Here is a 57671-nt window from a genome sequence, read left to right on the forward strand (position 1 = left end):
CAGAGGCGGGAGTTGAAGCACGGATTTTTAATAATAAGCTAGGAGTAGATCTTACTGTGTATGATAGAACAACTACTAACGATATTGTAAACGCTTCTGTGCCTTATAGTTCAGGTTACCAGACTGTAGCGCTTAACGTTGGCGAAATTCGTAACCGGGGTGTTGAATTATTACTCAGCGGTACGGCACTACGTACCGGAGCGTTTAGTTGGGATCTGGCCTATAATATGGCCTACAATAAAAATACTGTTTTAAAAATTTCGGATGATTTACAGTCTATTCAATTGCCGGGTGCAACTACCCGAACCTTAAATGGCGGGATCTACCATTTTGAAGGGCAACCATTTGGTATGATAGCCGGAAATAGGGCTGCGCGAAATGAAGATGGACAGATTATTTATAATAGCGCTACTGGAATTCCAATTCAAGGACCTTTGGAAATATTGGGTAAAGGAGTTCCTCCCTTAACAATGGGGATAACCAATACGTTTAACTATAAAAATTTCAGCTTAAATGTGCTGATTGATGGTAAGTTTGGCGCAAAAGTATATGCTGCAACAAATGCATACGGTACGCAGTTTGGATTGGATAAACGGACTGTCGAGCACAACATACGTGAAACAGGGATTGACCTTTCGGGGGTGAACCAAGCGAATGAGCCTTATACAGGAAACGTTTCCGCCCAGACTTATTATTCAACGATATGGGCAACTTTAACAGATGAATTTGTTACTAGTGCCGATTTTATTAAGTTGCGTTCTATTACACTTGGATATTCTTTGCCTAACAGTCTTTTAGAAAAAACACCTTTTGAAGCACTAACACTTTCGTTTGTAGCGAGAAACTTATTTTTCTTATATAATAAAGCTCGAAATATAGATCCGGAAGCAAGCTATAGCAGTGGTAATGCACAAGGTCTGGAGAATTTTGGTTTGCCAACAGTCCGTAGTTATGGGTTAAACCTGTCGGTTAAATTTTAAAATTATTTTTATTAGTAAAATAGACATTATGAATCATAGAAAAAGGATTTTTTTAAAAAGTGTATTTATTGCTGGCTTTTGTATGCTGGCAACTTTTTCTGCTTGTGATAAAGGATTTGAAGAGATGAATACCAATCCTAATGCCTTTACAGAACCTGTTATTGGCAATCTTTTTACGACAAGTATTATCAGAACGGCCGGAACGGGGACTGCAGATCGCAATAGAACCAATATAAAATATTTTGCAGGCACCATGCAGTACATGGCCTCTTTAGGACTTAATTGGTCGGGCGATAAGAATTATGAAAATAATCAGTTTGGTGATTTATTTGAAACCATCTATAATGTTCACCTGAAAGAGCTTCAACAGATTATCGCCGCTACAGAAGGAAACGTGGATTTGATCAACCAATTTGCAATAGCCAATATTTGGCGTGTGTTTATATTGCATCGGGCGACGGACATATACGGTGATGTGCCTTATACCGAAGCGGGTCAAGGGTACATTAGTGGCGTGTTTAAACCAGCCTATGATAAGCAATCTGCTATTTACCCAATGATGCTTGAACAACTGGAACGTTCTATTAGTCAGTTGGATGCTACGAAATCAACATTTGGAAATAATGACGTGTTGTATGAAGGTAATATTGCTAAATGGAAGACTTTTGCTTATTCATTAATGTTGCGTTTAGGCATGCGTTTGAGTAATGTAGCGCCAGATTTAGCGAAGAGTTGGGTCGAAAAAGCCATCAGCGGAGGAGTCATGCAAAGTAATGATGATATAGCCAAAGTAAATCATGTTGCAGGAAATGGTAACACACAAAACTGGGATTCCTTCGAACTAAAAAGGGAAAGCTTCCCTGAATCAAATGCAGGGAAAGGTCCTGTTAAATTGAGTAAAACACTCATTGATGCACTTATCGGGTATAACGATCCCCGAATACCTTTTTATGCAACCTTATGGGAAGGGAATATACTTTCCCAGCAAACAGCCAAATTACCAAGTACAACTGATCCCACTCTTCAGAAAGGACTTCCCAATGGGTTTGATGCAACTACTATTAAACAAGTTATTCCTGATTTTAATAACAATATGCTGACCACATTTTCGGAGCCTAATACTGCAACAGTTGCAAGTTTAAATGCACCTACTATTCTGTTAAGCTATTCAGAAGTTGAATTTCTATTGGCAGAAGCTGCTTTAAGAGGCTGGGCGCCTGGTACGGCAAGCGAACATTATGAAAATGCTATCAGAGCGAATATGCAGTCAACGAGTTTGTTTCCTACTGTTACTTTATCTAATGGTGAGAGCATTATTAAAGACGAGGTAATTGCGTCTTATTTAGCGGTGCATCCACTTGACGCAAGCGGCTCATTCGAACAGCAGATGGAGCAGATTTATACGCAATTCTGGCTGGCCCATTTTATGTATTTCGATCATTTCGAAGCATTCTCCACGTGGAGAAGAACAGGATACCCTGTTCTCAATGCTCCAAATTATCCAGGAAACTTTACCGGGGGGAAACATTTATTACGCTTACGCTATCCCGTATCTGAAGCTACGCTGAACAAGATAAATTACGAAGAAGCAGTGAGTAATCAAGGGCCGGATCTATACACTACAGCAGTGTGGTGGGATAAATAATGAAAGGAATTTAACGTTTACCAATTAAGAATTATGGAAGACAATCGTCGGAATTTTATCAAAAAAGGAATCTCTGTAGCTGCTGCCTTATCATTGGGGGGACTACAGGGGAGTGCTCATGAAACTTCTATCGAAGATGTTGTGCAACTCAATTCCTTTGCAAAGGATGCCGGTATGGAAATGAGTAATGCTTACTTTTCGGGTATTGAGGCAAATAAACAGCTCATTGCCCTGGCGAAACAGATGGATGCTCTGGGTGCTGTAGCCGGCGTAAATCCCGGTCTAGCAGGCTTAACCAATGTAAATCCTTGGGAATATAAAGCCATCATCGGTGTAAAAGAGGCATGGAAAAAGCAAGGATTAAAATTTAATGTTGTGGAAGGTCCTCCATCTTTAGGGGAAAAAACTAAATTAGGCTTGGCGGGTAAGGACGAAGAGATAGAAAACTTTATTGCCTTTATGAAAAATCTAAAGAAAGCAGGCATTGATGTTATCTGTTATAATTGGATGCCCGTTATCAGTTGGGCGCGTACTAGCATGGATAGACCCGGAAGAGGTGGTGCGTTGATGACTGCATTTGACTACGAGGACATAAAAAACAAACCGCTAACAAAATATGGCGAAGTGTCACCTGAAACGATGTGGAAGAACTTGGAATATTTTTTAAAAGCAGTTGTACCTGAAGCAGAGAAAATTGAAATGAAATTGGCGCTGCACCCAGATGATCCGCAGGTGAATAGCATTCAGGGTATCTCCCGTATTATGAACACCGTAGAAAATTTTGATAGGATGTTGAACCTTGTTCCAAGTCCGTATAGTGGTGTAACGATGTGCCAAGGCAATTTTTCCTTAATGGGGGCAGATATTCCAGCATTGGTTAGAAGATGGGGCAAAGCAGGTAAAATCCATTTTGTTCATTTCAGAAATGTACAAGATCTCAGTGGAGTACTGCCGAGCACAAAGTTTACGGAAACTTTTCATGATGAAGGACAGATAGATATGTATGAAGCCATGAAAGCTTATTATGACATCGGATTTAAAGGTCCTATTCGTCCAGATCATGTACCCACGATGGCCGGTGAAGAAAATACTTTTCCAGGCTATATGACCTTGGGTAATCTTTTTGCAATCGGTTATATAAGAGGCTTGGCAGAAGCTGCAAGTAAACGGGCGAAAGCTTAATAAATATGAATTAGCATAAATTTAAAGAATGATGAAAAAATTAATAATACTTTGTCTAGTACTTTTTGTAGTAAGGTATGAAATAAATGCACAGCAGGTAGGTTCTTCTGCGGAGTATATCAAAGCGTTAACGTCTCATTGGAAAGGAGAGCGATTTTCCGACGGTCGGCCTAAAATAGCCGACAATTTATTGGAAAGATTAAAAAAAGTCTCCATGGAACAGGCTTGGGGCTATTTGCGAAGTCAAAAATATAATAATCAGTTTGAATCTAATTGGGAGGTGATCATGTACCCTGATCAGGTAATGGTAGGAAGAGCGGTGACTGCGCAATACATGCCGGCCAGGCCCGATCTGATCGATCAGATAAAACAACAAGGAGCAAAAGAAGGTCGGTCTACAGAAGGAGGAACAAACACATGGCCGATTGATGTGCTTACCTCGGGCGACGTATATGTGGCCGACAGTTATGGGAAGGTAATCGACGGTACATTGATCGGCGATATGTTAGGTAATACCATCTATACGAATTCAAAAAATGGCGTGATATTCTGGGGAGCAGTGCGGGATATGGACGGACTCAGTCAGATAAAAGGCTTTAACGTTTGGGCGAAAGGTCAAGATCCTTCTTATATTATGGAGATGACGCTTTCAACCATCAATGCCCCTATCAGGATTGGGCGGGCTACGGTGTTACCTGGCGATGCCGTTTTGGCCAATAAATATGGAACAATATTTATCCCTTCACATTTGGTGGAAGATTTGGTGATGAGTTCAGAGTTCACGATGCTAAGAGATAAATTTGGTGCACAGCGTCTTAAAGAGAAAAAATATTTATCAGGGCAGATAGATAGTAAATGGAGTGATGAAATAAGAAATGATTTCGTAGGCTGGCTAAAAAATCTTTCTGGAGAAGAATTGCCAATGTCAAGAGAAGAGCTGGATGCTTATCTTAAGAATCGAGATTTTTATTAAAAGCTTTATAACAGCATAAAAGATAATGATTATGAATGGCATCGACATTTATGATCGTTCAATGATTCATGACACAAATATTATCCGAATGAAAAATCAGTTTATAATCATATTCTTAACCATGATCTGCTTGAGTTGTACAGATAAAAAAGAAGAGGAAGCTAAGGTGGCCGTTGAAAAGGCAGTCGAAGCTTTTCGTCAAACAATGCTTCACCCTGATCAAGCGACATTCGAAGCATTGACGTCCACCAAGTTAAGCTATGGTCATTCTAGTGGTTTAATAGAAGATCAACCCACCTGCATTACATCGATGGTTTCGGGGAAGTTTAAATTTTTACGTATTGATATAATTAACCAAACAGTAGCTATAGAAGGTAACACAGCAATAGTAAGGCATGAGTTTAAGGCTGATACACATGATGAAGGGAAGGACCCGGGAACAGTGAAGCTTAATGTATTGCAGGTTTGGCATAAGCTTGATGATCATTGGCGTTTACTTGCCAGACAGGCAGTGAAAGTAAAAATTTAGTGGCTAAATTATTAAATTGAAATACATGCAGGAAAAATTAGCTCCCTCACGGTGGTATAGAATCATACCAATTGTTTTTATTACGTATAGTTTAGCCTACCTCGACAGGGCTAATTTTGGCTTTGCCGCAGCAGGAGGTATGGCGGAGGACCTGAATATTACACCCAGTGTTTCTTCTTTACTGGGATCCTTGTTTTTTTTGGGTTATTTCTTTTTTCAGATTCCAGGGGCCCATTATGCCGCACATAAAAGTGCTAAAAAACTGATCTTTTGGTCACTCATTCTATGGGGAATATTGGCCACGGCAACAGGTATGGTCAACAATGTCAACATGCTCATTATCATTCGCTTTATGTTGGGTGTGGTGGAAAGTGCTGTGATGCCTGCGATGCTTATTTTATTAAGTCAATGGTTTACCAAACAAGAACGCTCACGGGCTAACACCTTTTTAATTTTAGGTAACCCTGCTACCGTTTTGTGGATGTCGGTATTATCAGGGTATCTTATTCACGCCCTGGGCTGGCGGTGGATGTTTATTTTACAAGGCGCACCAGCAATTATATGGGCCTTTATATGGTGGCGCTTAATTGATGAAAAACCAAAGGACGCAAATTGGCTCATAGAAGAAGAACAGCTTGCTGTTGATGCCAAGTTACAAGAAGAACAGCAGTCTATAAAACCAGTGAAAAATTATGCGGAAGCCTTTAGATCTAAAATGGTTATTCTGTTATGTTTACAATATCTCCTGTGGAGTATGGGTTTATATGGGTTTGTGATGTGGCTCCCGTCGATCATTAAAGCTGCCCCAAACATGGATATTGTTACTACGGGTTGGCTCTCCGCAGTACCCTATGTACTGGCCATTTTGGCTATGCTGGGCGCATCCTATGCATCAGATAAAACATTGAATCGAAAACTTTTCATTTGGCCCTTTCTATTGGTTGGTGCATTGGCGTTCTATGGTTCTTATTTAATAGGTACATATAATTTTTGGTTATCATTTACGCTTTTGGTCATTGCAGGCGGAGCCATGTATGCACCATACGGACCATTTTTTGCCGTTATTACAGAAGTGCTGCCAAAAAATGTGGCTGGTGGTGCATTGGGGTTAATTAATAGTATGGGAGCATTGGGCTCTTTTGCAGGTGCCTACATTGTAGGATACCTAAATGGTCTCACCAAAGGTTTCGGTGCATCCTACTTATTGATGGCGGGGACGCTGTTATTATCAGCTATCTTAACAATAATCGTTGTGAGAACGCCAAAAAAAGATTTATTGTAACAAAAAAATTCCATTTGTATAAATAACGAGACTATTTTCTCGGTAAGACTTGTTTTTTCACGATGTAAACAACATTATGTTAATACTTGTTAATTGGACTGTGTTGTTTGGTTGTTTTTTTTATATTTGTTTCGTAAAACTTAAAAATACCAATTTTTTATCAAGGGTATGGCATAGATGAGGAGGGGGATTTTGATCGACGGTAAACTGATAAATATTTATAAAAACGTTTTAGCAATGAGTTTTTTAATTAAAAAACCGAAATAAATAACTAACAATCTTTGTGTGGACGAAATATGATTAATTCGCCAGTTAAGGGAAACATAGGGAAATACGACTATTTTAATTGTTAAAGGTGTTATTGACCAAAAACTAAACAACAAATAAACAGATGAAACACTTTGAAATACAGGAGGACGAACAAGTTTACGATGCTATTGTAGTGGGTTCGGGTGCAGGAGGAGGTATGGCAGGGTATGTGCTTGCTCATGCCGGACTTAAGGTTTTAATGTTAGAAGCGGGCCCTTTCTTTGATCCGGCCAAAGATGCTCTTCAATTGAGATGGCCTTGGGAATCTCCAAGACGTGGTGCATCAACAGTACGACCATTTGGAGATTTTGATGCTGCTTTTGGCGGATGGCAGTTAGAGGGTGAACCATATTCTACGGCTGACGGGACTGATTTTCAATGGTTTCGTGCACGCATGTTGGGAGGACGCACCAACCATTGGGGGCGTATTTCGTTGAGAATGGGGCCTGACGATTTTAAACCGACGGATGGTGTAACGGCTGAATGGCCAATTACCTATGATGAGGTAAAGCCTTTTTACGACAAAGTTGATCGCCTTATTGGTGTTTATGGTACGGTAGAAGGACTCAAAAATGAACCTGATGGTATATTTCTTAAACCGCCAAAGCCTAGACTAAATGAACTGTTTATTAAACGCGGAGCAAAAAAGGCGGGTGTTACCGTGATTCCTGGTAGAGGCTCGGTATTAACGGAAGCACTTCCGGGTGTAAAAGGGCGAGGAACATGTTTTTATTGTGGACAATGTGGACGGAGTTGTAAAGTGTACGCCGATTTTTCTTCTTCTTCTTGCTTGGTAATCCCCGCTATGAAAACAAATAACCTGAAGGTTATTGACAATGCTATGGTACGGGAGGTTTTAACGAATGATGAAGGCATAGCAACAGGCGTATCTTACGTGAATACGACCAATATGCAAGAGTATAGTGTCAGAGGGAAATTGGTTATTTTAGGAGCAAGTGCATGCGAATCGGCACGGCTTCTTCTTAATTCAAAATCAAGTGTGCATCCAGATGGCTTAGGTAACAGTAGCGGATTGGTAGGTAGGTATCTACATGACTCAACCGGATCTAGTATGTCGGGCTTTATTCCTGAGTTGATGGAACGAAAACGCTATAACGAAGATGGTACAGGGAGTGTCCATATTTATTCTCCTTGGTGGTTAGACAATAAAAAACTTGATTTTCCAAGAGGATATCATATTGAATATGGTGGCGGTTTGCATATGCCTTCATATGGTTACCTTGATTGGGTTCCTAAAGTTAATGGTGCTGTTGCAGGAAAGGATGGTAAAAAGAAGGAACAAGGGGGCTATGGAGTTTCATTAAAAAATGATTATCGACGTTTCTATGGTGCAAATGTCGGAATGGCTGGCAGAGGTACGGCTTTGGCACATAAAGACAATTACTGTGAAATAGATCCTGCTAAAGTGGATAAATTTGGTATTCCGGTATTGCGTTTTCACTATAAGTGGGGTAGAGAGGAAGTGGCACAGGCAAAACACATGCAAGAAACATTTCGATCTATCATGCATGAAATGGGAGCAATTATTACTTCACCTACCTATGGTGCAGATACTTCATATGGCTTAGAGGCACCCGGAAAAATAATTCATGAAGGAGGAACGGTAAGGATGGGTAATGACCCTAAAACATCGGTGGTCAATAAGTGGTGCCAATTGCATGATTGTAAAAATCTATTTGTGGTTGATGCTGCACCGTTTGTACAACAAGGAGACAAGAATTTGACGTGGACTATCCTTGCTTTATCCATGCGGACAGCAGAGCATATTTTAGAACAAAGAAGTAAACTAAACGTATAACAACGATATGAACAGAAGAGACACGATAAAGGTCCTCGGCCTTACAACGGTTGGCACTGGTTTATTATTAGAGTCGTGTGGGCCAGAGAATTCAAATAAACAAGTAGATAATGCAGCAGGTGAAGTTAAAAAGCTTGCTGGGGTACAAGAGTTTGAACATGAGCGAAATGCGAAGTTAAATAGCGAGCGTTTTTTTACCGATGCAGAAATGGCAACTATCACCCTTTTAGCAGACATTATTATCCCAAAAGATGATTTCTCAGAAAGTGCTTCGAAAGCAGGGGTGCCTGATTTTATCGAGTTTATGGTGAAAGATATTCCAGCTTATAAGTTGCCCATGCGCGGCGGACTAAAATGGCTTGATATACAATGTTTGAAGCGGTATAAACATGCTTTTATTGACTGCGATGAAAAGCAGCAACTAAGTATCTTGGATGAAATAGCTTATCCAGCGAAGGCCAAGCCCGAGATGCAACAAGGGGTGGCATTTTTTGATCTCATGCGTAACCTAACTGCTTCTGGTTTTTTCACAAGTGAAATAGGAGTTAAAGATATTGGTTATGTGGGTAATAGGCCCCAATTGTGGGAAGGGGTACCTGCAGATGTATTAAAACAATACGGATTCACAGAGGAATCTTAATCTTGGTGCTGAAATAAATGGCTGAAAATTAAGAGCGTGTATCAAGTTTATCATATCGATCAACACGAGATACACGCTCTCTTTGAACCTTAGAAACACCTTCCAACCGTGTGGTGTTTTCGTTCAAATCAGAATTTTACTATTCTAATGAATATCAAAGTGTACGCTGAAGAATCGAAGGGTAGGGGCACTTAATGATGAGACTGCTTCTCCAACTTTATATTTAGCAGATCCGTTAAAACGTTCTAAATTGTTATTGCGAAAGGAAAAGATAGGTTATAAAGAGAAGCAATCTCTTGGATCAAAAGCGACAAATGTCGCACATCAGAAGCTAGCCATTTTGATTTGCTTCTTTTTCTTTTACTATTTCAATCTCATAAGCTTGCAATCCTTTAGGGCTTTTCTGCACCTTAAAAGCAACTGCATCATCCAGTTTTATCTCTTTTGGAGCATCTGAAATCAGAAAGAAAACACGCTCACCATGATTTGTATTAATGAAACCATAACCTCTTTCGTCATTATAAAATTTCACTTTGCCCTGAATCAAATCATCTCCTTCAACCATTTTGGGAGTACTGATCATGATTTCTTCTAACTTAACGTTAGATTTTTTAACTTCTAATGGTTTCTGAGTGGTTATATTTCCATTCTCATCCACATAGGCTAACATATCCTCAAACGATTTTCCCTTATTAGAATTCGTGAGTCTATTTTCTTTTTTTAGCTCTTTTTCTTTCTTTTTCTGTTCACGTTTTTTGTTCTGTTCTTTTTTACGAAATGTTTCTTGGCTTCTACCCATATATTTTTTTAAAGTTTAAATTTTAAATCGACCTGGATTACAATGAAGGAAGACCTGAGAAAGGTAGGTCTGGAGACAGAGTAAGTATGGTTTTCATCAAAGATACAAAAAAATAATTAAGCAGGTGTTTAATTATCACGGACGAGCTTTTGGATAGAAGGAAAGTCGAATGGAAAAGACTGTCTTTCAATTGTAAATTCAGGGTATTCTGGGATGGTTTCTCATTCAAAAGCAAAATATCTTTGCATATATGATTTTCACAAAAAAAATAAAATGAAACGGAAATGTATTATTTTTCTAATGGCATTGATCGTTGGTGCCGTTATATTTGGGAATACTCCTAAAAGGCAAATGGCTAACCAGGAAATGCCTAAAGTGGAAGGATGGTTCTTCAGATCAGTAAGTGGCTATCCGGTCTCTATTGTTTTTGAACCAATTGCACTTTTTAAGAACGGTGATTATTTTGAAGTAGGAGAAGAACCGCTGGAAGAATTGGATATAGAAGTTTCTAAAATTAAAAAGCCCGAAGCGTGGGGAAGGTGGAACTTAACAAATGGAACTTACTTTCTTACCAATAGCAAAGGTAAAACGCACGGATATAAGTTAGGCGAAGGTAACTGGTTTCCCGCCTTTGGCTATGAAGATACATTCAAACTAAAACAACAATACGAACGTACCAGTGGAGGTGATTATGGTAATGGTACACAATCATTAGCCATCAGTAAGATTCGTTTCTTAGATGATAATCTGTTTACTGAGGGGCTGAATACCGGAATCGCTACACCGAATGCTGCTGCTTGGAAAAAAAGCGAGCATGCAGGTACCTATAAGATAAAGGGCCATACACTAATTCTCCACTATACTAATGGAAAAGAAATTCATCGATCTTTCGCAATAGGGGCCTCAGGCCGCCCCCCAAAACCTACCACTAACATGATCTTTATTGGGGGAGATGCATTTATTGATAATGAATAGAAATTGCTTTAAGGTAATTGTTTCTATTATAGTGATATAAGAACAAACCGCTTACTTGTTGGTTAAATTAATAGTAACAATTTAATAATAGCGGACTATGATCAATTATTTCATAATTGCTTTGGTGTTGACTGTTGTAATCGTCTCGCTAATTTTGTATCTGCGGAGAAATGCTAGGGACAAAAAATCCTTAGGAGAGGGGTTGAACAGTCAGGACATAAAACCGGGCAGGCATGATAAAGATGATCAGGATACGTAGTTTTAGTTTTGGCGAACCCCCACTTAATGTGGGTTTTTATATATTCTAACTAGTCAAATCAATAGGTAATTTATAAATACGCTTACCCGTAGCGGCGTAAATAGCGTTACATAACGCCGGAGTAAAGGGCGGAACAGGTGGTTCTCCTACGCCTGTTGGTTTTGCTTCACTGTCGATAATATGTACATGAATTTGCTTTGGAGATTCGGGCATTCTGATAATTTGGTAACCATCATAATTGTTTTGGACAACCCTGCCGTTTTTAACAGTGATTTCACTTTTCAGTGCTAAACTCGCTGAAAATTGTGCACCGCCCTCAAATTGTGATTTCACTCGATCAATATTCACGGCTGTTCCACAATCTACTGCATAATGGACATTGTGAATGCTGATTTTTTTGTTGCTATCTACAGAAACTTCTACAATACAAGCCACATAGGTTAAAAAGCTCCTATGAGCCGCAAATCCAAGTGCCGATCCGGAAGACAGCTTTTTGCCCCAGCCAGCTTCTTTTGCCACACGTTGGATAACATTCTTCATCCGTGCTGTTTCCCATGGGTAGTCTGAAATATTTTCGCCATAGTTTGTATAAGTACCATTTACCATCTCTTCATTAAAGGTAATGCTTCGGTCATCACCTAATAATTCCAGTGCTTGGGCTATTGGGTCCATCTTGCGAGCTTCTGCTATCTCATCGAGCATCGTGCCGATCGCAAACACCTGAGGTATGTTGCGTACAGATCTGAGCCAACCAATACGTAGATGTGCTTTAGCATCATGGGTTTCTACTTTTATAGACGGGACATTGTATGGGAAATCAGTTGCTCCTTGGCCTAACTCACCATCTGCTGCTTGTAATACAGCTGCATCAAAAGTAGCACTAATTGAAGGATAGGCGATATGGTGGTTCCAACCACTCAATTTATTGTCTTGATCTATTGTAGCCACTATTCTTTGCACGCTTAAAGCATGAAAAAAGTCGTGGTGGAGATCATCTTCTCTGGTCCATTGTACTTTAATAGGCAATCCAGATTCTTTGGCAAGTATCGCAGCTTCTACGATAAAATCTGGCTTAGATTTTCTTCCAAAACCACCACCCAATAGCGTTACGTTAACTTTTACCTTTTCGGCATTTATACCGAGCGCACTAGCAACAGCGTCTCTAGCGCCTTGTGGATGCTGGGTAGGCGCCCAAATCTCACAGCTTCCATTCTTTATTACCGCTAAGGCATTAGGCGGTTCTACGGTAGCGTGAGCTAAATAAGGCGCAATATAAGTGTGTTCAATTAATTGTTTGGCACCCGCTTTTGCCTTATTGAAATCGCCACGATTTCTTCTCAATGTTCCACTTTTTTGTACTTCTTGCGTCAATTCTTCCAGCTGTTTAGTTGAATCATATTGAGCATTAGGTCCTAAATCCCATTCTACTTCGAGCGCATCGCGCCCTTTAATAGCAGCCCAGGTATTTTCAGCAATTACCGCTACACCGCTTAAAGGCTTTTCGATCGTAGGTGGAATGTCTCCTCCTTTAATCGGGATAACTTTTATTACACCAGGTATGCTGAGTGTTTTCTTATCATCAAATGATTTTACTTTTCCACCCAAGGTCGGACAGCGTTTTATTACCGCTATTTTCATGTTTTCTACTACAGCATCGATACCAAAAATGGCTTTACCACTAACAATATCATGCAGGTCTATAATAGGCGTTTGATGGCCTATCATATTAAATTGAGTTCGATCTTTGAGCTTTATATCTTTTAGGGCTGGGATGGGTGAATTTTTTGCAGTTTCTACCAGCTCCCCGAAGCCGATTGATTTATTTGATGTTTTATGAATTACCTGGCTATTCTCCGTATCACATTCTGTTATAGGTACATCCCACTTTTGGGCAGCAGCTTGTATGAGTAGTAGTTTCGCTATGGCTCCTGCTTCACGCATGGGTTTATAGAACATTCTGACAGAAAAAGAACCGTCTGTATTCTGACTTCCATAGGTCTTTTCATCTCCTTCTGCCTGAATAATACGTACTTTACTCCAGTTGGCTCCCAGCTCATCTGCAACAATAAGGGGAAGGGAAGTGCGGATACCTTGTCCCATTTCTGATCGATGCGCAATAATGACGACCTCGCCATCAGACGTAATTCTTAGGTATACATTAGGAGCTAAAGTGGAGATTTTCTTTCCTTTTTCATTGCAACTGAAGAAATTTATACCAAGTACCAATCCGCCGGTTAACATTCCACCGATTTTTATGAAATCTCTTCTGGATGCTTTAAACACTTGCGAACTTACATCTTTTGACTTTTTTTGAAAAGGTGCTAGAATATTCATGGAATCAACAATCTTTTAAGTAAATGTGTTAACTTTCGGCGGCTACGCTGAGAATAGCTTCTTTAATACGGTTGTATGTCCCGCATCGGCAAAGATTACCTTGCATCGCTTGTTCAATTTCTTGTTCGGATGGAGAAGAATTGCTTTTTAAAAGTGCTACAGCATTCATAATCTGGCCGGTTTGGCAATAACCACATTGCGGAACAACATATTTTTCCCAAGCTTGCTGGACGGGGTGATTGCCTTCTTCTGATATCCCTTCGATAGTGGTAATCTTACCTTTTCCTACAGCTGAAATGGGAAAACTACATGATCGGATAGCCGTATCATCTAAATTGACTGTACATGCACCGCAAAGCGCCTTGCCACAACCAAACTTTGTACCTTTCATAGCTAGTACATCTCGTAAAACCCATAACAATGGCATGTCATCCATCACGTCCACTTCATGCGTTTTACCATTTACTTGAATAGAATATTTTGCCATGTTGTTTTAAGATTGTTTGTTTAGTTCTTATTAATTTATATATAGCAAAGATGACTTTTAGTGAAGCATTGGAAACTTGTTTGTTGCCTTAAAAATAGGAAAAATCTATAAACAAACTTATAGAAAATATCTAAATATTATCTTATAAAGGGTACTAATAAATTACGAAGCATATAGAACACGCTCAGCGTAGGAAAAAGATTCGAATGTTGAACCTGAATACCGTCTTTTTATTCTTTTCAAGCATCTTTTGTGGCTATTGAAAGTCATTTGTAAAAATATTTCCTAAATCGGTTTAGGTTTATTAGTTTTGATTGCTAATAAATTATAAATGATAATTATATTATAGAATAACACGATGCAGACAATCCCTAATCCGTTAAATGAAGAAGTTGTCATCGCGGCAGATATTGGCGGTTCCCACATTACGGTTGCGCCGGTAAATCTTTCGTCAGCCGAAATAGTTCATGAAAAACCATTCCGAACGCGTGTAAACAGTAAAGCATCGAAAGATGAAATTTTGAACACATGGCTAAATGCGCTGGAAACGGTTTTTTGCTCTTTGCCGCAGAGACCTACAAAACTTGCTTTAGCTATGCCAGGCCCTTTTGATTATGAGAAGGGTATTGCTTACATTCAAGGACTGGATAAATATGAAAGCTTGTATGGCGCAAATATTAAAGATGAATTGGTAACTATATTAAATATTCCATCTAGTCATGTCTTATTTAGAAATGACGCAGAGGCCTTTTTGCATGGAGAAGTAGCTACAGGACTTGTCGATATTAGCGAACGTGTTCTAGGGTTAACCTTAGGTACGGGGATGGGAGCTGCTTTCAGTCACGAAGGAAAAACAGCAGATCTTAATTTAGGAAGCGAGCCTTATCAAACAAGTATTGCAGATGATTTTTTTACTACCCGCTGGTTCATAAAAAGATATAATGAATTAAGTGGAACAACAGTGGATGGTGTTGAAACGTTAACAAGAATGGCAGGGAATAATAAAATTGCCGACCTTATTTTTGAAGAATATGCTTATTGTTTGACAAGCTTTTTAGCTCCTTATATCAAAAGGGAAAAAGTAGATACGTTAGTTTTTGGTGGTAATATTTCAAAAGCACATCAATTATTTTTGCCTCAATTGAGTGCCATGTTAGCTGCTCAGGAAATTGTGCCAAAGGTTAAGTTAGCTTTACAGGGGGAACAATCTGCCATTATTGGAGCGGCTTTCTTATTTAAAGATTTAGAGCCAGTTAAACATAAATAACCATTTATTAATTGAATTATGATAACATATCCAACACGTATTGCACTCATCGCAGCCCTTGGAGGGTTCCTTTTTGGTTTTGAAACAGCCGTTATATCGGGAGCAGAGCGAACAATTCAAGATTTTTGGAACTTAGATGCCTTTTGGCTGGGCTTTACGGTTGCTGCCAGCTTAATCGGAACGGTACTCGGTTCATTAATCATTGGATCTCCTGCGCAACATTATGGTAGAAAGAAGGTTCTATTAGTAATTGCGCTGTTTTATCTGCTATCAGCGGTGGGTTGCGCAGTCGTGCAACAATGGTTGCTTTTTGTGATATTTCGGTTTTTAGGTGGAGTAGCAGTAGGCGCTTCTTCCGTTGTAGGCCCCATGTATATTGCAGAGATATCTCCCGCAAAAAGCAGGGGGCGTTTAGCTGGTATGTTTCAACTTAATATCGTTGCAGGTATCCTCATTGCTTATTTGACTAATTATTTATTGTCGGGGTATGGCGGTGATGACTCTTGGCGCTACATGCTTGGTATAATGGCGCTGCCGGCAATAGTGTTTTTTATATTATTGCAGTTTATTCCAGAAAGCCCACGTTGGTTGGTCTTGAATGGTAAAGATAAGGAAGCGGAAGTTGTTTTTGAACGACTGGGAGAGCCTGGCGCTGCAACATTGATTAAGGAAGAACATGCATTGGCAGCGGCTGGAGTGAAGGAGCGTCTGTTCAATGGCGAGTATAATAAGCCTATTTTCTATGCAATTTTATTGGCTATGTTTAATCAGCTTTCTGGTATAAATGCCATTTTATATTATGCGCCAAGAATATTTGAAATGGCTGGGTTTAATAAGGCAGATGCGTTTCAACAGTCTGTATATATTGGGCTCGCCAATTTTCTTTTTACAGCGATAGCAATGACTGTTATAGATAAATTCGGACGTAAACGTCTACTATTAACGGGCGCAGCTGGAATGGTGGTGTTCTTGACTCTTACAGCTATTTCATTTAGTAACCCTCATCAGGCAGATCAAACAGTAATTTTTTATTTAATTGGCTTTATTGCTTTTTTTGCGTTTTCACAAGGTGCTGTCATTTGGGTGTTTATTTCAGAAATATTTCCAAATTCAGTACGCTCACAGGGCGGTTCATTAGGAAGTTTTACCCATTGGATTATGGCAGCGATTATCTCTTGGTTGTTTCCAATCATTGTAGAAGGTAGTGAGCGAGGGGGCTTTTACTCTTTTATTTTTTATGGAATAATGATGTTAATCTCCTTCTTATTTATATGGAAAGTGATGCCCGAAACCAAGGGAAAAAGTCTTGAGCAGATACAAAAAGAATTAGGTATTAAATAAAGCGCTTCATTTTGTTTAACTAATTAATGGCAAAAAAGAAAATAACTATTGGAGACATCGCAAAAGCTTTAGGTGTCTCCAAAACAACTGTTTCTTTTGTGTTGAACGGCAAGGCACGCAAAATCCAAATTAGCCAGGAACTCGAAAAACGTGTACTTGATTATATTCAACAAGTAGGTTATATACCGAATCAATATGCGCAAGGTTTACGAAGTGGTAAGACCAGAATAATAGGCATGTTAGTGGAGGATATTTCAGACTCTTTTTTTTCGGCTATTGCTCGCCAAATAGAAGAGAAAGCATATAAAATGGGTTACAAGATCGTTTACAGTAGTACCGAAAATAATACAGAAAAAGCCAAAGAAATGCTGGAGGTTTACAAAAATAGCAGAGTAGATGGCTACATTATTGCACCACCACCAGCCATAGAGAACGAGATTAACGAGTTGATCAAAGATGGATTTCCTGTTGTATTATTTGATCGAACCCTTCCCGGCTTATATACGGACAATATAATAGTCGATAATTTTAATAGCGTATACGAAGCCATGACGCATTTTGTATCAAATGGTTTTAAAAATATCGCTTTTATCACCTTATCTTCTGATCAAGTACAAATGTTGGAACGTGAGCGAGGTTATCTTCAGACGATGTCTGAAATAGGAGCACCCTATATCATTAAACGGATTAAATACCATGATGATAAATTACATAGTATCCAGGAAATAGAAACCTTTTTAACTTCTCATAGGCATATAGATGCTGTCTTTTTCGCTACAAACTATATAGCAGAAAATGGCTTAGAGGCTATTCGGAATTTGAAATTAACTATTCCTGACGATTTGGGAGTAATTGTTTTTGATGATAATAATATGTTTAGATTATTTAGTCCTTCTATCACCGCCATTTCCCAACCTATTAATGAAATTGCCAGTAATTCTATCTCGCTAATTTTGGATAAACTCACAAATAAATTAGCTAGTCACGATCAATCAGTAAACATCATTTTGAAAAACACGCTAGTGATAAGAGAATCTTCCCAAAAAAAGCAAAGAACTAAATAAATTATGCGGAAATTAATATATCCTCGATTCGTTTGTTTTCGTAAAAAAATATTTTTTTTTGTAAAAAAGCAATACAATATCTTTCATGAAAAAAACGAATTTACTCGCAATCCTACTGATAGGAACAATTTTTAATACGAAGGCACAGACAAAAGCTGTTATGAAGTGGTTTAATGAACCAAAGGTTTGGTCTAATGAGGAAAATCGTATTTCATTTACTGTTGAACCGAATACGGATTTTTGGCAAATAACCCATTATGGTTTTAAACGAGATAACGGCCCTTTTTACTTTGCTGAACAAAATGGTGATTTTAAAGCAAGTGTTAAGGTTACCGGCGCGTATACTGAATTATTTCATCAAGCTGGTTTAATGATTAGAACAGATGAAAAAAACTGGATCAAAACCGGTATTGAATATGTGGATGGGGTGCAAAATGTAAGTGCGGTTGTGACACGTGAGGTATCTGACTGGTCTGTAGTACCGCGCGATGATAGCCCCAAAAGCATTTGGATTACCTTGTTACGAAAAGGTGATTATGTGCAGATAGAATACTCTTTTGATAACAAGGATTTTAAAATGCTTCGTTTAGCCTACTTTAAACAAGGAGGAAAGGTTCAAATAGGACCTGTTGCTGCTGCACCTGGTAAGAAGCCTTTTAATGTAATTTTTGAAGATTTTAAAATTGAATCAATAAAGGATCAATAACTGAGTGGAACACCTTAATTGATAAACGATTTGATTTATAAGTGCAACAATGGGTGATAGGCTAATTTATATGCTAAAAAACCCATTGTTGTTTCGTTCCCACCCAAATTTACACGCTACTTCGTCGGCGGTCGGTCGAAATCTTTAAAAGCGTCGTACGTTTGAATATATCTGTTCTTTTTCGCTTCGTAGATATCGTCTAATGTTAGTAAAATTCCCGTTTCTTCTACTTTACCAAATTCATCATTCGCCGCTGTCCCGAGGGTTTTCATGGTGGCACTTAAATTCATATAAGAATTAATTAAAGGGGGTATGTTTTCTCCTTTATTCCGTACCCACCAGTTAAGTGTGTGATAACCTTCTTTATAGGTCAGATCTTTCCACATCGCATCATAAGGTGCCAACTCCTCTTGGCTGATGAGTGGTTCGATAGGCACTACTAATCCAATGTCGTCTGGGAAATAATGATGCATAAATGAAAGAAGCATGTTCCTGGCCTCCATATTATAACTGGGATACATAGTTACCTTCCCGAAAAGATATTTTATATCAGGATTCATCGCCACTATTGCCCCTAAGCCATCCCATAAATTATCTAAAGAATAAATGCCCTTTCGAGCCGAATCATTTGTTCCTTGATACTTTGGCTGTACAAATGAGCGGCCAAGTTCTAAGGTATGGGGGAGGTACTCTTTCTGAAATGTTTTAGATATGTTGAATAAGTGAGTTGTTGCGGTTAGCACTTCGCCTTGTTCATTTCGTTCGGCATCAATACATTTCAATAAGCGATACCCTGCAATGATTTCCCGCGCCTCAGGATCCCACACAATTAACTGACTATATGGATGAGTAGAGGTGTCAAATTCATCTATATCTACTTCTTTACCCGTGCCACCACCAGCCTCCCTGAAAGTTAATTCCCTTAAACGTCCAATCTCTAACATCACATTCGGGGCCTCCTTATGAGTAATTAGATATATATGATTTTCATTCTTACTAGTATGCCGTATAAACCTGCTCGGAGTCAGTTCGTCCTGAATGAGTTGAGGGTCAACGGCTGGTATCAATTCTGTCATACTATTTGATCGTACTTTTTCTTTTTTTTATCTTAAAACCCCGTTAATTTATTAAACGTTGTTTTTCTTTTAAACATAACAATTTGAAACATAGTAAAAGAAGATTTATTTGTTTAAAATAAAAAATTTCTTACTGACTTAATTTTATGTTGCTACAAGTAAATTATTCTATTAAAATGATGACTTTGGTGATATCAAAAAATCTAACGATTTTTGAGAAAATATCCGTCTACATTTCCCGAACATTCTGCAATTATTTTTTTTCTGTTTCATAAACGCGCGCCCTTACATAATCTGCCCATTGTTGTTGCGTTTTGCTATCGTCAAAGGTAGTATAAGGTATCGGTTTATGAAAGGTTACAGTGATAGATTTGCCCCGTTGGTTAAACATTTCATCTGCTAGATAAAACATTTCGACATTCGCACGAATACCGAGCATGTTTCTAATTTTGGAAAGGTTATAGAAAAAATTAGAATTTCTACCACCTATATGTACGGGTATTACATCTCTTTTATATTTAATTGCCTTCGATATAAAGCTTTTTCTCCATTCTAAATCTGCAATGATTCCACGGGAAAGTTTTCGAGATACGAGCCCAGCCGGGAAAACTAATGTCGCTTCTTCCGAGGCATATGCCTCATCAATAAGCTTCATAAACTTTCTTGGATTGCTGCCATGTTTGTTGACCGGGAGAAATAGGGGATGAAAATTTTCGATATTTAAGAGCACATCATTTACTAAAAATTTCATATCGCTTCTTACCATACCTACGGCTTTCAAAAAAGCGATCCCATCAAGGCCGCCCAAAGGGTGGTTTGCCGCTAATATACAACCACCAGTTGGTGGAACATATTCAATTCCCTTGACGATGACTTTGGTATCCAATTGATCAAGGCCTCCACGAACAAAATCTAGTCCATGTAAATGACCAATTGCATTCATTATCTCGTTAATGTCATCTTCATGAGCGATTCTTTTTATATAGCGCATCACAAAGCCCGGCATCCATTTGGCAAGTGTTTTGTTCTTACCACTGATGACCTTTTTTATATCTATATACTTTTCCTTTGAATCTAAATCCATCATATAATCTCTCATTTTACTGAAAGAGGAACGAATCTATAGATAAATTTTTAATTGAGGTATTTTCTAGCAAAAATAAATGCGTTTTAGTGGTAATTGATACATATTTTTTACTTTAGTACTGACATTTCTTGTCTGATGGGAGAATGTATTTGACCAAAATTATTGACTAAATTTATAAAATCTAATGCTTAAGCCAACTCGAATACTTTCCATTGACATAATGCGTGGATTAACGCTGTTTCTAATGCTTTTTGTGAATGACTTATATGAACTTGGAGTACCCAAATGGCTCGTACATACCAAAGCAGAAACAGACGGAATGGGTTTGGCCGACTGGGTATTCCCAGGATTTCTATTTATGGTAGGGATGTCTGTTCCATATGCCATCGCGTCTCGGAAGAAAAGCGGCCAACAGAAAATGCAGATTTTTGGACATATTATAACGCGCACGCTGAGCTTGCTGCTTATTGGCATTTTAATACTTAATATTGGTCGAATTAATGCTGATCTAAGTGGAATAGACCGAAATGTTTGGGCAATACTCTTATACGTTTCTATCTTTTTGATATGGAATATGTACCCAGATAAACCCTCATTAAAAACATTATTCTTAATTATTAGAGTTATAGGAATAGCAGGACTCCTTCTTTTAAGCTTCATATTCAGAAGTGGGGACCCCCAACATGTTTCTTGGATGGAGGTAGGTTGGTGGGGCATATTAGGTTTGATAGGCTGGGGGTATTTTGTTGCGGCGACGGCTTGTTTAATTTTAAATGCAAGAATAGGGTTAATTGCGATTCTTTGGGGAGTGTTTGTCATTTTAAATATCCTTGCACAAGTCGATTTGCTGGGATTGTTTGCTTTTTTAAGACCCGTATTCGGTGTGATACTCGATGGAAATATACCTTCCATTGTGCTGGCAGGATCACTAATAGGTTTAATGTTGAGTCAAAAAGATTCGAGCAGTCAAAAAATAATATTAGTGGTTACTAGTTTTGGAATAGCATGTTTACTAATGGGGTTGGTATTACATAAGTGGTTTATTATCTCTAAAATTCAAGGTACCCCCAGCTGGGCTATGATTTGTAATGGCGTGAGCATGCTTGTTTATGCTTTGCTTTATTTCATTGTGGATGTTAAAGGAAAAAGCAACTGGGCGTGGATGTTCCAAGCTGCCGGAAAAAACTCGCTCACTACATACTTAGCTCCCGATGTTATCTATTTTATTTGTTGGGGGTGGAGTATACCACTTTTCTTTTATAAACAAGAGGTAAGCATGGTTTTGGCTGTTTCGGGTTCGATAGGTTGGGCAGTGGCAATGATGCTGTTTTCTATAGGACTCTCAAAGATCCACATCCGATTAAGACTTTAAATAGAAGAAGCCAAACAATAGAAGGGTCAAGTTAAAATATGATTTCGCTTTTAAGAGCGGTATTAAAATAATACCTTTGCAGCCGTTAATACACACAAAAGTTGAAAAGATCGGTTTGTTTTTTTATACTTCTGACAATGACGATACAGTCCTTTAATAAGCTAGGTGTAATCCTTGCTTTTAAACTTAATCAGGATTACATCGCTACTGCTTTATGTGAAAATAAGGATAAACCGGAAATGCATTGTAACGGTCGATGCGTGCTTGCAAAAAAACTTAAACAGGCAGAACAGAACGAGGAGAAGCAACGACTTGAAATCCAGAAAAAGGCCAATGTGTTGTTTTTTTACAAAATGAATCGACTTGAGTTCAGTGAATCATTAATTGACACAACTCGTCCAAATTTTAACGCTTTTTACCTTAGCTTTAAAACCGCTGTTTTTATTAACGACATCTTTAAACCACCCCGGAATTTATTCGTTTAAATTTTCCCATCGTTTTAAATATATCAGCTGAATTGCGTGCCTTGCGTATGCTGTTCGATGGTAGATTTTGATGTGAAAAGTCCCAGTCAATCCGACTTGAACAGCGTCTAAAATCGTATTGCATAAAAATGAAATATCACCGCAGGCAAAAGTGAAGGCGGTGGGCGTTCATTAACAATCTTATTTTTTAAATGAAAATTAAAACCTTCAGTATATTACTGCTGCTGTTTATCAGCGCTAAATCTTTTGCCCAACCACCATTAGGAACATTAAAAGGCCGTATTGTCACCGCCAAAGATGAAGCGGTTTCAGGAGCCACCGTTCAATTGCAGGAGTCCGGAATGAGTGCCATAACCGACCTGGATGGGAATTTTGACTTTACTGCTATTTCGCCTGGTACCTATGTGTTAACAGTCTCCAGTCTCGGTTTTACTGCCATAAAACAAAACCTGATCATTACAGCCGGAAAAAATCCGTTCTTAAATCTTCAGCTATCGGAAAGTAAACAGGAATTGACAGAAGTTGTGATCAATACGACCGGAAAAAGTTATCAGGTGCAGCATTCTGAAAGCTCCACCAGAATGGATATTCCATTGCTGTCTACCCCACAATCGGTACAGGTGGTATCTTCAGAAGTGATACGAGACCGACAAGCTTTTACCCTAAATGAGATCGCAAGTTCTTTTACTGGTATGAAAGCTAACAATGGGAATGGCTCATTTAATATGCGTGGATTTACAGCCTATTCACCTAATGATGCCAGTTTTTTGTTGTATAATGGCATAAGGGGAAACCTCTTTTTATGGAGCCAGCAGCCTTTATTATATAACATAGAATCTGTCGAGCTTCTTCGTGGACCTTCTGGAGCCCTGTTTAGCGAGGGCGCCCCTGGTGGAGTGATCAACTTTATCACCAAAAAACCAATGGCGGAAAGCAAGTATAGTGTTGATTTGTCGTTGGGAAGCTGGAACTTTCGTCGGGTATCGGCAGATTTTACTGGTCCGCTGTCAAAAAATGGAAAGCTACTTTATCGTGCCATTATCGGATATGATAAATCAGAAAGCTTCCGTGATTACCAAGATAAAGAAAATATATTTCTGGCGCCATCGCTAACCTATCTTTTTTCAGATAAAACAAATCTTAATCTGGAAGTCAACTATGCGCATCAAAAGGCAGTTCATCAGTATGATAATGGAACGTTCATTCAGCCTAAACCTGATGGTACTTTTGATTTTAACTATTATCCCGATAACCTGACTGTTCAAAGTCCAACCGATTATGGGAAGACGGATAACGCATCTGCCACGCTTAGTTTTAACCATACTTTTAATGAAAAATTTAAACTAACTGTTGTTCAACGAGCTGTTAGAAACGTGCTGGATTATACCGATCATATCCCAGTAGGATCTATCCGGAACGATTCTATCAGTAGGGGATATCAGGATTGGGAAACGGATCGTTTTAGTTTGCAAACTACTGCTTATGCTACCTATAATATCAGAACCGGTCCATTAAGACATCAGCTTATTGTTGGTGCCGACTACAATCGCTATGGTTGGACAAAAAACGACTACCAGTATAAGGAGTCTACCAGAATTTCCATTTTTAACCCAGACTATAGCAACGATATCCCCTCAGCTTCGCTACCTGCGGAAGAGTCGGATGATAATAAGCGTATCACCAATCTTATTGGTGCCTACGTTCAGGATCAGGTTAGTTTAGGACAGCAGCTTAAGCTTTTACTCTCTTTAAGGTATGACAATTATAATGGTAAAGAAACCCCTCTTTCGGCGCGAGACAATAAGCAGGGAGATGAACTCCAGGCTTCCGGTTGGATACCAAGGATCGGAATGGTTTATCTGCCTCAGGAAAATGTATCTATCTATGGCACTTACCTTAAATCTTTCAATCCTCAAACGTCTAATAATGCGCTTTCAGGAGGCCCATTTCCTACCAGAACGGCTACACAATATGAACTGGGATCAAAAGCCCATCTTTTTAACCAACAACTGTCGACTACGCTTTCGCTATATCAGATCAATTATGCCAATATCCTTACTGCCGCACCAACGGAAGAAAACTCCCATAGACAGGCGGCTATTGATGGCACCCGTAGTAGGGGGATTGAATTTTCGGCAACAGGAACCATTCGAAACTTCAACATTATTGGAGGATATGCTTACAATGAGCACGTCGTATTGAGTACAAGTGCCTATGGTAAAAAAGGTGACCGCTTTGCAAATGCACCTAAGCATATTGCCAACCTTTGGCTGAAATATAACTTGAGAACTTCAGTGGCTAAAGGTTTGGGATTGGCGGCTGGTGTCCGTTATGTGAGTGATCAGGTCGGACTGATCAGCAATCAAAACTTTATATTTCCTGAATACACTGTTTTTGATGCAGCCATCAATTACCAGAGAGGGCGCTATAACCTTCAAATCAATGCCTATAACCTCACAAATAAGCATTACTTTACCGGCAGCAGGTCAGGTACGACTACTGGTGGACTGGGAGATCCTTTTAATATTAGAGTGGGAGTAAGCTATCAAATTCGATGAGTAAAAGAAACTATGCCACCAAACTGGCTTTCTCTTTGCACAGTTGGCTCGGTCTGATTAGCGGTATATTTCTGCTGTTGCTTGGATTGAGCGGCTCTGCACTTGTGTTTTTAAAGGAGATTGATCTGGCGCTTCATTCAGGCCTTCTTCACGTTAAACCAACGGGAAAGGTGATGTCGTTGGATACCATTTACCGAAAGATTGGTGAGGAACATCCTCGACTTGCGGGGATAGCGTGGCTAAATCCTGATGCGGCCACGAATGAAGCTTATGAATTTCGGCTCTATCAGAATGATGGAAAACTGAGTACATACGACTTGGGAATGATGAGTATTGACCCCTATTCTGGACGGATCTTAAGAGAAGGCAATCTGAAGGATCTAAATGCAGGTTTCCTGCATTGGCTGGTGCAATTTCATTGGAGTTTTCAACTGGGTATTCCCGGCTTGCTGCTGGCTACAATATTTGGAATCACCATGCTTTTGTCTTCAATTACAGGGATTATCATTTACAGGAAGTACGTATGGAAAGTCCTTCTCTTTAAAGTGAAAATCAAATGGAAAAACTGGCGCACGATATCATCTGGTATCCATCGATTTGTAGGGGTCTGGGCATTGATCTTTCAGGTAGTGATTTTCTTTACCGGATTCTGGATGAACAAATTCTCCCTTGATCCAGAATATTGGAAAAGACAAACGGTTTTATGCCCAATGAATACCTTATCGATGCAGTCTATGGACATGATGCTTCTAAAAACCCAAAAACAGATGCCTGATTTGATCATCAATAAAGTTTATTTACCTACCCAGCCTGGAAAAAATTTCCGGGCAAGCGGGAAGGTGAAAGGTCAAGCTGCGATCTTTGGCAATGTTAATGCCGTATCAGTAAATCCTACTACCGGTGAAATTGTCTCAACAGAACGTTTAGCTGAAAAAGATGTAGGTAAAAAACTGGAAGCAACATTTTTTTCTCTTCATGTAGGTGATTTCGGTGGCATTCCTGTTAAGGTGTTGTATGTGCTTGTTGGTTTATTACCCGGGCTGCTTTCTATTACAGGTGCTTTATTATGGTGGCGTAGGGTGAAGATTGGGAGCTAAAACTTTGGACGCAAATTTTTAGGGGTATAAAAAAAGGAAACATCATATAATGGATGTTTCCTTATGTACTGAAGGCGGGAATCGAACCCGCACTCGCTTTAGGGCGAACAGGATTTTAAGTCCTGCGTGTCTACCAGTTCCACCACTTCAGCATTGTTTTAGCTTTAGCCTTAAAGCTAAAATCCCTTCTTTATAGAAAGGATTCGGAGCGAAAGACGAGGTTCGAACTCGCGACCTCAACCTTGGCAAGGTTGCGCTCTACCAACTGAGCTACTTTCGCTTGTACTACTAGCTTTCATGTAATGATTACCAGTTTTCCGTTTTGGTGATGCAAATATAGGCAGTTTTACATTTCTACCAAATTATTTTTTAAAAAAATGTAAAGTAATTTATAAGTTATTGTTATTCAGTATGTCAAAAATTAGGTCACTTTCGTATCCTTTACCTGCCGCATATTGCGCTAACTTATTTTTCCGTTTGAAGGGGTCATTCTCTTTTAAAAGGATCGCTTTTTTTTCTAATAACATTTCAAGTTTGCTATAATAAGCATCACTATCTATGTTTTCGAGTGCTTCTTTTATCAGCCGTGGGCTAACCATTTTCTGTTTGAGCTGTTGTTTTATCTTTAATTTCCCCCAAGCTTTTATATTGAATTTTCCGGAAGTGAATGCATAAGCAAATCGTTCTTCGTTCAAGAAATTGTCGGTAATAAGATCGGCTATTATTTCTTCTACCTCATTGGTATAAAGGCCCCAGTTATATAGTTTATTCCTTACCTCTTGCTGCGCTCTTTCTTGATAGGCACAAAATTGCTGCGCCTTTAATTTTGCCTGATTGGGGGTTAATTTAAGCTGTTTTTCCCTTGACTCCTGATCCATTTATCTAAAATCGTAAAAAATTGTGGCATTGCTAAAAAAATCATCAATTTTGCTGAGCGGAACGTTTAGGATTAAGACTCCACATAATAATATAATATCCGATAAACAGAATAGATCTTTACCATGAATGATACCATATATACAGCACTTGATATAGCGAATATTGTAGGAGCTGAGTGGAGAAAGCTAGTAGAGCCAACTACGGAAATTGAGACACTGTGTTATGATAGCAGGAAATTAACAAACCACAGGCATGCGTTATTTTTTGCACTCAGTGGCCGTCGGGATGCTCATCAGTATTTACAGGAGGTATATAAAGCTGGGGTTAGGAACTTTGTATTAAAAAGGGAGGGCTTCAAAGAGGAGCTTTTGGCCGATTGCAATCTGATTGTTGTGGACGATACGTTGAAGGCTTTACAAGAGTTAGCAGCACATCATCGTAGGCAGTTTCATTATCCGGTTATTGCCATTACGGGGAGCAATGGGAAAACGATCGTTAAAGAGTGGTTGTATCAGTTATTATCACCAGATTATAATATTGTAAGAAGCCCAAAAAGTTTTAATTCTCAACTTGGAGTACCTCTTTCTCTTTGGCAAATGAATAGTCAGCATAATTTGGCTATTATAGAAGCAGGAATCAGCAAAGAAGGCGAAATGGCAACTATACAAGCTATGGTAAAGCCAAACATCGGTATTTTTACAAATCTTGGTGCTGCTCATGATGAGGGTTTTTCATCACCAGCATCAAAGGTATCGGAAAAAATGAGTCTTTTTCAAGAAGCAGAGGAAGTGATTTATTCATTAGACTATTTAGATAATGATTTCACTGTGCCAGGAAATAAACATTTTAGTTGGAGCCTAAAAGGGGGGAGTGGCGACCTTGCCATTATAGAATCGCATAAAGAGGGACATTTAGTTATCTTGAAAGCAATTTATAATAAGCAGGAATTGAGGCTCAGCATACCTTTTACTGATAAGGCTTCCATAGAAAATGCTGTTTGTTGCTGGGCGGTTATGTTAGCATTGGGGTATACAACCGCAACTATTGCAAGTAGAATGCCAAGATTACAAAGGGTTGGTATGCGTTTGGAACTGAAAAAAGGTATTAATAATTGTTCTATTATAGATGATTCTTATAGCAATGACATGTCTTCATTAACCATTGCATTGGATTTCTTAAGACAACAGAAGCAACATCCGTTTCGGACGGTTATTCTTTCGGATATTGCTATTAATGAACAAGATGCTAATAAAATATATAAGCAGCTTGCTAAACTAATGGAAGATAAACAGATTGATCGCTTACTAGGAGTGGGGTCACACCTTGCGGAATATGCGCATTTGTTTCAATTGGACGCTCAATTTTTTAAGTCTACAGAAGAATTAATTCAATCTTTAGGACAGCTAGCGCTTCAAAATAGTACGATCCTTATCAAAGGTGCACGGGTTTTTGGTTTTGAGCGTATTAGTAAGGTGCTTGCTTTGCAGACGCATGAAACGACATTGGAAATAAATTTGAATGCACTAGAGCATAATCTCAATAGTTATAAGAACCTCTTAACAAAGGGTGCTAAATTGATGGTAATGGTGAAGGCCTTTTCTTATGGCAGTGGGAGTTTTGAGATTGCTAATCTTTTACAATTCAATAAAGTTGATTACTTAACGGTTGCGTATGCCGATGAAGGCATTACGTTAAGGAATGCTGGTATTGAACTACCTATTGTAGTAATGAGCCCAGGAGCTGAAACCTTTGATCAAATGATACTTCACCGATTGGAACCGGAGATTTACAGTTTTAGTGAGTTGAGAGATTTTATAAAAATAGCAAGAGATAAAGGAGAAAAAAAATATCCGATACACATTAAGCTGGATACTGGTATGCACCGTTTAGGTTTTGAGAATGAAGATCAGCACGAGCTTATATCTGTGCTTGAAGAAACAGAAACAGTTATCGTAAAAAGTGTGTTTTCTCATCTTGCCGCAAGCGGTGATCAAAAGCACGATGCTTTTACCAAGCAGCAGATTGATAAGTTTATTGAGTTTACAACGACCTTTCAAAGAGGCCTTGGTTATGATTTTATAAGACATATAGCAAATACATCAGCTATTGTACGCTTCCCGGAGGCACAATTAGATATGGTGCGATTGGGAATAGGGCTGTATGGTATTGGAAGCGACACAAGCAATGGCCTTTTTTTGCATCCAGGCGCACAGCTAAAAACAAGTATTACACAAATTAAGCATATAAAGGCAGGTGAAACAATAGGCTACAATAGAAATGGGCACCTTGATGGTGAAGGGAAGATTGCTACGGTAAAAATAGGTTACGCAGACGGTTATAACCGTCGATTAGGAAATGGGGTTGGAAAGATGCTGATTAATGGGCAGGAAGTCCGTACTGTTGGCGATATTTGCATGGATATGTGCATGTTGGATATAACAGGCGTATCAGCTGAAGAAGGAGATGAGGTAATGGTTATCGGGGAGCACATATCAGTTGAGTGTATTGCTAAAAGTATAGGGACCATTCCTTATGAAGTATTAACTGGAATATCACAACGTGTTAAGCGCGTTTATTATTATGAATAACTTATGTTAGAAAAAATAATGTCAAATAAAACTTTTAAGTTATTATTAAACTACCTTATTAAAGGAGTTTTGTTTTTAGTCCCACTTGCTGGAGCCTTGTTACTTATTTTCTGGATTGTGGCAACAATAGATTCTGCCTTGAATTTAAGCTGGTTAATTAGAGATGACTTCGGGAAACCACTATATATACCGGGCTTGGGGATCATCATTATGATATTGATTCTAATTTTAGCAGGTGTGGTAGTCACAAATTTCATTACAGAACCCATTATCAACAGATTATCCAAACTGCTAAACAGAGTACCTTTGTTTAATACGCTGTATTCTTCAATTAAGGATTTTACTGAAGCTTTTGTAGGCGATGAAAAGAAATTTAATGAGCCCGTTTTAGTTGAAATAAATGAAACGGGATTGAGGAAAATCGGTTTCCTTACCCAGCATGATCTAAAGAAAATAGACCTTCCAAATGATGTGATTGTGTACTTTCCTTACTCTTACTCTTTTGCAGGTCAAGTTTGCGTGGTAAATGCCAAACGTGTTACCCCGCTAAAAATGAGTGCTACCGATGCTATGAAATTAGTGGTTTCGGGAGGAGTAAGCGGATTAGAAGGTAAAACTATTGACGGCTTGGAGCATCAAGACGAATTAATAGAATAACATTTATTCCTTTACACTTCTACAATGGACAACTAGTAGTTCATCTTGGAGACCAGTGCAAAAGAAGAGGTAGTTGGCACCGCCATCTTTTATTTTATGCTTTTTCTTCAGGTCGTCCGGCTTTAGCGGAAAGTTCCTTGTTGTAACATTTGCTTTTAAAGGTTCTTTTTTCTTTTTAAAATCGGCATAACGTTCGGTAAACACAACCTCAAAGCAACGGCCTATAAATGTGTTGTTTAACGTGTCAGCAGTATATAAATGTGTATGTTGATGGAGCTTGTAAAGGTTGAAGGCTATGGCCGTATATTTGAAACCTCCGGCCTTTAAAAGAGCTGAATCAGGTTCATACAGGTATTTTTTTGGATCACTGAAATTCGGTTTGCTTTCTTGCTCTTGTTGCGCTGTAAATACAAATTGCTTTTCTTCGTCTTTGTCAAATGCTGTGCAAAAGTAATTTACAGCCTTTGCATGGTTAGATTCAAGTAAGAAGAGTAATTCTTTGCATTCATTTTGAACGCTTATAATGTGCACTTCTTTGACATGTTGAAGCTCCTTTAACGCTGCTTTAATGTCCAATAAGGGAGCCGCTTTTATCAAGATTTTTTTCGCCTTGTTTAAAAACATAGGCAATTGGTCGACCACATCGGGTTCGCAATCTTGAAAGCGGAAAACCTTTTGTTGTTTTACCCTCCGAGAGGGGTCAATATAGATAGTATCTAAAATTGGGAGGTTCAAGGATGTTAAATAAGCTATGCCATCTTCAGCCTGAAAGAAAATATTATCGGCACCCAATTGATGGGCATTGTGTGCGGCGATTTGCGAAAGTTGTACATTATGTTCACAATGAATAACTTCTTTTGCTTTTGTTGAAAAATAATAACTATCTACGCCAAACCCTCCAGTAAGATCGATTAATATTTCACCTTTTCCAATAAGTCTGCACTTATACAAGCCTGTAAGAGAAGAGGAGCTTTGTTCGATGGATAGTAAACTAGGGAAATAAATACCTGGCGTATCAAACCAAAGAGGAAGTTTCTTGCGGCTTCGTCTAAGACCATCTAATTGAGCCGCAAGTTCTGTCGACGTTACGTCATTGAATGGGCTTTTGCGTAAAGCAATCGCAGCAGGTTGTTCTTCAAGATGCTCATGCAGAAACTTCTGTACTTCACGTTTTAATATTGCTTTATTCATTCGCCGGTTATTTACCCATTATGCAATCACGCTACTTATTCAATTAATCGATTACCTTCAACCGATCGGATCAACATTTGACAAGTATAGTTGTCCTGAAGTTGCATAATTACCTCTTTGTTAAGAAGCACACGTTCTATGGTTTGTTGATTATGGTATCTTATAGTAACCAGCTCCAAATCCCGCTGAAATTCTACATCATATTGTTTTTTTAATTCCTTTATTAGAGAGACGATGTTTTGCTCATCATAATCAACACTTACAGAAAAACTGACAGCGCTATTGTGCATCATATTGATCTTTAAACGATGTTTTGCAAAAACATTAAAAATATGACTGAAATTATCTTCAACGATAAAAGAAAAGTCTTTCGGTAAAATTGAAATAAGTACCTGATTTACCTTAAAGATAAAAGATGATACAGGGAGTGTATTATTCGTTGTTCGAATAATAGTGCCATTATTGTTAAGATCTACAAATGATCTGACAGCCAATGCAATTCCCTTATTTTGTAAGGGCTTTATTGTTTTCGGATGAATGACGGTGGCTCCGTAATACGTTAATTCGATAGCATCTAAATAAGATAATTCAGGAATCAATTCTGTGGCATCGAACCACTTAGGGTCGGCATTTAAAACACCCGGTACATCTTTCCAGATGGTAACAATTTCAGCATCCAAGCAAGAGGCAAAAATGGCGGCGCTGTAATCCGATCCTTCTCGACCCAAAGTGGTGGTGAAATTTTCAGAGGTACTGCCAATAAAACCTTGCGTTACCAGGATGTTTTTCTCTAATAATGTAGGAATGGATGAGCGAATACTGCGCTCTGTTTTATTCCAATCAACGTTTCCTTCTCTAAAATTGTTATCTGTATGAATATAATTACGAGCATCGACCCATAAACTATCAATATGAACTTTTTTAAGATAGGCTTCAATAATCCGTGATGAAATAAGCTCTCCTATAGAAACAATCTGGTCATAAAGATAATCGAAGGTATCTTGCGGTTCTTCTTCAATTATCCAGTCGATTTCGACAAAGAAGTTGGCTACATCATTAAAAATGGGGTTTGATTTGTCTTCAAATAGTTCTTCGAGAATCTGGTTGTGAAATTGCTTGGCTTTATCGAAATAGTCTTGAACAGTTGCACCATTGTAATATGCTTTGGTAAGCTCTTCCAACAAGTTGGTTGTTTTTCCCATTGCCGAAACGACAATAACAAGCTGTTGATCTTTATAATGTTCTACTATCCGCGCTACATTTCTAACCCCATCAGCGTCTTTTACAGAAGCTCCTCCGAATTTATATACCTGCATTTAATATGTGTATTTTATTTTAATTGCGATTGAATAAGTTTTCCTTGGTCTGTCATAAGTGAATCAATCAACTGATAAGGAATTAGTAATTCAGTTGAACCAGCCGCATAAGGCTTTATTTCATAGATATTGTATAAGAATAACAAACCTTTTGAAGTAAGTGTGAAATTTGTGTTAAGGTGAAAAAGATTGTCCTCAAAAAAATAAGAATCACTGAGCGATTGATTGCTAGTGAGACCTTCTTGTTTCCTGAAAATTTCTTCTCCTACTTTTGTAAGTTGCGCATATTTGGCTTGTGGGATAATGTCATTGAGACTTAATGTGTCATTTTTTGACAGGTTATAGTTAAGGTACAAAATTGAATAATTGCCGTGAGCACCTCCCGTATAGTTGTTTAAATCTATAGATAAAGCTAAATAATTTTTTGTGTTTTGAATAACTTTGGCATTTAGTTCACTATACCATGCGCGGGGATATTCATCCATTTTGATAAAGTCATCAAAGTTAGCAATAAAAGCTTTTCCTTCCTCTTCGATGGAATTATATTGGGTATCCGGATTGATGTTGGTAATAAACTGTTTTGAAACTAATTCATTAATTTCCTTTTTGTCAAAGGATGGGTAAATAGCTTTATAGTACGAAGTATCTTTTTTTCCATCATTGTCTACCACATTACTACTCGCAAGCATGTAAGTCTTATAGACATAGTTAAGTGTATCGACAGCAACAGCTTTTTTCTTATCTCCGCTTTGATTGCAAGCAGAGAGAATTGCTACAGAAAAGATAGTTATATAAAATGCTTTCATACTAATGAATTAAAAATCTTAAAAAAGTCAAGAGCTAGAACAGAATCTATGCCGCTCGGAATATGATTTTAAGTCTTATAACAATATCAATAACTAATTGTTTATGCTAACATTAACCCATTCCGGATCAAAACTGGCATTATATTTTTTATAAAAATTTATTGCCGGGCTGTTCCATTCTAATACTTGCCATACCATACCACTGTATTTTTTTTCTTTCATTTCGTTTACCACTTTGTCAAATAATAATTTTCCAATACCTCGTCCGCGCATCTCTTCTGTTACGATGAGATCCTCTAAATAGATGCGGCGACCTTTCCAGGTGGAATAGCGTACATAGTATAAAGCGATTCCTTGAATAACTCCTTCTACTTCAGCAACGTAAGCTTCCCAAACTGGATTCTTACCAAAGCCAGCGTCCTCCATCTCTTCCAGCGTTACGGTAACTTCTTCTGGCGCTTTTTCGTATAGTGCAAGCTCATGTATTAATTCTAAAATCCGCTGACAGTCCTCTTTCTTTGCTTTTCGTATCATAGTATAGTAAAATAGTTCAATAGTAAAATAGTTAAATGGTTTAGTAGTTAGGTAGTTACACACCGTTTTAACTACTCAACAACTTAACAATTCAACAACTTAACGTGATCCAAAAATTGTACTTCCCAATCTAATCATCGTGCTTCCTTGCTCAATAGCAATTTTATAGTCAGACGACATTCCCATTGATACTTCTTTAAAACTTGCGTCTTTCCTAAAAAAACTCAATTTAATGCCGTTAAAAAGCGTTTTTAATTCATAGAATTCTTCTTTGATCATCCTTTCATTATCCGTATTGGTGGCAATACCCATTAGTCCGACAATCCGGATATTTTTGAGAAGGCTGTACTCCTCTGATCGTAAAAGTTCAATAACTTCGTCGTAATCTAGACCAAACTTTGTGTCTTCATCAGCGATATGGACTTGTAGCAAACAATCAATTACTCGATTATTTTTTTGCGCCTGCTTGTCAATTTCCTGAAGAAGTTTAAGACTGTCTACTGAATGGATCAGCGATATAAAAGGGGTAATATATTTAACTTTATTACTTTGCAAATGACCAATCATGTGCCAACGTATGTCTTCTGGTAAAGCTGCTTGTTTCTCCATTAACTCTTGCACTTGATTTTCTCCAAAATCACGCTGGCCGGTAGCATAAGCTTCTTTTATTTCATCTATCGATTTAGTTTTCGAAACAGCTATTAACTGCACTTTTAAACTGTCTGTTTCTTTCTTAATCTTTACTAAATTTTCGGTAACGCTCATCTTCTTATGATCTAAAAAACTAAAACGCTTGCGGTATTTCACTAAGTTGATATTGAGTTGGTTATAACTTAAATCTACCTAGCACTTAAATACTTTAGGGCAAGCTCCATAATAAATTTGTAATTTTGTGCGAATTTAAAGAAATGAGTCGGTTATTAATAGGATTTCTCGTTTTGATTTTATTAGCTACTTGTAATACAGACAAGAAGCCTCCAGGTATTATAGACCGTAAGCGTATGGTGCCTTTATTGTCTGACTTTCATTTGGCAGAAGGGTATTTGTCTTCCCTTCCCCAAGATTCATCTCGTTTAATGGCTAATAATTATTATGCGTCAGTTTTTTCCAAGTATGGCACGGATTCTATCGGCTTTAATAAAAGTTTAGTTTATTATTCTAAAGATCCTACTGTTCTAAATCAGATTTATACAGAAGTGCAGCAAAGACTGCAACAAATGCAAAAAGAGGAACAGGCCCTTGTAGATGCTAAGATGCGGAAGATATATGTGGTAGATTCTATTAGAGGCGCTTTTGTTAGGGATAGTTTAAATACTATCAAAATGGATTCTATTAACTATAAGCTTACCGAAAATTTGATGTATTGGAAGCATAAAGATTCCGTCAAACTTAAACCTGCATCTTGGTCTTTAAAGGTACATGAAGCATTAGTAGGAAGGGTCTTTAAGGTAAATGGAAACATTGATCAATTAAAAAGATCACTCTTTCCAGCGGATTCTCTCAAAAACGTAAAAAAAGTAGATTCATTAAGAAAAAATGAAGTAAAGCTAAAAAAATGATTTATCCGGAAAATGCTGTTGATAAGTTGGGTTTTACCGAAATCAAAGCACTTATAAAAACATATTGTTTGAGCGAAATGGGATCACAGATGGTGGATAAAATTCAACCATTGCACCAATTTGATCAAATAAATAAATTTATGCGGCAGACGTATGAGTTTAAAGAAATATTAGTAAATGATTCTCCACTACCTATTGAGCACCTATACCCGATTCGCCGATTCGCCGAAAAAGCCCGCGTAGAAGGTGCATTTTTAACAGAAGAGGAATTTTTTCATGTCTCGCTGTCATTAAAGACGGTATTTGCCGTTATTCGCTATTTCAATGAACGAGATGGGCAGTATCCAAATTTGGAAGCATTGTTTGAACATTTGCCCATTGAAAAATCTATTATACGTGACATTGAGCAGGTGCTCGATATTAAAGGAAAAATAAAACCCAATGCTTCTGCTTTGCTGGCAGATATCACAGCAAATATTTCGAAAGCAGAACAAGAAGCACGTAAGCGCATTGATCAGGTTTTTAAAAATGCGCAAGGTAGTGGATGGACAGCCGACGGGAATCTTACTGTTCGTGATGGGCGTTTGTGTATCCCGCTATTGGCGGAAAATAAAAGAAAAGTTAAGGGGTTTATACACGATGAATCGGCAACAGGACAGACGGTGTTTCTGGAACCGGAGGAAGTTTTTCACCTTAACAATAAAGTACGCGACCTGGAGTTTGACAAAAGAAGGGAGATTATTAGAATTTTAGTTGAGCTTACCGACCGCTTAAGACCCAATATTCCTCTACTATTAGCCTATCATGGTTTACTGAGTAAATTGGATTTTGTTAGAGCAAAAGCGTTATTTGCGATTGAATTAGAAGCTGATATGCCTCAATTATCCAATGATCCTTCGCTAGAATTGATCAACGCTAAGCATCCATTACTGCTGCTTAACTTCAAAAAAGAGAAGCAAACAGTGGTTCCACTTAATGTTAAAATTGACGATCAGCAACGAGTAATTGTTGTCTCCGGCCCAAATGCAGGCGGGAAATCAGTGTGTATGAAAACGATCGGTTTATTACAGTTGATGGCACAATCTGGTTTACTCATCCCAGCGGACGAATCTTCAAAAGTAGGCGTTTTTAAACAATTTTTTGCAGATATCGGAGATGATCAATCAATAGAAAGCGATTTAAGTACCTATAGCGCTCATTTGTCGAAAATGAAGCATTTCACCGAAAACGCAAGTGGGAAAACACTTGTTTTAATAGACGAGTTTGGAACGGGTACAGATCCACAGTTTGGAGGACCAATTGCAGAAGCAGTACTTGAAGTGCTGAACAGAAAAAAAATAAGAGGAGTAATTACTACCCATTACTCAAATTTAAAAAGCTTTGCGAATGCTGCTGAAGGATTAGAGAATGCTTCTATGCTATTTGATAATACTGCCATGAAACCATTGTACATCTTGGAGACTGGCAAACCGGGTAGCTCCTACGCCTTTGAAATCGCTCAGAAAATCGGTTTACCACAAGAGGTATTAAACGCTGCTAAGCAAAAGATTGGTGCGCAACAAAAAAGGGTGGACACCTTGTTGGTCGATCTGGAACGTGAAAAGAAAAGTCTATCTGATACAAAACGTTTATTAGACAGGCGTACGCTTGACATTGATAAATTGCAGCATGATAATCAAGAGTTGCAGCGGTATCTAGAGGAAAACAAGAAAGGCATTTTAAAACAAGCTAAATTAGAGGCACAAGAGATAATAAAGAATGCCAATAAGCTAATAGAGAACACGATTGCAGAGATAAAACACACAAAGGCTGATAAGGATAGAACGAAGGACTTAAGAAAGAACCTTCAGCATGCACTAGAAAACAATACAGTTGTTGAACAAAGGGCTAAGGGAATTAAGCAAACTAACCAAGAAATCGCTATAGGCGATTGGGTTAAAATTATAGATTCTGGAAATGTTGCTCAAGTGATTGAAATAGCAAAAGACAATGTCATATTAGCTTTGGGAGATCTTCGTTCTGTTGTCAAACGTAAACGAGTAGAGAAGATGGCAAATAAGGAAGTGCCAAAAGAAATAAGAAAAGCGCACAGTGCTACACTCACGGAAGAATTGACAGGCTTTTATCCCGAAATAGATGTACGTGGAATGCGTACTGAAAATGCATTGCAGGCAATTGAAAAATACCTAGACAGGGCAGTTATGATGGGGTTTCCAAGTCTTAAGATTATACATGGTAAAGGAGATGGAATTCTTAGGAAGATGATACGTGACTACCTGCGAAAATATACACAAGTTAATAGAATGGAAGATGAGCATCCGGATCGGGGTGGAGATGGAATAACGAACGTCCATTTTAATTGATTGGAAGCTTAAATAATTTTAATAAGAATCTTCTAAGGTTAATCTATCTCACGGAGTTTCCATGGCTAAAATTACCTGTCCGGACATTTTCTACAACGCTTTCCCTTTTTGTATTTTTTGCAACATTTCTTAAAGTCACAGCAAAAAAGGTAAGGGTTCAGACCCTTGTTGTTTTCTGGGTCTAGCGGATTATCTTCCTTTACACACGATTCAAAAATACTTAATGTCTTCATCACCATTCTGTTCCGTGCAAAAATAGTGTTTATTTAAATTAATTCTAAATTTTTTGAAATAATAAAATTGCTCCTTCTAAAATTTTGCCTTTCTTTTCCATTATAGAATAATAAATTGTAAATTGACCACGTAACAGCCTATTTTTAAACTATCCGTATGATAAACAAAGTAGTTAAAGATGCTAACGAAGCGATACGTGGAATTTGCGACGGGATGACCTTGATGCTGGGAGGCTTTGGCTTATGTGGAATTCCAGAAAAATGCATTGAAGCAATTGTAAAAAAGGAAATAAGAAATTTGACATGTATTTCGAATAATGCCGGAGTAGATGATTTCGGAATTGGCCTTATGTTGCAAAAGAAATTGGTAAAGAAAATGATCGCTTCTTATGTGGGCGAAAATGCCGAATTTGAAAGACAACTCTTATCAGGGGAATTGGAGGTGGAACTTATTCCCCAGGGAACCTTGGCTACCCGTTGTTTGGCTGCCGGGTATGGTATGCCAGCGATTTTTACGCCTGCAGGAGTCGGTACAGAGGTAGCCGTTGGAAAGGAGATGAGGAATTTTAATGGTAAAGACTATCTTATGGAATTAGCTTTTGATGCTGATTTTGCGCTTGTGAAAGCTTGGAAAGGCGACACAACGGGAAATTTAATATTTCGTTCTACTGCTAGGAATTTCAATCCGATTATGGCAATGGCAGGTAAAATTACGATAGCCGAGGTAGAAGAATTAGTGCCTATTGGTCAACTTGATCCCGACCAGATCCATACTCCAGGTATTTATGTTCATCGTATTTTTCAAGGCGAAGCCTATGAAAAGAGGATTGAAAAGAGGACTGTACGGAATTAGTATAATGGAATAATAGTTAATTCGTAGAATAGTTTATTGGAAAACACATAATTTCAGGTTAAAAAACAGGCGAAATAGTATAAGTGATGAGTACCTTTGAAGATTTAGAAGTTTGGAAAAATTGTAGGGATCTCAGGAATAACTTGAGTAATATCACAAAACAGTTTCCTGTCGAAGAGAAATATCGATTAACTGACCAATTGAAAAGAGCGAGTCGATCGGCCACAGCGAATATTGCCGAAGGATACGGGCGGTTTCATTATCAAGAAAATATACAATTCTGTAGGCAATCGAGAGGCTCTCTTTACGAAGTACTTGATCATTTAATTTGTGCTTTGGATGAAGAATATATAAACAACGAGGCTTTTCAGAAAAGTAAAGCTAGTTTAGAAAAATGTATAGCACTTTTGAATGGATATATACTTTATCTTAAAAAACGAAAAGAATTGTAATAATGGTTCATTAACCAGTTAACAATTTAACTATTTAACAATTCAACCACTTACAACATGGTATTAAATAAAGAAGGAATAGCCAAACGCATTGCGCAGGAAATAAAAGATGGTTATTACGTAAATTTAGGAATCGGAATTCCAACATTGGTAGCCAATTATATTCCAGATAATATTGAGGTTGTTTTGCAATCAGAAAACGGATTATTAGGCATGGGCCCTTTTCCGTTTGCAGGAGAAGAGGATCCGGACCTTATTAATGCCGGGAAACAGACAGTCACTACGCTTCCTGGATCAGCAATATTCGATTCGGCTATGAGCTTCGGCATGATACGGGCAAAAAAAGTAGATCTGACTATATTGGGTGCAATGGAAGTTTCGGAAACAGGAGATATTGCTAATTGGAAGATTCCGGGAAAAATGGTGAAAGGGATGGGGGGAGCTATGGATTTGGTGGCCTCTGCTGAAAATATTATCGTTGCAATGCAACAGGTGAATAAGGCGGGCGAGAGCAAATTATTATCTGCTTGCACGCTTCCACTTACCGGTGTTAAATGCGTTAAAAAAGTTGTAACAGAATTGGCAGTTTTTGAAATAGATCCAAAATTTAATGGTTTTCGTTTATTGGAAAGAGCTCCAGGATTAAGTGTTGATGAAATTAGAAATGCTACAGCCGGAAAGTTTATTGCCGAAGGAAATATTCCTGAGATGAGACTTTAAAAAAGTTTCTTTCGGAGGTCCGCTGATATCTCATCTGTAATCTTAACCATATTAGCTACATCATCTGTGTTGTTTTCTATAATACGATCACAAATATTTTTGTAAGGATATAAGTATTTTTCAAAACTAGGTAAAACGTGATTAAACCATTTATATTTTACATCCTCCTCATCATAACCGCGCTCAACAAGGTCACGCTTCAACCTACGCGCTAAGGCAATATGTTCGTCAGCATGAAGAAATATCCGTTCATCAAGCATGGCGTTGATTTCTTCAAAGTGAAAAATAAACAATCCTTCAACAATTAATAGTGGTGCAGGTTTTATCTCAAGTATTTTTGGCGTTAGGGCTGGATTATTAAAGGTATATTCTTCTTTATAAACAACTTTACCTTCAAATAAATCATTGATATCGTGAGAAAATTGCGTTCGATTAATAGACGAAGGCACGTCAAAGTTATAAAGCTTGTTTTCTTCTTGGGTTTTAGTGTTTGCAGGTATATAGTAATCGTCTTGCGAAATTAAGGTTACCTCGTGATCTTTAAAATGATTTAAAAAGCATTTTAAGAAAAAGGTTTTCCCAGACCCACTGCTTCCCGCTATACCAACAACATAAGGTTTCTTAGACATCTTTCGTGCTTAGCGCTTTAACAGGAGAACAACCTGTTAAATACGTTGATTTTTTTCGCGCAAAAATAAATAAAACTTTGTAATTATGGGTGCTTGATTACCTGTTGCATTCAACTTTTCTCGCTTAACACTACACTTTCCGCCCCCTTTAGCTACAATTTGGGCCTTGCCCGGCTATTCACGATCTAACTACACAACTATTTAACTACTCAAGAATTTAACTACTCAACTAATAAGATATGTTCACTTGAAATCTACGATCAATAACACCTATTAAGGAAGCAACAGATTTTGATATTACAATGATAGCATCTTTATTTTCAGAGGTTTCATTGAACTTACCCACGACCTTAGCATAAGTGGTTCTATTCGTCATAGGATTCGTTATTTTGATAACTGTTCCCACGGGAGCGGAATTATGTAAGGCTAGCATTTTTCCCGTTTCACCATTTAAATCGTCCATCCAAATGCCAATACCATTTGCAGCAACTTGCTTAATACCATAACGGTTCGCAGGAGTACTATCTGTCTTGAATTCTTCAACTTTTTCCTCAGATGAAAGATCTTCTAGACGTTTATTTGTGCTTGTTTGCTCCCCCTGTCCATCTACTGAAGATAATTCTTTGTTACTGATTACTTTTTTAGCAACCGTTGGATCCGAAGCAGCAGCTTCCACAGTGGTGTTTGGTATCTTAATAATCTGGCCAGCCTTCAACGAATTATCTGCAAGACTGTTTGCTTGTTTTATGGCGTCTACACTTACACCAAAACGTTTTGAAATAGCAAATAATGTTTCTTTCGTACCTACTTTATATTCTATAAAATCAGTTGCTTGAGATGTTACTGTTGTTCCCCCATTTGTTGGCGGGACGTCTGGTGTGGATTGACCTGCCGCGACAGTTTTATTACTATTCGTATTATTAGTAAAAGCTATGTTGGTAGGTATTTTTACTACTTCCCCTGATCTAAGAGATTTATTAGCATTAAAAGAGATGATATCTTTTGGGCTTAGGTTGTATTTTCTCGCTAAGGAATAATAAGATTCTTTTGATTCTATTTTGTGTAGAATCACTTTTTTGCCTCCTTGATTCTCCACGCCAACGGAATCACGAACGGTTAAAGGGCTTGCCAAAACAATACTACTACTTATAATGCAGGTAAATGTTAATCCTAGTTTTTTTAATGTTTTCTCGTTCTTCATATATCTTACAATTATACAAAATACGAAACAATTTCCTGTTTATTGTTTCGTATAAAAAACAATTGTTGGCCTACCATAAAAAAAACTTCAGGTAATAAATGCTCAAGGTTATTTTCTAAGCATAGATTAACATAGATTTGGTTGTTTTTTAAAATCGTTAGCATAAGTTTAAGGTCTCCTTCTGTTTGTTCATGATATGCCCAATAAGATGTTTCTCCATCATCCAAAAGGAAATAAGGACCGACAATAGGTTGATCCGTTAGATTTACAAGTGGAGTTCGATGAGTAGGAGAAGGTGATTTTATTGTCCGTTGTAACGGCGTCAATGTACTTAAAGAATTTGTAGTAAAAAGAGCTTCACCGGTGTATTCGTCTAAAATCGCAATGTTGTTTTTAGCGAAAGTAGGTACAGTAACCGCTGGACCTTCTTCTACTAATTCCTGAAATTGAATGTTAAATCGTTCCCACGTTACATCCTTTCCTTCCAGATTTATGGCTACCAGTGCTTGGGTTTGTGCTTGGCTAGGATTTGGATAATGCTGCAGCAGCAAGTGTGTAGCAGTTGTTGTCGCCAGTGTCCACCATCTATCGCCATAAGAGATCTTATCCAGCTTGAGCATGCCCGTAGGATAATGAATTACAGAGAAATAAGGATTCCCCTCTTTTGTTCTCCACTCTATCGCGAGAAGTTGTGCTACTTCATGAATATCCATTTTCCAGATGGCACCCTCGAACTGATGGGCAAATGCTCTTTTCATAAGACCGCCAACTTACGCAACTTTTAATTATCTTTAAAAAAAAATACCAAAAATAGAACAGACTAAGAAGTATATGTTATTGAGATGTTCTAACTGTGATAAACCTATGCATAGTCAAATCACTAAGAGTGGAATTAAATTTGTATTATTATTAAAAACTACGGATGAAACAACTTTTAAGGTTTAAGCGACAAATGCTACTTTGTCTAATATTTTTAATGGGGCTGTTACATGTAGGAGCCGCTCAGCAAGGGAGCAATGTTTATCATTTCAATTTAAGTGAAGAAATTGGCCCAGCTGCATGGCGAAAAACGGATAGAGCATTTTTAGAGGCAAAGGAAAGTGGTGCAACAATTATGTTGATTGAGATAAATACCTATGGTGGAATGCTTAATTATGCCGATTCTATCCGTACCAAAATTTTAAATACGCCTCTAAAAACAATTGGTTTCATCAATCATAATGCTGCTTCCGCAGGGGCTTTGATTGCCATTGCCTGTGATAAGATTTACATGGTTAAAGGCGCTAGTATGGGCGCAGCGAGTGTCGTAAATCCTCAAGGAGAAATCATGCCGGAAAAATACCAGTCGTACATGAGGAGCCTTATGCGAGCTACCGCAGAAGCGAAAGGGCGAGATCCAAAGGTAGCCGAAGCATTTGTCGACCCAGATGTTGTACTACCCCAGTTAAAAGAGCCGGGTAAAGTGTTAACGCTCACTACTGCTGAAGCAGTGAAGATAGGTTTAGCGACGTCAGAAGTGACAGATTTGAAGGATATTTTTGTTAAAGAGCGTTTAACCTCGCCAATTGTGCATCGCTATCAGGCTACTTGGATAGATCAGGTTATTAATTTTTTGATAAATCCGGCTGTTAGCGGCGTTTTAATACTCTTGATCATCGGCGGAATATACTTTGAAATGCAAACCCCAGGAATCGGTTTCGCTTTAGTTATAGCCATCATTGCGGCATCATTATTTTTTGCGCCACTTTATATTCAAGGGCTTGCTGATAATTGGGAGATTGCGCTCTTTGTCATCGGTTTAATCTTGTTGTTGTTGGAAGTTTTTGTTATCCCAGGTTTCGGTGTGGCAGGTATTTTAGGTATTATTGCGTTGGTATGTGGATTGGCCTTTAGCATGGTGCCAAATGAACAATTTAATTTTTTACCTGTTGAGCCAAATCAAATCATGACTTCCTTCATTATTGTGATCGTTTCAACGATTGCTTCGATTATACTTAGTGTAATTTTCGGTAAAAGCATACTCAAATCCAGCGCCTTTAAGAGACTTGTATTGGCAGACGAGCAGCAGTCCGGCTTAGGTTACGTGTCTTCCGTGAAATTGACAGATCTGATAAATAAAGAAGGTATTGCAAAAACAGCGCTAAGGCCATCCGGTAAAGTTGAAATAGAAGGGAAATGGTATGATGCAGTAGCGTTGGATGGTTTTGTTGAAAAAGATACCATCGTTTATGTTGAAAAACATGAAAACTATAATCTTTTTGTAAGGAAAAAAGCAGATGATAAAGTTTATTAATTCGTCAAACAAATAAACCATTAGGGTGTTATTGCTATTAAATAGCTTGAAAATTGTCATTTCAAAAGTTCTTTTGGGCTACGCAAATTTCACATAGGCTATATTAAGAACATTAATTTAATACGTGTATGAATCCTAAAGCAATAAGTTTAGAAGAGAAAAAATTAAGACCAGTAGTTGATCACCTTAACGATTTATTAGCGAATTATCATGTGCATTATCAAAAACTACGGGGTTGTCATTGGAACGTGAGAGGTTCGCATTTTTTTACATTGCATGCGAAATTTGAAGAACTTTATAATAACGCCATTACTACCATTGATGAGCTGGCCGAACGGGTTTTAACATTAGGAAAATCACCTCTTAGCAGATATCAAGATTATTTGGAAACATCGGAAATAAAAGAAATTGATACGATAGGGATGTCTGATATTGACTTAGTTAGAGCAGTAGTTGATGATTTAGAACTGCTCATCGCTTTACAGCGGGATTTGTTGGAAATAACAGACGAAGCAAATGATGAAGGTTCAAATGATATGGTAAATGCTTTTATGCAGTTCAATGAAAAACAAAACTGGATGTTACGAGCCTTCTTAAATAAGAACTAAATAATCAGTACAACATTAGTAATTCGGGCCCAATAGAAATGTTGGGCCCGTGTGGTTATACCGCTAAAAGCCCGTTATCTAAGAATTTAACAATTAATTAATCTGATCCATCGATCTTTTTAGAAATGCTTGACTATTTTTGCTAAGAAAATCAAAAATGCTCCCAGTTATTGTAAATTTTTTAGGGTGGACAGGCGCAGCTTGTTGCACTTTAGGCTACTTATTGGTTAGCACCCGCATGATAGATTCGAATAGTTGGAAGTATCAGATGTTAAATGCATTGGGTGGGATTTTTTTAGTGACAAGTGCTTTGTATAATCATGACGCGCCAAATACAGTAGCTAATGGTCTTTGGGCTCTTATTGGTTTGACAAGCCTTTGCCGTCTCTTTCTCTTCCAGTCCTTTAAAAAAAGTAACCATCAATAGTCGATCAAAAGGACTGTCCCGCAAAAAAAGGAAAGATACCCATCATTAAAATGAAGTATCTTTCCTCTAAAGGATTAAAGCTGTTGCAGACATTCCCGCCAATTTTTAAGTTAGCTAGCATTGACTAAATGACATGAAAGGTTGACTGGTAATCCTTAATACCCACCTGCTTTTTCTTTATTAAATGAGAATCGCCGTGAGATACTAAAGCCCCATCTATACTGACCTTTACCCCAGGAACTTGTTGTTTCCGAGATAAACTGTGATTCTTGAATTGCAGTGGCGTTGGTAAAGTTTAAATGGAAGACGTGCCCACCGGTTTCAATCTCCAAACCGACACCCAAGGCGTCATAGAATTTTTGCTGATTTACATTCTCTACATAATCTTTCTTCGTTTTATCTCTAAACGGCAAAAAATAATCAGCTACAATAGCCATGCGCTTGCTTATCTTTAAACGACCACCGGCACCTACTGCGAATATACCGTTTTGGTCTCCAAAAATGGTGTAATTGCGATGCACATAGGTTGGAATAAGTTCAAAAGAAAAAATGGGACTAAATTTTCTAGCCATTACTAATTGACTAACATAGGTGATACGATCGTTAAAGTTTTTATAAGAGGTGGACGCAGCAGGATCGTCTGAAGCTTTAACACCGCTTATTGTACCACTTCCAAAAAATGCGAGGCTGAGGGGGATGGCATTATCGGTGGTTTGTTCTAGAAAGCGGTATTTAAAATTAGCTTCATACAATTGCGTAGCCGCTGTTGCCCCCTTTGCTCTGGCGATACCAATATTCAATTTGTCGGAAACTCCATAATCAAATCCGATCCTAATATCGGTCGACTGATCAAGGCCAAAAAAATTACCTATACCTCCGGTACCGCCAGCTATATCTCCAAATCGATGATCTACCCGGAATTCGAGCTCCTTCTTATGGATGGTTTCAGTCGATTGAGCATTAATTAAATGCGTGGATTTGAAGGTGGCACTTACCTTTTCCCGAGCAGTACTGTCGTCCTGAATTAATTGCTCTAAGTCGTTCTGTGCAAATAAGACAGAAAAGGGGATCATTAAAAGAAAGCACGTGCAAATAAATGTTATATTCTTCATAGAAATTACTTACCTAGTTTTAGCGTTATAAATAGCAGCGACTTTGATATCTAAGGTCTCTGCTATGTTTTTTATGACAATTGTTGGGACCTCGATTCCATGGTCGGCAGTTTTGACTTTGAAGGTACATGCCGCAGTGATGGAACCTTTGTTCACTGTTATTTTTACCGGGGCGGTGTAGTTCTTAGTAACACCATGTACCGTAAGCGTTCCGGCAACCATACACTGATAGGTACCATCACTTTTTAGTTTATCAGGATTCTCTATTTTACCTTTAAATTCTGAAAATGGAAACTGATCGCTCTCCATGTAGTTTTCATTAAAATGCTCTTGCATTAGTTTCTTCTTAAATTGGAAAGAGGTGTTCTTTACTTTAAAAAGAATAGCACCCGTGCTTAAATCCAATGCAGAAAGGCCGTTTTTGCTTATACCTTCGATATCTTCGAGGGGGGTGCTGCTAAAAAAAGATACAGTGGCGCCATTACTTACGAAAGTATTTTGGGCATTTACGGCAGTAGTTGAGAGGGCACCTATTAGCAATAAGGATAAGACTATTTTTTGAATCATGATTTCTTTTATTATTGTTCGGGCATATTACGGTCAAACCAAGCTTTTAGTAGTGCTTTTTCGTTAGCGGTTAATGAGCCCCCTATAGGCATTGTACCAGTAACTAGAACGACATTGTTAATCCTTACTCCATTATCTTTAACGGATGCGTAATCTGAGAAGGTCCATTTGCTGCTTCCGCCGCCGCCTGATGAATGGCATCCACTACATTTTGTTTGCAACAATGCACCAGTAAAATTATTATAGCTTACATTCTCAGCGGTGACTTCATTACCACCTGGAGGTTGAGGTTCCGGCTCTGCTGCCTGGTCTTTAGAGCAACTATGGAGGATTCCAATAGTAGTGATTAAAGTGATGAGCACGTAAAATGACTTTTTTTTCATGATTTTCATAAGATTGTTGTTTAGTCGTTATATATGATTTAATGTTTTTAGTTTGCTGGAGCAACAGCAGTGTTCAAGTTTACGATAGGCCATATACGAGGTTGCGGAAAACTTACTCCTTTGTTATCTCCCCGTTTCATATCCTGGCCAAAATAATATAAAGGCCATCCCTGATAGGTTAATTGTGTCTTTCCAAAAACATTGATGCTAGCCACCAAGTCTTTATTAATAATAGAAGGTAACGGACCAACTGCTGTTTGATAAATTGGCCATATAGCATCATTGCTAAAATCTTCCTTTGTAAATGTGTTCTTATTAAATTTGTCTGGAGCGAAGGAGTAAAGGGTTCTGCCCTCATTGTCTGTGAAATATTGTGTGACGCCATCGCCTATACTTAGATCTTCTTTATAATGATTGCCATCAGCACCAATCAATTGATTATTGACTACCATTAAGACATAATCTGGTTTAGCAACAAACCAAATGCTATTGACACCATCCCCTTTAATGTCGCCTGCTTTTTCATCACTTGCATAATAATAAAGTGGCCAACCTTTATAAGTGCTCTGTTTGGATCCATCGGCGCGCGTAATTACATCAATATCTTCTTGATTAATTTCAGTATCTGAGCTTGCTTCGGCTGAATAATATACAGGCCATATTGCTTCACATCCATCGATACAGGCAGATGATCCATTAGCATCTAAAGAGAAAAAATAAAGGGTTCTTCCATCTTTATCAGTTAATACATTTCCGAAATTACCCGACGATTGGACTTGAATCCCACTGTTTTCGTTATTGGGTGGGCCTTGCTCATCATCTTTTGAGCAAGCGGAAAGAAGGAATAGAAAGGCACTCATGAAACTGAGCCTAACTAAATAAGTCATATTAAACATATTCATTTTTTTATTTTTTTGTTGAATGATATCCTGAATACGATGAGATAGAAGGGGAGGTTGCCTAAGGATAAAAAAAAATTTTTTTTCGCAACAAAAAGTTTACATTCGACCTGAATTAATTTTAGCTTTGAAACAACCTTTTCATAATTATCAACGTAATGCTGTATTGAAAGGAGGGCTTGGTTGGCACCAAAAGAGAGTAAAGAAGAAGATATACGAAAACTAATACAGGGATGTATTAAACAGGATAGAAGTGCCCAAAAGGAACTCTACAGGTATTTCTATGCGCTTTCTATGGGGATTTGCCAACGTTATGCAAATAATAAAATCGACGCCTCCAGCATTATGAATGAGGGCTTTTATAAGGTATTTAAAAATATAAAAAAATATGATTTCACTAAACCTTTTACCGCATGGATTAGTCGAATTATGACTAACTCAGCAATTGATTTTTATCGAGCCAATTTAAAATTCCTTAATAATGACGATATTATTGAGCATGATCATGTAGGGGCAGACAACTCCATTTACGAGAAAATAGATTATCAAGATCTTCTGGTAATGATACAGAACCTTTCACCTGCATATCGGGCGGTCTTTAATTTGTATGCAATAGAAGGATATACACATGAGGAAATTGCAGATATTTTAAGAATTTCAATCGGGACATCAAAATCTAATCTTTTTAAAGCGCGTGCAAAATTAATGGAGATGCTTAAAAGATATGAAACGCAGCCGCCGTCAGTTTTAGGAGATATGGATTTTAACGAGTAAGTGTGATGGAAGAGAATAATATGGATAAACTATTCAAAAATGGATTGAAAAATCCAGAAATGCCTTTCGAAGAGGCAGATTGGATAGCTATGGAGAAAAAACTCGATGCTGCGAGGGCGAAAAAAGTAAGGCTCATTTGGATGGTGTCATTGAGCGCGGCAGCGGCCATTATATTAGCATTTTTTATTGCTATATGGTTACCTGCGCCTTTCAATAAGCCTGTTATTGACGTAGTTAAAAAACAAGATAGCGTTAAGAAAATAATTTCTCCTCCAACGCCAACTCTTCCTTCCACAAAACAAGAGACTACAAATACAGAAAGCACAGGTCATGGTCTTTTCGTAGAAAAAGAATCCATTGATCATTTGGACAGGAATACCATTGAACAACTAGATAAGAAATACGGTTTGATATACAGAGATACTTTACTTGCTCATGTGCAGACTGGAGAACCTATGTTGACGAAGGGGGGTGAATTTAATTCGATTCCAGTTTATGAAGAGCGTATTTTAAAGCCCGCAGTTGAACAGCCAAAAACCAAAGCATTGAGCAGACAAAAAAATAGATCATCATATCTTACTATTCTAGCGGCACCTGATTTAACCACTGTACAAGGTGCTGGTAATCCACAGGTAAGTCAAAATATAGGTATGCTGTATACTATGCCTTTAAGTAATAAATTTAGTGTTTCTGGCGGATTGCTATATGCAAAGAAAAACTATCATTCGCCATATAGTTTTTACAGGCCAAAAATACAAAGAAATTATGGGCTAACCCCGAGTCAGGTCGACGCGGCTTGTGACGTACTGGATATTCCGATTGAATTGAATTATCAATTATATAGTAAACGAGCAACTCAGATTAAAATAAGTGCGGGTGTCTCAAGTTATTTTATGTTAAGAGAGCAATATAAATTTAGCTATGATACGAGTAATCCAGATCAGCAAAACTTGCGTACGAACTATGAAATTAGAGGACAGAATAATCACCTTTTTGGAGTAGCTAACATCTCTGCTACATTTGAACAGGAATTGAATAATAATATCACTATAGGCGTAAGACCATTTATAAAGCTACCGTTAACAGGAATCGGCTATGGTCAGACCAAACTGGAGTCTAAGGGATTGGCCGTTTCCGTAGGCTTCAAGCTTGGTAAAAGGGCTAAGTAGTTGAGTAGGGAAATAGTTAAGTAGAGGAGTAGTTGAGTAGTTAAGTGTCTGTGGCAAGCCTAAAGCCAACTAAGGGGCCTTCGTAAGTAAATATTCTACAAAAGTAGCTAAAATATAATCCCATCCTTCAGACGACGCCATCATCTCCTCATAAGTGTCACCTTCAGTGCCATGTTTTGAAAAATTTCTATGTTCCAATAAAATTTTAGTATATCCGTTTTCGTTGTTAAATGAAATTTCTACTTCACTAGCTCTTTCGGGATTAGGTTCAGGAGCCCTACTGGGGCCTATTTGCCAATAAAAAGTAATTGAGTTATCATCTATTTTCGTAATTCTTCCCCAATCACTCTGAAACCCATAAGGACCAATTTCAGTAAAAAATCCATTGACAATTGGATTTACCTTTAATGCTACCAATTGGTCTTGGGACCATGTGTACGCTTTAGGCCACCAATTCCCTAGGTCTTGTAGGAAAACCCTAAATGTTTTCTCGCTATCCGTGTCTACGATCACCTTTTTTTTAATGTCAGCCATAACCGTAAATGATTGTTAACTTAATGATTATCCATGCGCTACAATACATTTTAACAAGTAATCGAGGCGATGGTTTTAATATTCTTAAGTCATAAGCATCTTCGAGGTACCCTTGAGATACAAAATACAGGGGTGTTAGGTAGGGCTAGGGGTACTAAAAGGATAGGTGAACCCTAGGTAAAGGTACGCCATGGGTGGATAAAATGAGGACTTGACTTTTCTTTGAACAATAAAAAAAGCTGCGGTTGATAAGTCATCAACCGCAGCTTTTTTTATTGCAACTAGAATTTTGCGCCAAATGTTAAAAAGACGTTATTACGCGTATTAGTTACGTTAGCAACGGGTGTACTTACCTCATAGTCGGCTGGAAGTGAGTAAGGGAAAGTATCATACTTTTGTCTCCAGTTTTGATAAGTAGCATCTATATAATAGTTGCCGATCCTATATCCTAAACCACCAGAGATTGTTTGAGCAGAGTAATCTAAATTTTTATAGGGATTACCAGAGTGGTTATAACCACCACGAATCATAAATTGCGGTGTGATCATATATTCGGCTCCAACTTTCAGATTTATTGCGCCTTGGTAAGCTGCAGAAATATCATCAGCATATTGCATATCAAGCGCATTATCGTCTGTTGTGATTTTCATGCTGGCATAATCTATGAACTCGATATCTGCACTAATTAATCCTTTACTTAATACAGCAGCTATACCACCATTTAAACGATAAGGCGAGCGAAAGTTATAATCGTATGTAAACGGTTCTTCTGGATATGTTAATGGATCTCCCACAGGAGTTGAGCTGTTTGCTTGATAGTTTCTTACTTCAAAGAAATCACTGAAATCGCTGCTCATATTATACCAAGTAGGGGTTGTGGCAGAAACACCTAGTCGAATAATATCAGTTGGGCGATAAATTACACCCAATTTTACATTTACACCTGTTCCCCTGGTGTGAGTCCAATTTTCGTAATCATATTGATAGTCAGTATTTAAATACTTATTATAATTCTGGTACTCAGGGTGTGTTGGATCTAAAAATCTTGAACCTTCCGTTCCAACACCAAGCTGATTTCTGTAATTCGTAAGTGTGGCAGCGTCTATTAAATAACCATCTTCCTGATAAGCATGGTTGGTTCTGTAATCCATAGTAGAAATACCAACTGATGCACCTAAATATAGCTTATTACTATAATTAGCACCAAATGAGAGGTTCGTTTCTGATTGGGAACCTCTCGTTTGGTTGAATATCCTTTGCGTATTATCAGGAACGGTCATAGGGTAATAAGTAGTATTAGCACCGCTACCTGCAAAATCAACCAAGCCTGATTGCAGCCCGAAGTCACCAAAAACGCTATTGGCATCATAAGCTTCAATACTCATCATGTCGGCCACACTACTCTCTGTATTATTACCTTGGTAGTTAAGTTTAGAATAAAAACTATTTGTTTTGTTATAACCTATACCCACATTAAAGTTAAGCCATCCTGTTTCAAGATTGCTTCCTCTTGCTCTCATGTTTGGTAAGTTAAATACAATTCCAAGCTGATTTAGCCCAATGCGATCATAATTAGCATTTGTTTGACTTCCGAAATAGGTTGCTTTATTACGATCTCCAAAATAATCGAGTGTTAAGCCGATATCCGAATTGTTAAAAAAGCCTAAGCCCGCAGGATTTCCTGATATCGAACTTAAATCTCCACCCAATGCTGTTTGGGCATTTCCCATTGCTTTAAATCTGGCAGTGGCACCTTGTTCATATTGTGAAAAAAGAAGGCCTTCATCTATATTTTGAGCTTGGGATGTATAGGTGACTCCTAAAAGAAGGCACCATAGAGTAATCTTTTTGCTATTCATTTTGATAAGATTGGTAATACTTAATAGATAATATATAAAGATAAACAGGTATTAGCTAAACGATTATTTTTTATTGGTCAAAAAAATAACCGACCGATTCAAAATAAATCTGATTACCCGTCGGTTATTTTTGATTTAATATCTATCTGCCACCGCGTCCGCCGCGAGCACCGCCGCCTCCGCCGCCACCGCGACTCATGCCGCCACCACTAAAGCCTCCTGAAGAACGACTTGGAGAAGGAGTGTAAGATGGTCTAGAGCTCTGCGTACTTGGTCGTGAATAACTTCCACTAGGCCTTGATGTTGGCCTTGAGCCACTGCTTGGCCTGCTTATTGATCCAGATGGTCTTTGCATGCCAGATGGCCTATTATAATCGGGTCTTCCACCGGTGCTTGGTCTCACTGTTGACGGACGATATCCGCCACTTGGACGTCCAGATGTTCCAGGGCGCATTGACGAAGGTCTATTACCAGGTCTTGATTGACCTTCATACCTACCGTTTGCTCTATTATTCATGTCGCCATTGCTTCTTGAAATGCCTGACCTAGAACCCACACCTCTCGTACTGGAAACTCTACCGTTTGTCCTTGTGCCATATGAATTACGCGTATTACTCGTTCTAGAAGCATATCTTCCATTTACACCAGCACTTGATCTAGTAATGGATGAACGACTATTTAAACGACTGCTATAACCTGGACGAGCAGCATAAGTGGCGCGACTAACGTAGCCACCACCCCAGCCCCAGCCAGGATAGCCCCAGCCGCCACCCCAGTAACCACCGCCCCAGCCCCAGCCAGCACCGTAGTATGAGTATGGACCCCACCAAGGAGAACCCCAGCCTCCCCATCCACCAGCATAGTAAGGGTTGCCCCAACGGCCACCCCAGCCGAAGCCTCCGCCCCAGCCCCAACCGCTACTCCAGCCAAAGCCAATACCTAGGCCACCGCCCCAGCCCCAGCCGCCACCATAGCTGTACCATGGGTCAAAAAATGGGTCGTAATAGGTCATCCCAGGCGTTGCATATTGAAATCTATTGATGCGGTTCGCATATTCAGAATCACTGTATTCATCCGTATAAGCGTCTCCATAGCTATCAGCATAATCATCTTCGTAATAATTTCCATTCTGATCAGCATATTGGTCGGCATAAGCAGTTGTATCCGAATCAGCGTATTCATCATAACCATCTGCAGGTGCTGCATATGCATCATAATAATCTGGACTGCGATAGGCTACTTCCCTCGCTTTACTCTTGCCCCCATAAACATCATCCTGAAAAGTATTTTGTGCATATTGAGGAGTAGCGCAAGCACCTAACGATAGGGCTCCTACTATCATAGCACCTTTTATAATTGATGGTTTACTTTTCATTGTTTTTCCTTTCACTATAATTGTGGTTTTATATCTTTTAGACATACTTAAATCCAAAAGGTTTAATAGGTAAACGGCTGTAAAAATGTATCTGCTACAAAAATAATTTAATAATCCTTACATTCGCAAAATCACTGTAACTTTGAGGCGATTTTAACATTTTTAACAAACTTTAACATTTACACTAGTTACAAAATACAAATATTATTCCAAACATACAACAATGAGTAAAGGTATTACCAGTAGAAAAGAAGATTATTCACAATGGTATAATGAATTAGTAAATAAGGCTGATTTGGCTGAGCATTCGGCCGTGCGTGGATGTATGGTTATTAAGCCCTATGGCTATGCTATATGGGAAAAAATGCAAGCTGCCTTAGACCAAATGTTTAAAGATACGGGGCATAGTAATGCCTATTTCCCTCTTTTCATTCCAAAGTCATTTTTTTCAAAAGAAGCTTCTCATGTAGAAGGTTTTGCTACCGAATGCGCCGTTGTGACACATTACCGTCTAAAAAATGACGGAGCTGGAAAGATTGTAGTGGATGAGGATGCTAAATTAGAAGAAGAACTTATTGTACGTCCAACCTCAGAAACTATTATATGGAATACCTACAAAGGATGGATTCAATCCTATCGTGATTTACCTATTTTAGTAAATCAATGGGCGAACGTAGTGCGCTGGGAGATGCGGACGCGTTTATTTCTCCGTACAGCTGAATTCTTGTGGCAAGAAGGTCATACAGCACATGCCACGGAGGAGGAAGCAATTAAGGAAACGGAACAGATGCTCGACGTATATGCTACATTTGCCGAAAAATGGATGGCACTACCGGTTGTTAGAGGGCGGAAAACTGAAAATGAACGTTTTGCTGGTGCCCTAGATACTTACTGTATTGAAGCGCTTATGCAAGATGGAAAAGCGCTCCAAGCAGGTACTTCCCATTTCCTCGGCCAGAATTTTGCAAAGGCTTTTGATGTAAAATTTACATCGAAGGAAGGTAAATTAGATTATGTATGGGCAACATCTTGGGGAGTATCTACCCGCCTAATGGGTGCACTTATTATGGCGCATTCGGACGATGCTGGTTTGGTTCTACCGCCAAAATTGGCTCCGATACAAGTTGTTATTGTACCGATTTATAAGACAGAAGAGGAAAGTAAACAGATTGGAGAATTGGTAGATAAGCTTACCTCCGAGTTAAAACAGAAAGGGATCTCTGTTAAATATGACGATCGGGATACACAGCGCCCGGGATTTAAATTTGCCGAATGGGAATTAAAAGGCGTACCGGTAAGGATAGCTCTTGGAGCCCGCGACTTACAGAATGGTACGGTGGAATTGGCTAGGCGAGATACCCAAACAAAAGAGACCGTTTCGAGTGAAGGTTTAGCTGACCGAATTGAAAATCTTTTGGCAGATATTCAGCAAAGTATTTTTGAAAAGGCATTAGCTTATAAAAATGAGCGAATTATTGAAGTTAATTCTTATGAAGAGTTCAAGGAAGTCTTAGCAGGTGAGGGTGGTTTTATTTCGGCTCACTGGGACGGTACCGTAGAAACGGAAAAGCGAGTGAAAGAAGAAACCAAAGCAACTATCCGTTGCATTCCACTCAACAATAAATTAGAAGATGGTACGTGTATATTTACAGGAAAACCCTCTAAACAACGGGTATTATTTGCTAAAGCTTATTAATTTTTGTCGGTTGCCAGTTACCAGTTGTGCGTATATCTACTGGTAACTTACAACTCACAGCTCACAACTAGAAAAGAGATGAAATTCGCAACAAAAGCCATACACGCAGGGCAGCATCCGGACCCTACAACAGGCGCGGTGATGACGCCTATTTATCAAACATCCACTTACTGGCAAAAATCGCCTGGCGACCATCAAGGGTACGAGTACTCCCGAGGTACAAACCCTACGCGTAAAGCGCTCGAAGATTGTATAGCATCGTTGGAAAACGCGCAATTCGGCTTGGCATTTTCGAGTGGAATGGCAGCTACTGATACCGTGTTAAAGCTATTACGCCCTGGCGATGAAGTGATAACAGGAAACGATTTGTATGGAGGCTCATACCGTATTTTTACAAAGGTATTTGAGAACTACGGAATTAAATTTCATTTTATAGATCTAAATAACCCTGAAAATATAAAGCAATATCTTTCCGATAAGACGAAGCTTATTTGGATCGAAACGCCCACTAATCCTACCATGCAGATTATTGATATCGCTGCTGTTGGAGCAATTGCAAAAAATGCCGGTGTTCTATATGTGGTGGATAATACCTTTGCCTCCCCTTACTTACAGAATCCTATCGATCTGGGCGCGGATATTGTGATGCATTCTGTTACAAAATATATAGCAGGACATAGTGATGTAGTGATGGGAGCTTTGGTGACAAATAATGAGGACCTTTATAAACAGTTGTTTTTCTATTACAATGCCTGTGGAGGAACTCCAGGGCCTCAAGATAGTTTCCTAGCGCTACGAGGCATCAAAACACTGCATTTAAGAATGAAGGCCCATTGTGAAAATGGCCGACAGGTGGCTACTTACTTAAAAAGCCATCCACGTATAGAAAAAATTTATTGGCCTGGATTTGAAGATCATCCGAATCATGCTATTGCCAGAAAACAGATGCGCGACTTTGGTGGAATGATTTCTATTGTGTTAAAAAATGCTTCATTGGAAGATACCTTTAAAGTAGCATCCTCTTTTCAGGTTTTTACACTCGCAGAATCTTTAGGGGGTGTAGAATCTTTAATAAATCATCCAGCTACCATGACACATGGTTCGATACCTAAAGAGGTACGAGAAAAAGTTGGAGTAGTTGATAACTTAATCCGTATTAGTGTGGGTGTAGAAGATATTGAAGATCTTTTGAAAGATTTGGAGCAGGCATTGAATAGTTGAGTAGTTAAAGGGTTAACTATTTCCCTATTCAACGACTTAACCAATTAACAATATGGATTTAAAAGATTTCCTCGACCGAAAAGTTGAACAATATAATCAACCTGGTTTTATTGTAAATGATCCTATTTGTATTCCACATCAATTTTCACGTAAGCAGGATATTGAGATTATTGGTTTCTTTGCCGCTATACTAGCATGGGGACAAAGGAAAACGATCATTAATAAATGCAATGAATTGATTGATAGGATGAGCGGAGCGCCCTATGACTTTGTCGTAAACCATCAGGAAAAAGAACTGAAAAACCTTCTTGGATTTAAACATCGTACCTTTAATGATACAGATTTGCTTTATTTTATAAGTTTCTTTAAAAATCATTATAAACAATTTGATTCGTTGGAACAAGCCTTTGTTCGTAAAACACGGAGGTCGGTCTTTAGAGAAGAATATTTTGTAGAAGAGGAAGGGGAGAGCGAGAGAATAGAATTAAGTGGGGAGGTTTGTTATCA

The 57671-nt window shown here is 38.3% G+C and carries 54 protein-coding genes and 2 tRNA genes (2 of these 56 only partly in view); 33 read left to right on the forward strand and 23 right to left on the reverse strand.

The genetic code is table 11. From position 1 onward, the window contains the following. From BMY50_RS22100 to BMY50_RS22135, 8 genes are all read left to right on the forward strand, one after another. Positions 1-980, forward strand: partial view of a SusC/RagA family TonB-linked outer membrane protein gene (locus BMY50_RS22100; RefSeq protein ID WP_093329217.1) — the 3' end only. 2425 nt of this gene lie to the left of the window's left edge; 980 of the gene's 3405 nt are visible here — the last part of the coding sequence; its start codon lies off the left edge, out of view; it ends in the stop codon at positions 978-980. Between the two features lie 28 nt (positions 981-1008). Further along, positions 1009-2625 (forward strand): SusD/RagB family nutrient-binding outer membrane lipoprotein, encoded by a 1617-nt coding sequence (locus BMY50_RS22105; protein WP_202907908.1) that lies wholly within the window; start codon positions 1009-1011, stop codon positions 2623-2625. Positions 2626-2658: 33 nt separating this feature from the next. Next, entirely contained in the window at positions 2659-3807 is a 1149-nt protein-coding gene (locus tag BMY50_RS22110; RefSeq protein ID WP_093329220.1) for a mannonate dehydratase, read from the forward strand. A gap of 28 nt (positions 3808-3835) precedes the next feature. After that, positions 3836-4780, forward strand: coding sequence for an RraA family protein (locus BMY50_RS22115; protein ID WP_238383854.1), 945 nt, complete (start codon positions 3836-3838; stop codon positions 4778-4780). Between the two features lie 31 nt (positions 4781-4811). Further along, entirely contained in the window at positions 4812-5309 is a 498-nt protein-coding gene (locus BMY50_RS22120) for a nuclear transport factor 2 family protein (RefSeq protein ID WP_202907909.1), read from the forward strand. Between the two features lie 25 nt (positions 5310-5334). After that, positions 5335-6591 carry an MFS transporter gene (locus BMY50_RS22125; protein ID WP_093329226.1) on the forward strand — a complete coding sequence of 419 codons (1257 nt, stop codon included), beginning with the start codon at positions 5335-5337 and terminating at the stop codon, positions 6589-6591. A 391-nt stretch (positions 6592-6982) separates the two neighbouring features. Next, positions 6983-8719 carry a GMC family oxidoreductase gene (locus tag BMY50_RS22130; RefSeq protein ID WP_093329229.1) on the forward strand — a complete coding sequence of 579 codons (1737 nt, stop codon included), beginning with the start codon at positions 6983-6985 and terminating at the stop codon, positions 8717-8719. Positions 8720-8726: 7 nt separating this feature from the next. Continuing rightward, a complete protein-coding gene (locus tag BMY50_RS22135; protein ID WP_093329232.1) occupies positions 8727-9359 on the forward strand; it encodes a gluconate 2-dehydrogenase subunit 3 family protein in 633 nt (210 codons plus the stop codon). A 331-nt stretch (positions 9360-9690) separates the two neighbouring features. Here BMY50_RS22135 and BMY50_RS22140 read toward each other — a convergent pair whose 3' ends face one another. Beyond that, on the reverse strand, positions 9691-10158 hold the full coding sequence (locus BMY50_RS22140) for a cold-shock protein (protein WP_093329235.1): 468 nt from the start codon (positions 10156-10158) through the stop codon (positions 9691-9693). A gap of 273 nt (positions 10159-10431) precedes the next feature. Between BMY50_RS22140 and BMY50_RS22145 the strand changes: the two genes are divergently transcribed. Continuing rightward, the gene (locus tag BMY50_RS22145; protein ID WP_093329237.1) at positions 10432-11133 is read left to right on the forward strand and encodes a hypothetical protein; all 702 of its coding nucleotides are present in this window, start codon (positions 10432-10434) and stop codon (positions 11131-11133) included. Between the two features lie 97 nt (positions 11134-11230). Further along, entirely contained in the window at positions 11231-11392 is a 162-nt protein-coding gene (locus BMY50_RS28200) for a hypothetical protein (RefSeq protein ID WP_162276651.1), read from the forward strand. Positions 11393-11437: 45 nt separating this feature from the next. Here the strand turns inward: BMY50_RS28200 and BMY50_RS22150 are convergent, their stop codons facing one another. Together BMY50_RS22150 and BMY50_RS22155 are read right to left on the reverse strand one after the other, a co-directional pair. Then, positions 11438-13726: a xanthine dehydrogenase family protein molybdopterin-binding subunit gene (locus tag BMY50_RS22150; protein ID WP_093329240.1), complete on the reverse strand. Its 2289-nt coding sequence runs from the start codon at positions 13724-13726 to the stop codon at positions 11438-11440. Between the two features lie 28 nt (positions 13727-13754). Beyond that, the gene (locus BMY50_RS22155; protein WP_093329242.1) at positions 13755-14213 is read right to left on the reverse strand and encodes a (2Fe-2S)-binding protein; all 459 of its coding nucleotides are present in this window, start codon (positions 14211-14213) and stop codon (positions 13755-13757) included. A 358-nt stretch (positions 14214-14571) separates the two neighbouring features. Here BMY50_RS22155 and BMY50_RS22160 point away from each other — a divergent pair, with 358 nt between their 5' ends. From BMY50_RS22160 to BMY50_RS22175, 4 genes are all read left to right on the forward strand, one after another. Then, positions 14572-15480, forward strand: a complete 909-nt coding sequence (locus BMY50_RS22160; RefSeq protein ID WP_093329245.1) for an ROK family protein — start codon at positions 14572-14574, stop codon at positions 15478-15480. Positions 15481-15498: 18 nt separating this feature from the next. Next, entirely contained in the window at positions 15499-16821 is a 1323-nt protein-coding gene (locus tag BMY50_RS22165) for a sugar porter family MFS transporter (RefSeq protein ID WP_093329247.1), read from the forward strand. 26 nt (positions 16822-16847) lie between these two features. Then, entirely contained in the window at positions 16848-17885 is a 1038-nt protein-coding gene (locus tag BMY50_RS22170; RefSeq protein ID WP_093329249.1) for a LacI family DNA-binding transcriptional regulator, read from the forward strand. Positions 17886-17970: 85 nt separating this feature from the next. Further along, positions 17971-18591: a DUF1349 domain-containing protein gene (locus BMY50_RS22175; protein WP_202907910.1), complete on the forward strand. Its 621-nt coding sequence runs from the start codon at positions 17971-17973 to the stop codon at positions 18589-18591. 116 nt (positions 18592-18707) lie between these two features. Here BMY50_RS22175 and BMY50_RS22180 read toward each other — a convergent pair whose 3' ends face one another. Together BMY50_RS22180 and BMY50_RS22185 are read right to left on the reverse strand one after the other, a co-directional pair. Next, complete coding sequence (locus BMY50_RS22180; protein WP_093329251.1) at positions 18708-19667, reverse strand: GNAT family N-acetyltransferase; 960 nt, start codon at positions 19665-19667, stop codon at positions 18708-18710. A gap of 253 nt (positions 19668-19920) precedes the next feature. After that, positions 19921-20754: a 1-acyl-sn-glycerol-3-phosphate acyltransferase gene (locus BMY50_RS22185; RefSeq protein WP_238383855.1), complete on the reverse strand. Its 834-nt coding sequence runs from the start codon at positions 20752-20754 to the stop codon at positions 19921-19923. A gap of 184 nt (positions 20755-20938) precedes the next feature. Between BMY50_RS22185 and BMY50_RS22190 the strand changes: the two genes are divergently transcribed. The 4 genes from BMY50_RS22190 (at position 20939) to BMY50_RS22205 (ending at position 26266) form a co-directional block, all read left to right on the forward strand. After that, positions 20939-22126, forward strand: coding sequence for a DUF5009 domain-containing protein (locus BMY50_RS22190; protein WP_093329254.1), 1188 nt, complete (start codon positions 20939-20941; stop codon positions 22124-22126). A 137-nt stretch (positions 22127-22263) separates the two neighbouring features. Next, positions 22264-22611 carry a hypothetical protein gene (locus tag BMY50_RS22195; RefSeq protein ID WP_093329257.1) on the forward strand — a complete coding sequence of 116 codons (348 nt, stop codon included), beginning with the start codon at positions 22264-22266 and terminating at the stop codon, positions 22609-22611. A 191-nt stretch (positions 22612-22802) separates the two neighbouring features. Continuing rightward, positions 22803-25169, forward strand: a complete 2367-nt coding sequence (locus BMY50_RS22200; RefSeq protein ID WP_093329260.1) for a TonB-dependent receptor — start codon at positions 22803-22805, stop codon at positions 25167-25169. Further along, the gene (locus tag BMY50_RS22205) at positions 25166-26266 is read left to right on the forward strand and encodes a PepSY-associated TM helix domain-containing protein (protein WP_093329263.1); all 1101 of its coding nucleotides are present in this window, start codon (positions 25166-25168) and stop codon (positions 26264-26266) included. The genes BMY50_RS22200 and BMY50_RS22205 overlap by 4 nt, the downstream gene beginning before the upstream one ends. Positions 26267-26332: 66 nt before the next feature. Here BMY50_RS22205 and BMY50_RS22210 read toward each other — a convergent pair. From BMY50_RS22210 to BMY50_RS22220, 3 genes are all read right to left on the reverse strand, one after another. Then, positions 26333-26418: transfer RNA gene (locus tag BMY50_RS22210), tRNA-Leu, on the reverse strand. 55 nt (positions 26419-26473) lie between these two features. Continuing rightward, positions 26474-26546: transfer RNA gene (locus BMY50_RS22215), tRNA-Gly, on the reverse strand. Positions 26547-26655: 109 nt separating this feature from the next. Next, a complete protein-coding gene (locus BMY50_RS22220) occupies positions 26656-27144 on the reverse strand; it encodes a regulatory protein RecX (RefSeq protein WP_093329266.1) in 489 nt (162 codons plus the stop codon). A gap of 123 nt (positions 27145-27267) precedes the next feature. Here BMY50_RS22220 and BMY50_RS22225 point away from each other — a divergent pair, with 123 nt between their 5' ends. Together BMY50_RS22225 and BMY50_RS22230 are read left to right on the forward strand one after the other, a co-directional pair. Next, positions 27268-29733: a bifunctional UDP-N-acetylmuramoyl-tripeptide:D-alanyl-D-alanine ligase/alanine racemase gene (locus BMY50_RS22225; RefSeq protein WP_093329268.1), complete on the forward strand. Its 2466-nt coding sequence runs from the start codon at positions 27268-27270 to the stop codon at positions 29731-29733. An 18-nt stretch (positions 29734-29751) separates the two neighbouring features. Beyond that, positions 29752-30390 carry a DUF502 domain-containing protein gene (locus BMY50_RS22230; protein WP_093329395.1) on the forward strand — a complete coding sequence of 213 codons (639 nt, stop codon included), beginning with the start codon at positions 29752-29754 and terminating at the stop codon, positions 30388-30390. Between the two features lie 3 nt (positions 30391-30393). Here the strand turns inward: BMY50_RS22230 and BMY50_RS22235 are convergent, their stop codons facing one another. The 5 genes from BMY50_RS22235 to BMY50_RS22255 form a co-directional block, all read right to left on the reverse strand. Then, the gene (locus tag BMY50_RS22235) at positions 30394-31581 is read right to left on the reverse strand and encodes a THUMP-like domain-containing protein (RefSeq protein WP_093329271.1); all 1188 of its coding nucleotides are present in this window, start codon (positions 31579-31581) and stop codon (positions 30394-30396) included. A 35-nt stretch (positions 31582-31616) separates the two neighbouring features. Further along, the gene (locus BMY50_RS22240) at positions 31617-32897 is read right to left on the reverse strand and encodes an aspartate kinase (RefSeq protein ID WP_093329273.1); all 1281 of its coding nucleotides are present in this window, start codon (positions 32895-32897) and stop codon (positions 31617-31619) included. Positions 32898-32911: 14 nt separating this feature from the next. Continuing rightward, positions 32912-33703, reverse strand: coding sequence for a DUF3298 and DUF4163 domain-containing protein (locus BMY50_RS22245; RefSeq protein ID WP_093329276.1), 792 nt, complete (start codon positions 33701-33703; stop codon positions 32912-32914). Positions 33704-33796: 93 nt separating this feature from the next. Continuing rightward, positions 33797-34237, reverse strand: a complete 441-nt coding sequence (locus BMY50_RS22250) for a GNAT family N-acetyltransferase (protein ID WP_093329279.1) — start codon at positions 34235-34237, stop codon at positions 33797-33799. 99 nt (positions 34238-34336) lie between these two features. Then, positions 34337-35002, reverse strand: a complete 666-nt coding sequence (locus tag BMY50_RS22255) for a YggS family pyridoxal phosphate-dependent enzyme (protein ID WP_093329282.1) — start codon at positions 35000-35002, stop codon at positions 34337-34339. A 143-nt stretch (positions 35003-35145) separates the two neighbouring features. On the opposite strand from BMY50_RS22255, the gene BMY50_RS22260 reads away from it, so the two are divergent. The 5 genes from BMY50_RS22260 to BMY50_RS22280 all read left to right on the forward strand — a co-directional run bounded on the left by BMY50_RS22260 (position 35146) and on the right by BMY50_RS22280 (position 40417). Beyond that, the gene (locus BMY50_RS22260) at positions 35146-35796 is read left to right on the forward strand and encodes a DUF4296 domain-containing protein (RefSeq protein ID WP_093329284.1); all 651 of its coding nucleotides are present in this window, start codon (positions 35146-35148) and stop codon (positions 35794-35796) included. After that, positions 35793-38159: an endonuclease MutS2 gene (locus tag BMY50_RS22265; protein WP_093329286.1), complete on the forward strand. Its 2367-nt coding sequence runs from the start codon at positions 35793-35795 to the stop codon at positions 38157-38159. The genes BMY50_RS22260 and BMY50_RS22265 overlap by 4 nt, the downstream gene beginning before the upstream one ends. A gap of 390 nt (positions 38160-38549) precedes the next feature. Then, a complete protein-coding gene (locus BMY50_RS22270; RefSeq protein ID WP_093329289.1) occupies positions 38550-39245 on the forward strand; it encodes a CoA transferase subunit A in 696 nt (231 codons plus the stop codon). An 86-nt stretch (positions 39246-39331) separates the two neighbouring features. Beyond that, the gene (locus BMY50_RS22275) at positions 39332-39697 is read left to right on the forward strand and encodes a four helix bundle protein (RefSeq protein WP_093329291.1); all 366 of its coding nucleotides are present in this window, start codon (positions 39332-39334) and stop codon (positions 39695-39697) included. A gap of 57 nt (positions 39698-39754) precedes the next feature. After that, a complete protein-coding gene (locus BMY50_RS22280) occupies positions 39755-40417 on the forward strand; it encodes a 3-oxoacid CoA-transferase subunit B (RefSeq protein ID WP_093329294.1) in 663 nt (220 codons plus the stop codon). On the opposite strand, the gene BMY50_RS22285 is transcribed toward BMY50_RS22280, so the two are convergent. The 3 genes from BMY50_RS22285 to BMY50_RS22295 form a co-directional block, all read right to left on the reverse strand. Then, complete coding sequence (locus BMY50_RS22285; protein ID WP_093329296.1) at positions 40414-41046, reverse strand: uridine kinase family protein; 633 nt, start codon at positions 41044-41046, stop codon at positions 40414-40416. The two genes, BMY50_RS22280 and BMY50_RS22285, sit on opposite strands and share 4 nt — an antisense overlap. Before the next feature lie 229 nt (positions 41047-41275). Next, positions 41276-42247: a DPBB and LysM peptidoglycan-binding domain-containing protein gene (locus BMY50_RS22290; RefSeq protein ID WP_093329299.1), complete on the reverse strand. Its 972-nt coding sequence runs from the start codon at positions 42245-42247 to the stop codon at positions 41276-41278. Positions 42248-42258: 11 nt separating this feature from the next. Continuing rightward, positions 42259-43005: a DUF4905 domain-containing protein gene (locus tag BMY50_RS22295; RefSeq protein ID WP_093329300.1), complete on the reverse strand. Its 747-nt coding sequence runs from the start codon at positions 43003-43005 to the stop codon at positions 42259-42261. A 164-nt stretch (positions 43006-43169) separates the two neighbouring features. Here BMY50_RS22295 and BMY50_RS22300 point away from each other — a divergent pair, with 164 nt between their 5' ends. The 3 genes from BMY50_RS22300 (at position 43170) to BMY50_RS22310 (ending at position 45575) form a co-directional block, all read left to right on the forward strand. Further along, positions 43170-44540: an NfeD family protein gene (locus BMY50_RS22300; RefSeq protein ID WP_238383856.1), complete on the forward strand. Its 1371-nt coding sequence runs from the start codon at positions 43170-43172 to the stop codon at positions 44538-44540. Positions 44541-44668: 128 nt separating this feature from the next. Continuing rightward, the gene (locus tag BMY50_RS22305; protein ID WP_093329303.1) at positions 44669-45148 is read left to right on the forward strand and encodes a Dps family protein; all 480 of its coding nucleotides are present in this window, start codon (positions 44669-44671) and stop codon (positions 45146-45148) included. Positions 45149-45305: 157 nt separating this feature from the next. Further along, complete coding sequence (locus BMY50_RS22310; RefSeq protein ID WP_093329305.1) at positions 45306-45575, forward strand: CBU_0592 family membrane protein; 270 nt, start codon at positions 45306-45308, stop codon at positions 45573-45575. A gap of 155 nt (positions 45576-45730) precedes the next feature. Here the strand turns inward: BMY50_RS22310 and BMY50_RS22315 are convergent, their stop codons facing one another. From BMY50_RS22315 to BMY50_RS22330, 4 genes are read right to left on the reverse strand one after another with little or no spacing between them, the layout of a single operon-like run. Continuing rightward, entirely contained in the window at positions 45731-46687 is a 957-nt protein-coding gene (locus BMY50_RS22315) for a DUF5777 family beta-barrel protein (RefSeq protein ID WP_093329307.1), read from the reverse strand. 9 nt (positions 46688-46696) lie between these two features. Beyond that, the gene (locus BMY50_RS22320) at positions 46697-47254 is read right to left on the reverse strand and encodes a YceI family protein (protein WP_093329309.1); all 558 of its coding nucleotides are present in this window, start codon (positions 47252-47254) and stop codon (positions 46697-46699) included. Positions 47255-47265: 11 nt separating this feature from the next. Then, positions 47266-47637, reverse strand: a complete 372-nt coding sequence (locus BMY50_RS22325; protein WP_139202310.1) for a hypothetical protein — start codon at positions 47635-47637, stop codon at positions 47266-47268. Positions 47638-47684: 47 nt separating this feature from the next. After that, on the reverse strand, positions 47685-48539 hold the full coding sequence (locus BMY50_RS22330; RefSeq protein ID WP_238383857.1) for a hypothetical protein: 855 nt from the start codon (positions 48537-48539) through the stop codon (positions 47685-47687). Between the two features lie 180 nt (positions 48540-48719). Here BMY50_RS22330 and BMY50_RS22335 point away from each other — a divergent pair, with 180 nt between their 5' ends. Continuing rightward, complete coding sequence (locus tag BMY50_RS22335) at positions 48720-49310, forward strand: RNA polymerase sigma factor (RefSeq protein ID WP_202907911.1); 591 nt, start codon at positions 48720-48722, stop codon at positions 49308-49310. A 5-nt stretch (positions 49311-49315) separates the two neighbouring features. After that, the gene (locus BMY50_RS22340) at positions 49316-50479 is read left to right on the forward strand and encodes an outer membrane beta-barrel protein (protein WP_093329317.1); all 1164 of its coding nucleotides are present in this window, start codon (positions 49316-49318) and stop codon (positions 50477-50479) included. Positions 50480-50548: 69 nt separating this feature from the next. Here BMY50_RS22340 and BMY50_RS22345 read toward each other — a convergent pair whose 3' ends face one another. From BMY50_RS22345 to BMY50_RS28205, 3 genes are all read right to left on the reverse strand, one after another. Continuing rightward, entirely contained in the window at positions 50549-51013 is a 465-nt protein-coding gene (locus BMY50_RS22345) for an SRPBCC domain-containing protein (RefSeq protein WP_093329319.1), read from the reverse strand. Positions 51014-51294: 281 nt separating this feature from the next. After that, on the reverse strand, positions 51295-52872 hold the full coding sequence (locus tag BMY50_RS22350; protein WP_093329322.1) for an OmpP1/FadL family transporter: 1578 nt from the start codon (positions 52870-52872) through the stop codon (positions 51295-51297). Between the two features lie 142 nt (positions 52873-53014). Further along, complete coding sequence (locus tag BMY50_RS28205) at positions 53015-54247, reverse strand: hypothetical protein (RefSeq protein WP_162276652.1); 1233 nt, start codon at positions 54245-54247, stop codon at positions 53015-53017. 223 nt (positions 54248-54470) lie between these two features. Between BMY50_RS28205 and proS the strand changes: the two genes are divergently transcribed. The 3 genes in view from proS to BMY50_RS22375 are tightly spaced (at most 52 nt apart) and all read left to right on the forward strand, a layout consistent with a single transcriptional unit that may run on beyond the window. Next, positions 54471-55943 (forward strand): proline--tRNA ligase, encoded by a 1473-nt coding sequence (gene proS, locus BMY50_RS22365; protein ID WP_093329328.1) that lies wholly within the window; start codon positions 54471-54473, stop codon positions 55941-55943. Between the two features lie 39 nt (positions 55944-55982). Next, on the forward strand, positions 55983-57164 hold the full coding sequence (locus tag BMY50_RS22370) for a cystathionine gamma-synthase (RefSeq protein ID WP_262496944.1): 1182 nt from the start codon (positions 55983-55985) through the stop codon (positions 57162-57164). A 52-nt stretch (positions 57165-57216) separates the two neighbouring features. Next, positions 57217-57671, forward strand: partial view of a TIGR02757 family protein gene (locus tag BMY50_RS22375; RefSeq protein WP_093329334.1) — the 5' portion only. The gene runs 406 nt beyond the window's last position; 455 of the gene's 861 nt are visible here — the first part of the coding sequence; it begins with the start codon at positions 57217-57219; its stop codon lies beyond the right edge, outside the window.

It is taken from the genome of Olivibacter domesticus, assembly GCF_900109575.1.
Taxonomy (GTDB): Bacteria; Bacteroidota; Bacteroidia; order Sphingobacteriales; family Sphingobacteriaceae; genus Olivibacter; species Olivibacter domesticus.

Excerpts from the sequence above, each read along its gene's own strand:
- BMY50_RS22105 (WP_202907908.1), top strand. The coding sequence starts at position 1,009 with ATGAATCATAGAAAAAGGATTTTTTTAAAAAGTGTATTTATTGCTGGC.
- BMY50_RS22110 (WP_093329220.1), top strand. The coding sequence starts at position 2,659 with ATGGAAGACAATCGTCGGAATTTTATCAAAAAAGGAATCTCTGTAGCT.
- BMY50_RS22115 (WP_238383854.1), top strand. The coding sequence starts at position 3,836 with ATGATGAAAAAATTAATAATACTTTGTCTAGTACTTTTTGTAGTAAGG.
- BMY50_RS22120 (WP_202907909.1), top strand. The coding sequence starts at position 4,812 with ATGAATGGCATCGACATTTATGATCGTTCAATGATTCATGACACAAAT.
- BMY50_RS22125 (WP_093329226.1), top strand. The coding sequence starts at position 5,335 with ATGCAGGAAAAATTAGCTCCCTCACGGTGGTATAGAATCATACCAATT.
- BMY50_RS22130 (WP_093329229.1), top strand. The coding sequence starts at position 6,983 with ATGAAACACTTTGAAATACAGGAGGACGAACAAGTTTACGATGCTATT.
- BMY50_RS22135 (WP_093329232.1), top strand. The coding sequence starts at position 8,727 with ATGAACAGAAGAGACACGATAAAGGTCCTCGGCCTTACAACGGTTGGC.
- BMY50_RS22140 (WP_093329235.1), bottom strand. The coding sequence starts at position 10,158 with ATGGGTAGAAGCCAAGAAACATTTCGTAAAAAAGAACAGAACAAAAAA.
- BMY50_RS22145 (WP_093329237.1), top strand. The coding sequence starts at position 10,432 with ATGAAACGGAAATGTATTATTTTTCTAATGGCATTGATCGTTGGTGCC.
- BMY50_RS28200 (WP_162276651.1), top strand. The coding sequence starts at position 11,231 with ATGATCAATTATTTCATAATTGCTTTGGTGTTGACTGTTGTAATCGTC.
- BMY50_RS22150 (WP_093329240.1), bottom strand. The coding sequence starts at position 13,726 with ATGAATATTCTAGCACCTTTTCAAAAAAAGTCAAAAGATGTAAGTTCG.
- BMY50_RS22155 (WP_093329242.1), bottom strand. The coding sequence starts at position 14,213 with ATGGCAAAATATTCTATTCAAGTAAATGGTAAAACGCATGAAGTGGAC.
- BMY50_RS22160 (WP_093329245.1), top strand. The coding sequence starts at position 14,572 with ATGCAGACAATCCCTAATCCGTTAAATGAAGAAGTTGTCATCGCGGCA.
- BMY50_RS22165 (WP_093329247.1), top strand. The coding sequence starts at position 15,499 with ATGATAACATATCCAACACGTATTGCACTCATCGCAGCCCTTGGAGGG.
- BMY50_RS22170 (WP_093329249.1), top strand. The coding sequence starts at position 16,848 with ATGGCAAAAAAGAAAATAACTATTGGAGACATCGCAAAAGCTTTAGGT.
- BMY50_RS22175 (WP_202907910.1), top strand. The coding sequence starts at position 17,971 with ATGAAAAAAACGAATTTACTCGCAATCCTACTGATAGGAACAATTTTT.
- BMY50_RS22180 (WP_093329251.1), bottom strand. The coding sequence starts at position 19,667 with ATGACAGAATTGATACCAGCCGTTGACCCTCAACTCATTCAGGACGAA.
- BMY50_RS22185 (WP_238383855.1), bottom strand. The coding sequence starts at position 20,754 with ATGATGGATTTAGATTCAAAGGAAAAGTATATAGATATAAAAAAGGTC.
- BMY50_RS22190 (WP_093329254.1), top strand. The coding sequence starts at position 20,939 with ATGCTTAAGCCAACTCGAATACTTTCCATTGACATAATGCGTGGATTA.
- BMY50_RS22195 (WP_093329257.1), top strand. The coding sequence starts at position 22,264 with ATGACGATACAGTCCTTTAATAAGCTAGGTGTAATCCTTGCTTTTAAA.
- BMY50_RS22200 (WP_093329260.1), top strand. The coding sequence starts at position 22,803 with ATGAAAATTAAAACCTTCAGTATATTACTGCTGCTGTTTATCAGCGCT.
- BMY50_RS22205 (WP_093329263.1), top strand. The coding sequence starts at position 25,166 with ATGAGTAAAAGAAACTATGCCACCAAACTGGCTTTCTCTTTGCACAGT.
- BMY50_RS22220 (WP_093329266.1), bottom strand. The coding sequence starts at position 27,144 with ATGGATCAGGAGTCAAGGGAAAAACAGCTTAAATTAACCCCCAATCAG.
- BMY50_RS22225 (WP_093329268.1), top strand. The coding sequence starts at position 27,268 with ATGAATGATACCATATATACAGCACTTGATATAGCGAATATTGTAGGA.
- BMY50_RS22230 (WP_093329395.1), top strand. The coding sequence starts at position 29,752 with ATGTCAAATAAAACTTTTAAGTTATTATTAAACTACCTTATTAAAGGA.
- BMY50_RS22235 (WP_093329271.1), bottom strand. The coding sequence starts at position 31,581 with ATGAATAAAGCAATATTAAAACGTGAAGTACAGAAGTTTCTGCATGAG.
- BMY50_RS22240 (WP_093329273.1), bottom strand. The coding sequence starts at position 32,897 with ATGCAGGTATATAAATTCGGAGGAGCTTCTGTAAAAGACGCTGATGGG.
- BMY50_RS22245 (WP_093329276.1), bottom strand. The coding sequence starts at position 33,703 with ATGAAAGCATTTTATATAACTATCTTTTCTGTAGCAATTCTCTCTGCT.
- BMY50_RS22250 (WP_093329279.1), bottom strand. The coding sequence starts at position 34,237 with ATGATACGAAAAGCAAAGAAAGAGGACTGTCAGCGGATTTTAGAATTA.
- BMY50_RS22255 (WP_093329282.1), bottom strand. The coding sequence starts at position 35,002 with ATGAGCGTTACCGAAAATTTAGTAAAGATTAAGAAAGAAACAGACAGT.
- BMY50_RS22260 (WP_093329284.1), top strand. The coding sequence starts at position 35,146 with ATGAGTCGGTTATTAATAGGATTTCTCGTTTTGATTTTATTAGCTACT.
- BMY50_RS22265 (WP_093329286.1), top strand. The coding sequence starts at position 35,793 with ATGATTTATCCGGAAAATGCTGTTGATAAGTTGGGTTTTACCGAAATC.
- BMY50_RS22270 (WP_093329289.1), top strand. The coding sequence starts at position 38,550 with ATGATAAACAAAGTAGTTAAAGATGCTAACGAAGCGATACGTGGAATT.
- BMY50_RS22275 (WP_093329291.1), top strand. The coding sequence starts at position 39,332 with ATGAGTACCTTTGAAGATTTAGAAGTTTGGAAAAATTGTAGGGATCTC.
- BMY50_RS22280 (WP_093329294.1), top strand. The coding sequence starts at position 39,755 with ATGGTATTAAATAAAGAAGGAATAGCCAAACGCATTGCGCAGGAAATA.
- BMY50_RS22285 (WP_093329296.1), bottom strand. The coding sequence starts at position 41,046 with ATGTCTAAGAAACCTTATGTTGTTGGTATAGCGGGAAGCAGTGGGTCT.
- BMY50_RS22290 (WP_093329299.1), bottom strand. The coding sequence starts at position 42,247 with ATGAAGAACGAGAAAACATTAAAAAAACTAGGATTAACATTTACCTGC.
- BMY50_RS22295 (WP_093329300.1), bottom strand. The coding sequence starts at position 43,005 with ATGAAAAGAGCATTTGCCCATCAGTTCGAGGGTGCCATCTGGAAAATG.
- BMY50_RS22300 (WP_238383856.1), top strand. The coding sequence starts at position 43,170 with ATGAAACAACTTTTAAGGTTTAAGCGACAAATGCTACTTTGTCTAATA.
- BMY50_RS22305 (WP_093329303.1), top strand. The coding sequence starts at position 44,669 with ATGAATCCTAAAGCAATAAGTTTAGAAGAGAAAAAATTAAGACCAGTA.
- BMY50_RS22310 (WP_093329305.1), top strand. The coding sequence starts at position 45,306 with ATGCTCCCAGTTATTGTAAATTTTTTAGGGTGGACAGGCGCAGCTTGT.
- BMY50_RS22315 (WP_093329307.1), bottom strand. The coding sequence starts at position 46,687 with ATGAAGAATATAACATTTATTTGCACGTGCTTTCTTTTAATGATCCCC.
- BMY50_RS22320 (WP_093329309.1), bottom strand. The coding sequence starts at position 47,254 with ATGATTCAAAAAATAGTCTTATCCTTATTGCTAATAGGTGCCCTCTCA.
- BMY50_RS22325 (WP_139202310.1), bottom strand. The coding sequence starts at position 47,637 with ATGAAAAAAAAGTCATTTTACGTGCTCATCACTTTAATCACTACTATT.
- BMY50_RS22330 (WP_238383857.1), bottom strand. The coding sequence starts at position 48,539 with ATGAATATGTTTAATATGACTTATTTAGTTAGGCTCAGTTTCATGAGT.
- BMY50_RS22340 (WP_093329317.1), top strand. The coding sequence starts at position 49,316 with ATGGAAGAGAATAATATGGATAAACTATTCAAAAATGGATTGAAAAAT.
- BMY50_RS22345 (WP_093329319.1), bottom strand. The coding sequence starts at position 51,013 with ATGGCTGACATTAAAAAAAAGGTGATCGTAGACACGGATAGCGAGAAA.
- BMY50_RS22350 (WP_093329322.1), bottom strand. The coding sequence starts at position 52,872 with ATGAATAGCAAAAAGATTACTCTATGGTGCCTTCTTTTAGGAGTCACC.
- BMY50_RS28205 (WP_162276652.1), bottom strand. The coding sequence starts at position 54,247 with ATGAAAAGTAAACCATCAATTATAAAAGGTGCTATGATAGTAGGAGCC.
- proS (WP_093329328.1), top strand. The coding sequence starts at position 54,471 with ATGAGTAAAGGTATTACCAGTAGAAAAGAAGATTATTCACAATGGTAT.